Annotated in this window: 67 protein-coding genes (2 of these 67 only partly in view); 38 read left to right on the forward strand and 29 right to left on the reverse strand. The window is 68.1% G+C overall.

Translation table 11 applies throughout. From position 1 onward, the window contains the following. The 3 genes from KBY95_RS07355 to rph form a co-directional block, all read right to left on the reverse strand. A protein-coding gene (locus KBY95_RS07355) for a DUF3084 domain-containing protein (RefSeq protein ID WP_254964405.1) crosses the window boundary here: on the reverse strand, positions 1-525 show its 5' end (the start). 723 nt of this gene lie to the left of the window's left edge; only the first 525 of its 1,248 coding nucleotides appear in the window; the start codon lies at positions 523-525; its stop codon lies beyond the left edge, outside the window. A 75-nt stretch (positions 526-600) separates the two neighbouring features. Further along, positions 601-1,341 (reverse strand): global nitrogen regulator NtcA, encoded by a 741-nt coding sequence (gene ntcA / locus KBY95_RS07360; RefSeq protein WP_254964305.1) that lies wholly within the window; start codon positions 1,339-1,341, stop codon positions 601-603. Positions 1,342-1,408: 67 nt separating this feature from the next. Continuing rightward, the gene (rph, locus tag KBY95_RS07365; protein ID WP_254964306.1) at positions 1,409-2,152 is read right to left on the reverse strand and encodes a ribonuclease PH; all 744 of its coding nucleotides are present in this window, start codon (positions 2,150-2,152) and stop codon (positions 1,409-1,411) included. A gap of 163 nt (positions 2,153-2,315) precedes the next feature. On the opposite strand from rph, the gene KBY95_RS07370 reads away from it, so the two are divergent. The 9 genes from KBY95_RS07370 to KBY95_RS07410 all read left to right on the forward strand — a co-directional run bounded on the left by KBY95_RS07370 (position 2,316) and on the right by KBY95_RS07410 (position 6,939). Then, positions 2,316-2,891: a cob(I)yrinic acid a,c-diamide adenosyltransferase gene (locus tag KBY95_RS07370; protein ID WP_254964307.1), complete on the forward strand. Its 576-nt coding sequence runs from the start codon at positions 2,316-2,318 to the stop codon at positions 2,889-2,891. A 4-nt stretch (positions 2,892-2,895) separates the two neighbouring features. Next, on the forward strand, positions 2,896-3,489 hold the full coding sequence (gene dcd / locus KBY95_RS07375; RefSeq protein ID WP_254964308.1) for a dCTP deaminase: 594 nt from the start codon (positions 2,896-2,898) through the stop codon (positions 3,487-3,489). Positions 3,490-3,851: 362 nt separating this feature from the next. Continuing rightward, complete coding sequence (locus KBY95_RS07380) at positions 3,852-4,664, forward strand: hypothetical protein (protein WP_254964309.1); 813 nt, start codon at positions 3,852-3,854, stop codon at positions 4,662-4,664. A 66-nt stretch (positions 4,665-4,730) separates the two neighbouring features. Continuing rightward, a complete protein-coding gene (locus KBY95_RS07385) occupies positions 4,731-5,477 on the forward strand; it encodes an endonuclease/exonuclease/phosphatase family protein (RefSeq protein ID WP_254964310.1) in 747 nt (248 codons plus the stop codon). 21 nt (positions 5,478-5,498) lie between these two features. Then, positions 5,499-5,726, forward strand: coding sequence for a type II toxin-antitoxin system Phd/YefM family antitoxin (locus tag KBY95_RS07390; protein WP_254964311.1), 228 nt, complete (start codon positions 5,499-5,501; stop codon positions 5,724-5,726). After that, on the forward strand, positions 5,723-5,995 hold the full coding sequence (locus KBY95_RS07395) for a type II toxin-antitoxin system VapC family toxin (RefSeq protein WP_254964312.1): 273 nt from the start codon (positions 5,723-5,725) through the stop codon (positions 5,993-5,995). Before KBY95_RS07390 ends, KBY95_RS07395 begins: the two co-directional genes overlap by 4 nt. 125 nt (positions 5,996-6,120) lie before the next feature. Further along, on the forward strand, positions 6,121-6,288 hold the full coding sequence (locus KBY95_RS07400) for a hypothetical protein (RefSeq protein ID WP_254964313.1): 168 nt from the start codon (positions 6,121-6,123) through the stop codon (positions 6,286-6,288). A gap of 148 nt (positions 6,289-6,436) precedes the next feature. Next, positions 6,437-6,586 (forward strand): nucleotidyltransferase substrate binding protein, encoded by a 150-nt coding sequence (locus tag KBY95_RS07405; RefSeq protein WP_254964314.1) that lies wholly within the window; start codon positions 6,437-6,439, stop codon positions 6,584-6,586. Beyond that, positions 6,583-6,939, forward strand: coding sequence for a nucleotidyltransferase domain-containing protein (locus KBY95_RS07410; RefSeq protein WP_254964315.1), 357 nt, complete (start codon positions 6,583-6,585; stop codon positions 6,937-6,939). The genes KBY95_RS07405 and KBY95_RS07410 overlap by 4 nt, the downstream gene beginning before the upstream one ends. Before the next feature lie 28 nt (positions 6,940-6,967). Here the strand turns inward: KBY95_RS07410 and KBY95_RS07415 are convergent, their stop codons facing one another. Next, a complete protein-coding gene (locus KBY95_RS07415; RefSeq protein ID WP_254964316.1) occupies positions 6,968-7,600 on the reverse strand; it encodes an NADPH-dependent F420 reductase in 633 nt (210 codons plus the stop codon). Then, positions 7,597-8,067: an ester cyclase gene (locus KBY95_RS07420; RefSeq protein ID WP_254964317.1), complete on the reverse strand. Its 471-nt coding sequence runs from the start codon at positions 8,065-8,067 to the stop codon at positions 7,597-7,599. Before KBY95_RS07420 ends, KBY95_RS07415 begins: the two co-directional genes overlap by 4 nt. 107 nt (positions 8,068-8,174) lie before the next feature. Here KBY95_RS07420 and KBY95_RS07425 point away from each other — a divergent pair, with 107 nt between their 5' ends. Then, positions 8,175-9,089 carry a LysR family transcriptional regulator gene (locus KBY95_RS07425; protein WP_254964318.1) on the forward strand — a complete coding sequence of 305 codons (915 nt, stop codon included), beginning with the start codon at positions 8,175-8,177 and terminating at the stop codon, positions 9,087-9,089. Between the two features lie 148 nt (positions 9,090-9,237). Here the strand turns inward: KBY95_RS07425 and KBY95_RS07430 are convergent, their stop codons facing one another. Beyond that, positions 9,238-9,594 (reverse strand): hypothetical protein, encoded by a 357-nt coding sequence (locus KBY95_RS07430; RefSeq protein WP_254964319.1) that lies wholly within the window; start codon positions 9,592-9,594, stop codon positions 9,238-9,240. A gap of 40 nt (positions 9,595-9,634) precedes the next feature. Between KBY95_RS07430 and KBY95_RS07435 the strand changes: the two genes are divergently transcribed. From KBY95_RS07435 to KBY95_RS07460, 6 genes are all read left to right on the forward strand, one after another. After that, positions 9,635-9,907, forward strand: a complete 273-nt coding sequence (locus tag KBY95_RS07435; RefSeq protein WP_254964320.1) for a hypothetical protein — start codon at positions 9,635-9,637, stop codon at positions 9,905-9,907. 173 nt (positions 9,908-10,080) lie between these two features. Further along, on the forward strand, positions 10,081-10,320 hold the full coding sequence (locus KBY95_RS07440; protein ID WP_254964321.1) for an AbrB/MazE/SpoVT family DNA-binding domain-containing protein: 240 nt from the start codon (positions 10,081-10,083) through the stop codon (positions 10,318-10,320). Continuing rightward, positions 10,317-10,649, forward strand: a complete 333-nt coding sequence (locus tag KBY95_RS07445; protein WP_254964322.1) for a type II toxin-antitoxin system PemK/MazF family toxin — start codon at positions 10,317-10,319, stop codon at positions 10,647-10,649. The genes KBY95_RS07440 and KBY95_RS07445 overlap by 4 nt, the downstream gene beginning before the upstream one ends. A 200-nt stretch (positions 10,650-10,849) precedes the next feature. Further along, complete coding sequence (locus KBY95_RS07450) at positions 10,850-11,284, forward strand: cupin domain-containing protein (RefSeq protein WP_254964323.1); 435 nt, start codon at positions 10,850-10,852, stop codon at positions 11,282-11,284. A 199-nt stretch (positions 11,285-11,483) separates the two neighbouring features. Further along, positions 11,484-12,239, forward strand: a complete 756-nt coding sequence (locus KBY95_RS07455; protein ID WP_254964324.1) for a class I SAM-dependent methyltransferase — start codon at positions 11,484-11,486, stop codon at positions 12,237-12,239. Positions 12,240-12,266: 27 nt separating this feature from the next. Next, the gene (locus KBY95_RS07460; protein WP_254964325.1) at positions 12,267-12,998 is read left to right on the forward strand and encodes a triacylglycerol lipase; all 732 of its coding nucleotides are present in this window, start codon (positions 12,267-12,269) and stop codon (positions 12,996-12,998) included. Here KBY95_RS07460 and KBY95_RS07465 read toward each other — a convergent pair. From KBY95_RS07465 to KBY95_RS07475, 3 genes are read right to left on the reverse strand one after another with little or no spacing between them, the layout of a single operon-like run. Continuing rightward, a complete protein-coding gene (locus tag KBY95_RS07465) occupies positions 12,946-14,061 on the reverse strand; it encodes a transporter substrate-binding domain-containing protein (RefSeq protein ID WP_254964326.1) in 1,116 nt (371 codons plus the stop codon). The two genes, KBY95_RS07460 and KBY95_RS07465, sit on opposite strands and share 53 nt — an antisense overlap. After that, entirely contained in the window at positions 14,061-14,786 is a 726-nt protein-coding gene (gene thyX / locus KBY95_RS07470; protein WP_254964327.1) for an FAD-dependent thymidylate synthase, read from the reverse strand. The genes KBY95_RS07465 and thyX overlap by 1 nt, the downstream gene beginning before the upstream one ends. A 42-nt stretch (positions 14,787-14,828) precedes the next feature. Further along, a complete protein-coding gene (locus KBY95_RS07475) occupies positions 14,829-15,407 on the reverse strand; it encodes a thioredoxin domain-containing protein (RefSeq protein WP_254964406.1) in 579 nt (192 codons plus the stop codon). Between the two features lie 116 nt (positions 15,408-15,523). Here KBY95_RS07475 and KBY95_RS07480 point away from each other — a divergent pair, with 116 nt between their 5' ends. After that, entirely contained in the window at positions 15,524-15,934 is a 411-nt protein-coding gene (locus tag KBY95_RS07480) for an NIL domain-containing protein (RefSeq protein ID WP_254964328.1), read from the forward strand. After that, positions 15,931-16,398 carry a hypothetical protein gene (locus KBY95_RS07485; RefSeq protein ID WP_254964329.1) on the forward strand — a complete coding sequence of 156 codons (468 nt, stop codon included), beginning with the start codon at positions 15,931-15,933 and terminating at the stop codon, positions 16,396-16,398. The genes KBY95_RS07480 and KBY95_RS07485 overlap by 4 nt, the downstream gene beginning before the upstream one ends. On the opposite strand, the gene KBY95_RS07490 is transcribed toward KBY95_RS07485, so the two are convergent. Then, the gene (locus tag KBY95_RS07490) at positions 16,399-18,414 is read right to left on the reverse strand and encodes a lytic transglycosylase domain-containing protein (protein WP_254964330.1); all 2,016 of its coding nucleotides are present in this window, start codon (positions 18,412-18,414) and stop codon (positions 16,399-16,401) included. A 53-nt stretch (positions 18,415-18,467) separates the two neighbouring features. Here KBY95_RS07490 and KBY95_RS07495 point away from each other — a divergent pair, with 53 nt between their 5' ends. Together KBY95_RS07495 and glmM are read left to right on the forward strand one after the other, a co-directional pair. Next, on the forward strand, positions 18,468-18,692 hold the full coding sequence (locus tag KBY95_RS07495; RefSeq protein WP_254964331.1) for a hypothetical protein: 225 nt from the start codon (positions 18,468-18,470) through the stop codon (positions 18,690-18,692). 48 nt (positions 18,693-18,740) lie between these two features. After that, positions 18,741-20,141, forward strand: a complete 1,401-nt coding sequence (glmM, locus tag KBY95_RS07500) for a phosphoglucosamine mutase (RefSeq protein ID WP_254964332.1) — start codon at positions 18,741-18,743, stop codon at positions 20,139-20,141. A gap of 15 nt (positions 20,142-20,156) precedes the next feature. Here glmM and KBY95_RS07505 read toward each other — a convergent pair whose 3' ends face one another. Further along, on the reverse strand, positions 20,157-21,041 hold the full coding sequence (locus KBY95_RS07505; RefSeq protein ID WP_254964333.1) for a dienelactone hydrolase family protein: 885 nt from the start codon (positions 21,039-21,041) through the stop codon (positions 20,157-20,159). A 16-nt stretch (positions 21,042-21,057) separates the two neighbouring features. Further along, entirely contained in the window at positions 21,058-22,845 is a 1,788-nt protein-coding gene (locus KBY95_RS07510; protein ID WP_254964334.1) for a mechanosensitive ion channel family protein, read from the reverse strand. Between the two features lie 128 nt (positions 22,846-22,973). On the opposite strand from KBY95_RS07510, the gene KBY95_RS07515 reads away from it, so the two are divergent. The 8 genes from KBY95_RS07515 (at position 22,974) to KBY95_RS07550 (ending at position 27,620) form a co-directional block, all read left to right on the forward strand. Further along, positions 22,974-23,531, forward strand: a complete 558-nt coding sequence (locus tag KBY95_RS07515; RefSeq protein WP_254964335.1) for a hypothetical protein — start codon at positions 22,974-22,976, stop codon at positions 23,529-23,531. Positions 23,532-23,615: 84 nt separating this feature from the next. Beyond that, a complete protein-coding gene (locus tag KBY95_RS07520) occupies positions 23,616-24,002 on the forward strand; it encodes a cation:proton antiporter subunit C (RefSeq protein WP_254964336.1) in 387 nt (128 codons plus the stop codon). Then, positions 24,002-25,468 (forward strand): proton-conducting transporter membrane subunit, encoded by a 1,467-nt coding sequence (locus KBY95_RS07525; RefSeq protein ID WP_254964337.1) that lies wholly within the window; start codon positions 24,002-24,004, stop codon positions 25,466-25,468. The genes KBY95_RS07520 and KBY95_RS07525 overlap by 1 nt, the downstream gene beginning before the upstream one ends. After that, a complete protein-coding gene (locus tag KBY95_RS07530; RefSeq protein WP_254964338.1) occupies positions 25,465-25,902 on the forward strand; it encodes a Na+/H+ antiporter subunit E in 438 nt (145 codons plus the stop codon). The genes KBY95_RS07525 and KBY95_RS07530 overlap by 4 nt, the downstream gene beginning before the upstream one ends. Next, positions 25,899-26,147 (forward strand): hypothetical protein, encoded by a 249-nt coding sequence (locus KBY95_RS07535; protein WP_015109571.1) that lies wholly within the window; start codon positions 25,899-25,901, stop codon positions 26,145-26,147. Before KBY95_RS07530 ends, KBY95_RS07535 begins: the two co-directional genes overlap by 4 nt. Further along, a complete protein-coding gene (locus tag KBY95_RS07540; protein WP_106220851.1) occupies positions 26,144-26,443 on the forward strand; it encodes a monovalent cation/H(+) antiporter subunit G in 300 nt (99 codons plus the stop codon). Before KBY95_RS07535 ends, KBY95_RS07540 begins: the two co-directional genes overlap by 4 nt. Then, positions 26,440-26,964, forward strand: coding sequence for a hydrogenase subunit MbhD domain-containing protein (locus tag KBY95_RS07545; RefSeq protein WP_254964339.1), 525 nt, complete (start codon positions 26,440-26,442; stop codon positions 26,962-26,964). The genes KBY95_RS07540 and KBY95_RS07545 overlap by 4 nt, the downstream gene beginning before the upstream one ends. Beyond that, on the forward strand, positions 26,961-27,620 hold the full coding sequence (locus tag KBY95_RS07550) for a Na(+)/H(+) antiporter subunit B (protein ID WP_106220849.1): 660 nt from the start codon (positions 26,961-26,963) through the stop codon (positions 27,618-27,620). Before KBY95_RS07545 ends, KBY95_RS07550 begins: the two co-directional genes overlap by 4 nt. On the opposite strand, the gene KBY95_RS07555 is transcribed toward KBY95_RS07550, so the two are convergent. From KBY95_RS07555 to KBY95_RS07575, 5 genes are all read right to left on the reverse strand, one after another. After that, positions 27,617-30,637 (reverse strand): AAA family ATPase, encoded by a 3,021-nt coding sequence (locus KBY95_RS07555; protein ID WP_254964407.1) that lies wholly within the window; start codon positions 30,635-30,637, stop codon positions 27,617-27,619. The genes KBY95_RS07550 and KBY95_RS07555 overlap by 4 nt on opposite strands. Continuing rightward, complete coding sequence (locus tag KBY95_RS07560; protein ID WP_254964340.1) at positions 30,634-31,797, reverse strand: exonuclease SbcCD subunit D; 1,164 nt, start codon at positions 31,795-31,797, stop codon at positions 30,634-30,636. Before KBY95_RS07560 ends, KBY95_RS07555 begins: the two co-directional genes overlap by 4 nt. 39 nt (positions 31,798-31,836) lie before the next feature. Next, complete coding sequence (locus KBY95_RS07565) at positions 31,837-32,346, reverse strand: hypothetical protein (RefSeq protein WP_254964341.1); 510 nt, start codon at positions 32,344-32,346, stop codon at positions 31,837-31,839. A 132-nt stretch (positions 32,347-32,478) separates the two neighbouring features. Next, positions 32,479-32,634 carry a hypothetical protein gene (locus KBY95_RS07570; RefSeq protein WP_254964342.1) on the reverse strand — a complete coding sequence of 52 codons (156 nt, stop codon included), beginning with the start codon at positions 32,632-32,634 and terminating at the stop codon, positions 32,479-32,481. Positions 32,635-32,664: 30 nt separating this feature from the next. Further along, a complete protein-coding gene (locus tag KBY95_RS07575; protein ID WP_254964343.1) occupies positions 32,665-33,960 on the reverse strand; it encodes an FAD/NAD(P)-binding oxidoreductase in 1,296 nt (431 codons plus the stop codon). 126 nt (positions 33,961-34,086) lie between these two features. Here KBY95_RS07575 and KBY95_RS07580 point away from each other — a divergent pair, with 126 nt between their 5' ends. Continuing rightward, a complete protein-coding gene (locus KBY95_RS07580; protein ID WP_254964344.1) occupies positions 34,087-35,013 on the forward strand; it encodes an ion channel in 927 nt (308 codons plus the stop codon). A gap of 81 nt (positions 35,014-35,094) precedes the next feature. Beyond that, positions 35,095-35,601, forward strand: a complete 507-nt coding sequence (locus KBY95_RS07585) for a DUF3122 domain-containing protein (RefSeq protein ID WP_254964345.1) — start codon at positions 35,095-35,097, stop codon at positions 35,599-35,601. Here the strand turns inward: KBY95_RS07585 and KBY95_RS07590 are convergent. The 3 genes from KBY95_RS07590 to KBY95_RS07600 all read right to left on the reverse strand — a co-directional run bounded on the left by KBY95_RS07590 (position 35,592) and on the right by KBY95_RS07600 (position 38,571). Beyond that, the gene (locus tag KBY95_RS07590; protein WP_254964346.1) at positions 35,592-36,083 is read right to left on the reverse strand and encodes a rhodanese-like domain-containing protein; all 492 of its coding nucleotides are present in this window, start codon (positions 36,081-36,083) and stop codon (positions 35,592-35,594) included. The two genes, KBY95_RS07585 and KBY95_RS07590, sit on opposite strands and share 10 nt — an antisense overlap. 71 nt (positions 36,084-36,154) lie before the next feature. Beyond that, positions 36,155-37,168 carry a cytochrome d ubiquinol oxidase subunit II gene (gene cydB, locus KBY95_RS07595; RefSeq protein WP_254964347.1) on the reverse strand — a complete coding sequence of 338 codons (1,014 nt, stop codon included), beginning with the start codon at positions 37,166-37,168 and terminating at the stop codon, positions 36,155-36,157. After that, entirely contained in the window at positions 37,168-38,571 is a 1,404-nt protein-coding gene (locus KBY95_RS07600) for a cytochrome ubiquinol oxidase subunit I (protein WP_254964348.1), read from the reverse strand. Before KBY95_RS07600 ends, cydB begins: the two co-directional genes overlap by 1 nt. A 127-nt stretch (positions 38,572-38,698) precedes the next feature. On the opposite strand from KBY95_RS07600, the gene KBY95_RS07605 reads away from it, so the two are divergent. Continuing rightward, positions 38,699-39,346 (forward strand): methyltransferase domain-containing protein, encoded by a 648-nt coding sequence (locus tag KBY95_RS07605; protein ID WP_254964349.1) that lies wholly within the window; start codon positions 38,699-38,701, stop codon positions 39,344-39,346. Here KBY95_RS07605 and KBY95_RS07610 read toward each other — a convergent pair whose 3' ends face one another. From KBY95_RS07610 to KBY95_RS07635, 6 genes are all read right to left on the reverse strand, one after another. Further along, the gene (locus KBY95_RS07610; protein WP_254964350.1) at positions 39,347-39,880 is read right to left on the reverse strand and encodes a rhodanese-like domain-containing protein; all 534 of its coding nucleotides are present in this window, start codon (positions 39,878-39,880) and stop codon (positions 39,347-39,349) included. Between the two features lie 40 nt (positions 39,881-39,920). Beyond that, positions 39,921-41,042, reverse strand: a complete 1,122-nt coding sequence (locus tag KBY95_RS07615) for a rhodanese-like domain-containing protein (RefSeq protein ID WP_254964351.1) — start codon at positions 41,040-41,042, stop codon at positions 39,921-39,923. 51 nt (positions 41,043-41,093) lie between these two features. After that, positions 41,094-41,558, reverse strand: coding sequence for a DUF4079 domain-containing protein (locus tag KBY95_RS07620; protein WP_254964352.1), 465 nt, complete (start codon positions 41,556-41,558; stop codon positions 41,094-41,096). Between the two features lie 115 nt (positions 41,559-41,673). Beyond that, the gene (gene pdxH / locus KBY95_RS07625; RefSeq protein ID WP_396094895.1) at positions 41,674-42,321 is read right to left on the reverse strand and encodes a pyridoxamine 5'-phosphate oxidase; all 648 of its coding nucleotides are present in this window, start codon (positions 42,319-42,321) and stop codon (positions 41,674-41,676) included. Continuing rightward, complete coding sequence (locus KBY95_RS07630; protein WP_254964353.1) at positions 42,321-42,773, reverse strand: TA system VapC family ribonuclease toxin; 453 nt, start codon at positions 42,771-42,773, stop codon at positions 42,321-42,323. The genes pdxH and KBY95_RS07630 overlap by 1 nt, the downstream gene beginning before the upstream one ends. Then, the gene (locus KBY95_RS07635) at positions 42,770-43,015 is read right to left on the reverse strand and encodes a CopG family transcriptional regulator (RefSeq protein ID WP_254964354.1); all 246 of its coding nucleotides are present in this window, start codon (positions 43,013-43,015) and stop codon (positions 42,770-42,772) included. Before KBY95_RS07635 ends, KBY95_RS07630 begins: the two co-directional genes overlap by 4 nt. Before the next feature lie 124 nt (positions 43,016-43,139). Between KBY95_RS07635 and ppk2 the strand changes: the two genes are divergently transcribed. The 7 genes from ppk2 to KBY95_RS07670 all read left to right on the forward strand — a co-directional run bounded on the left by ppk2 (position 43,140) and on the right by KBY95_RS07670 (position 50,531). Beyond that, positions 43,140-43,961: a polyphosphate kinase 2 gene (gene ppk2, locus KBY95_RS07640; protein ID WP_254964355.1), complete on the forward strand. Its 822-nt coding sequence runs from the start codon at positions 43,140-43,142 to the stop codon at positions 43,959-43,961. Between the two features lie 71 nt (positions 43,962-44,032). Continuing rightward, on the forward strand, positions 44,033-44,782 hold the full coding sequence (locus KBY95_RS07645; protein WP_254964356.1) for a M23 family metallopeptidase: 750 nt from the start codon (positions 44,033-44,035) through the stop codon (positions 44,780-44,782). Positions 44,783-44,855: 73 nt separating this feature from the next. Next, positions 44,856-46,265 (forward strand): class I SAM-dependent DNA methyltransferase, encoded by a 1,410-nt coding sequence (locus tag KBY95_RS07650; protein ID WP_254964357.1) that lies wholly within the window; start codon positions 44,856-44,858, stop codon positions 46,263-46,265. Next, positions 46,262-48,598 carry a hypothetical protein gene (locus tag KBY95_RS07655; protein WP_254964358.1) on the forward strand — a complete coding sequence of 779 codons (2,337 nt, stop codon included), beginning with the start codon at positions 46,262-46,264 and terminating at the stop codon, positions 48,596-48,598. Before KBY95_RS07650 ends, KBY95_RS07655 begins: the two co-directional genes overlap by 4 nt. 121 nt (positions 48,599-48,719) lie before the next feature. Beyond that, positions 48,720-49,316: a UvrB domain 3-containing protein gene (locus KBY95_RS07660; protein ID WP_254964359.1), complete on the forward strand. Its 597-nt coding sequence runs from the start codon at positions 48,720-48,722 to the stop codon at positions 49,314-49,316. Positions 49,317-49,328: 12 nt separating this feature from the next. After that, positions 49,329-50,273, forward strand: coding sequence for a DUF3387 domain-containing protein (locus tag KBY95_RS07665; RefSeq protein WP_254964360.1), 945 nt, complete (start codon positions 49,329-49,331; stop codon positions 50,271-50,273). Positions 50,274-50,339: 66 nt separating this feature from the next. Next, positions 50,340-50,531: a hypothetical protein gene (locus tag KBY95_RS07670; protein WP_254964361.1), complete on the forward strand. Its 192-nt coding sequence runs from the start codon at positions 50,340-50,342 to the stop codon at positions 50,529-50,531. Positions 50,532-50,544: 13 nt separating this feature from the next. Here the strand turns inward: KBY95_RS07670 and KBY95_RS07675 are convergent, their stop codons facing one another. The 3 genes in view from KBY95_RS07675 to KBY95_RS07685 are tightly spaced (each overlapping or abutting the next) and all read right to left on the reverse strand, a layout consistent with a single transcriptional unit that may run on beyond the window. After that, a complete protein-coding gene (locus tag KBY95_RS07675; RefSeq protein ID WP_254964362.1) occupies positions 50,545-50,769 on the reverse strand; it encodes a hypothetical protein in 225 nt (74 codons plus the stop codon). After that, positions 50,766-51,284: a GNAT family N-acetyltransferase gene (locus KBY95_RS07680; protein ID WP_254964363.1), complete on the reverse strand. Its 519-nt coding sequence runs from the start codon at positions 51,282-51,284 to the stop codon at positions 50,766-50,768. The genes KBY95_RS07675 and KBY95_RS07680 overlap by 4 nt, the downstream gene beginning before the upstream one ends. Then, on the reverse strand, positions 51,281-51,395 hold the final stretch of the coding sequence (locus tag KBY95_RS07685) for a DUF1778 domain-containing protein (protein ID WP_254964364.1). It continues 170 nt past the right edge of the window; the window shows 115 of its 285 coding nt (coding positions 171-285); its start codon lies beyond the right edge, outside the window; the stop codon is at positions 51,281-51,283. Before KBY95_RS07685 ends, KBY95_RS07680 begins: the two co-directional genes overlap by 4 nt.

Raw genomic sequence — 51,395 nt, forward strand, 5'->3', positions numbered from 1 at the left:
GATCTCCGCGTCCCGGCCGCGCACCTCGCTGGTGAGGCGGGCCCGCTCGGCCTCCAGCCGGACGCGCTCGGCCTGCAGGGGCTGAAGCTCGCGGCGCAGGGTGTCGACACGGCGTTCGGCGGCCAGCAGCTGGCTCTGGGCCCGGCGCTGGCTGGTCAGGGCCTGGTCACGGCGGCGTTCGGCGGTGGTCAGATCGAGGCGGCTGCGCTCCAGTTCGCCCCGGGTGCGCTGCAGTTCAACCTTGTTGCGCTGCAAAGCGCTGCGGCTGTCGCGCAGGCGATCCTCGATCTGATCGAGCTGGAAGAGCCCCACCCGCAGGCGCTCGCTCACCAGCAGCATCAAGGCCAGGGAGACGGCGCTGATCAGGCTGCCGGTGAGCACCGTGATCACCACGGCCGTCTTGCGGGGCCGCAGGTTGAACAGGCTGAGGCGCGCCTTGCCCACACGGCTGCCGAGCCGGTCGCCCAGGGTGGAGAGCACTCCGCCGAGCACCAGAAGGGCCAGGATCAGCAGCCAACCCGACACCGTCTGCGCCTCGGTTTTGCGGTGCACCAAGTATCCCTGTCGGTGGCCTCACGGCACCCGGCTGGGGCCGCCCGTTCAGCTGAATCGCTTGGCCAGGGCGATGGGGTCGAAGACGGTGATCTTCTTGCGGTCGATCTGGACCAGGCCGTCGTTGCGCAGATCGCCCAGCAGGCGGGTGATGGTGACGCGGGTGGAGCCGATCGCCTCGGCGATGGCCTGGTGGGAGAGGCGCAGGTCGATGGTGATCCCCTCGCTGCCGGGAACGCCGAAATCGCGGCAAAGCACGAGCAGGAAGCTCACCAGCCGGGAGGACATGTCCCGGTGGGTGAGGGTTTCGATCATGGTTTCGGTCTGGAGGATGCGGGAGGAGAGGCCCTGCAGCAGCAGCAGGCCGACGCTGGCGTCCTGCTCGATGGCGCGCCGCACCGAGGTGGCCGGGGCCGTGACCATCTCCACCCGGGTGAAGGCGATGGCGTGATAAAAGCGGTCTGAGCGCTGGCCGGTGAGCAGGGAGAGCACGCCGAAGAGGCTGTTCTCGCGCAGCAGGGCCACGGTGATCTCCTCGCCCGACTCATAGACGCGTGAGAGCCGCACGGCGCCGCGCCGCAGCAGGTAGACGCGTTCGGCGGGATCGCCGGGGAAGAAGATCGTCTTGCCGCGCTCGATGGTTTCGATGTTGCTGCCGGCCAGGCCCCGGATCACTTCCAGCAGGGTGACGGTGCTGGCGCCAGGGGCGCCCATGGGGGTCACGGATCCGGGGGATCCGCTGGATGGGCTGCTGGGGTAGCGGCTGAAGCCACGCGTGGCGCCGACCATCAAGGCGTGGCGAATGGTTAGGAACCTATGGATCGGCCTGGCTGATCCATGTAGCCAACGACACTCTTTAGCCGGTCGTGCGTGTGGCCGGCGCCGCAGACAGGGCCTGGCGCTGGGCCTCTTGCAATGTCCGCAGGCCCGGTTCGGCCAGGTCCAGCAGGGCGTCGAGGCGGGAGCGGGGGAAGGGGGCGCCCTCGGCGGTGCCCTGGATCTCCAGCAACCGGCCCTGCTCGTCCATCACCACGTTGAGGTCGACCTCGGCGCGGGAATCCTCGGAATAGTCGAGATCCAGCAGGGCCTGGCCGTCGACCAGGCCCACCGACACCGCCGACACCTGCTGGCGCAAGGGTGAGGCCTCCAGCACGCCCTGCTGCTGCAGGCGCTCCAGGGCGGCGGCCAGGGCCACCCAGGCGCCGGTGATCGAGGCGGTGCGGGTGCCGGCATCGGCCTGGAGCACGTCGCAGTCGACCAGCAGGGTGCGCTCACCGAGGGCGGACAGATCGAGGGAGGCCCGCAGGCTGCGGCCGATCAGCCGCTGGATCTCCTGGGTGCGGCCGGAGAGCTTCATCAGCTCACGGCCCTGGCGGCTGGGGGTGGAGGCCGGCAGCAGGCGGTATTCGGCGCTGAGCCAGCCGCTGCCCGAGCCCCGCCGCCAGCGGGGCACCTCGGGATCGAGGCAGACGCTGCAGAGCACGCGGGTGCGGCCCGCCGAGAAGAACACCGAGCTCAGGGCGAAGCCCATCGGGTCCCATTCGAGGCCCACGGGGCGCAGCTCGTCGGCGCGGCGGCCGTCGTTGCGGGGAGTGGGCACGCGGGCTTTGGCAGGGAAGGGGCAGCGTAAACGCCGCCAGTGGTACGTCTGTTCCGAGCCACTACCGATGGTGTGCCGAGCTGGCAGAGGCCGCTACATTCGGGAGGTGAGGGGCTGGGGCTAGCCGTCCGGACCCTTCACACCAACGCTTCCTTGGGTGTCCATGACCGCCAGCCTCATCGACACCACCCACCCCCATCGGCCTGTGGCCCTGGTGCCGCCACTGCGGCTGGTGAGCCAGCCGGAGGGGCTGCTGCAGATCCACACGGCGCCGTTCCGGGGCAGTTTCGCGGCGGTGTTCAGCCAGGCCCTGCGCAGCGCCGGGCTGGGCAGCCGGGTGCTGGTGAGTCAGTTCCTCAAGGGGGGCGTGGAGCAGGGGCCGGCGGGCAGCCTGACGCTGTGCGGCCGGCTGGAGTGGCTGCGGCCGGGCACGCCCCACTGCCTCGATGGGCCGCCGGGCTCCCAGGGGGAGGAGGGCGCCACGGCCGAGGAGGCGCTCGAGGCGGTGGCTGAGGTGTGGGAGGTGAGCCGCCAGCGGCTGCTCAAGGGCGACCTGGATCTGCTGGTGCTCGATGAGCTGGGGCTGGCGGTGGCCCTGGGCTATTTGCGTGCTGAGGCTGTGATCGACGCGCTTGAACAGCGGCCGGCCCATCTGGATGTCATCCTGACGGGCCCCTCGATGCCGGCCAGCCTGATGGCGATGGCCGATCAGGTCACCCAGTTGCGCCGCGGCGGCTGACGCCATGCTCAAGAACGACCACTGGATCAACGAACAGGCCGCCGGCGGGATGCTGGAGCCGTTCCAGCCGACGCTGGTGCGCCACCTGGATCCGGAGGGCCGCACCGGGCCGGTGCTGAGCTTCGGGTGTTCGTCCTATGGGTACGACCTGCGGCTGTCGCCGAAGGAGTTCCTGATCTTCCGCCATGTGCCGGGCACGGTGATGAACCCGAAGCGATTCAACCCGGCCAACCTGGAGCCGGCGCCGATGCACAGCGACGGGGACGGCGACTACTTCATCCTGCCGGCCCATTCCTACGGGCTGGGGGTGGCGCTCGAGAAGATGCGGGTGCCGACGAACATCACCGTGATCTGCCTGGGCAAGAGCACCTACGCGCGGCTCGGCATCATCGTGAACACCACCCCCGCTGAAGCCGGCTGGGAGGGCCACCTCACCCTGGAGTTCAGCAATTCCTCCGGCGCCGACTGCCGCATCTACGCCAGCGAGGGCATCTGCCAGCTGCTGTTCTTCGAGGGCGACCCCTGCGCCACCACCTACAACGACCGCCAGGGCAAGTACCAGCACCAGCCCGAGCGGGTGACGCTGGCGAAGGTTTGAGGGGTGGGGCTTCTGTAGCGAAATGGACAGGTGGTTATCGGGTCCGTCTAAGTTGCTTGATTGGGTCAAGGCTCATGGGCTAACCGGTTGTGGCGAGGGTGTTTTGGCGGGATGGCCTGCTAAAAATCAACTTCTTATGTGGCTGTGGGCCTGGGATGAAGGTGGTTATCGGAGCCGCCCAATAAAGAGTTAGCCTTATCCCATTAATGGAAGAAGCATGATACGTAGAGGATATCTAGGCCCCACCGAGCAAGCGTGGCTTGCGGGGGTCTCACAGGCCCACACTGAGGTCTACGATCGAGCATCAATTCTTTTCGATCGAGCATCCCTGCCAAGGCCTAGAGCCGATTCCAGCGAGTAAAATGATATATGTTCTTGGCTTTCAGGGGGGAATTGACAAGTTTGTTATGCCTCCTAGTCCGTATTCCGCAAAGAGTGGTGATTCCCTTCTTTCCAAGAGAATAGTTACACCCAAAAATCCCTGCACTGAAGCAGCAGAGCTTATCGATGGGCTTAAGCAATCACGAATTTCAAAGGCTTCAAAATGGGATGCGGCGAAAGCACTAAACTTTGTTCATGATCTCATTGTTGGAATGAAGAACGGAACTGCTGTGATTAATGTTTCTGGCCTGCCGACCCAAGACAATGTTAGAGCAGCACTCCCACCTGACTTGGCTCTGCCGATATGCAGGATACTTTCATCCATCAGTACAACAGATGAGTTGCTTCCAGCACCTAAAGGATTACTTGGGAAAGAACCCCTGAAGCGATTTGATGATCTACTAACTTCACAGATCTTCTCTGGCTATGCTGCCGCCCATCTTGCCATCGAATCTGATGCAAAGTTATCTTCATTTGAAAATCTACGTCACTACGGTCAGAAACTGCTCCAACAAGGAAATGAAATTCTTAACAACCGCCGAGTAACCCTAAATGTCCTCCCTGTAGCGGCAAGGCTAATTGATCTTGGTTTTGGCAAGCTTCTAGGAGAGCTAGCAAAGATTGCGAGCGATTCAGCAGCAAGATTCATTGCTGATCGGAATAATATTGTGATTTATCAATTTGAGGACTGTATGCGATCCTACATGGATGACAAGATAGTGCACTTGCTTTGCGAGATGGTTTCTCAGCCGGAGATCATCAATGATCTATTGGCCGATAAGAATAAAGGCTAACATCAAGATTCAGAAGGCGGGTGCGGAGATAGCTGACTATGCTTAGATCCATGCCCGCTTCTGATCTTGAGCGTTAAACGTATGCATATCTTGACTTGGAACTGCAACGGTGCCTTTCGCAACAAGCTCGATGCTTTAGGCGCTTTGAAGTTTGATATTGCCGTCATACAAGAGTGTGAAGATCCCGGTCGCTCCACGAGTGCTTCGTATAAGGCATGGGCGAAGAACTACCTGTGGGTTGGAAGGAGCAAGCACAAGGGGCTTGGAGTGTTCGCTGCTCCCGAAGTAAGGCTTGCCCCTGTCGATCTTGAACTAGGCCAACTCGAATCGTTCCTTCCGTGCAGGATTCAGGATCGGTTCTTGCTCGTGGCTACCTGGACACGGCAAGCAAACTCCCCTACCTTTCAATACATTGGACAGCTCTGGAAGTTCATTCAAGCTCACCGATCCGTGCTTTCAAGTCAGCCAACGGTGATTATCGGTGATCTGAATAGCAATGTTCGCTGGGATAAATGGGATCGGTGGTGGAACCATACTGATGTAGTCAGAGAGCTCTCGGATATGGGTCTGGAGAGCGTCTATCACCGAAGTCGCGGAATTCCGCAGGGTTCAGAGCCGGAGCCAACATTCTTTTTGCAGCGGAATCCTGCCAAGGCGTATCACATCGATTATGCCTTCGCGCCTGCTGCGTGGCTAGGTGAAGGCTCAGCTTGGATCGGTGAATCTGACAAATGGTTGCAATGGAGCGATCACATGCCTCTCTTGGTTCGAGTGAATCTGCCTAATGAGGCCCAACCACAAAATGCCCATTAAGCTGGCCTGATGGACATTTCCGTGACCGAGTTCCGTGCCCAGTGCCTGGAGTTGATCCGGCAGGTGGAGAGCGGCGGTGAGGTGGTGGAAATCACCCGCCACGGCAAGTTGGTGGCACGCCTCATGCCCCCGACCGCGCGCTCCGCTCAGGGACCCCAGCCATGGACGACCCTGCGCGGTTCCGGAGTGCTGCACGCTGAGCCAGAGGAATCCGCGCTGGAGGCCCAGGCACTCGATGCCCTGCGGTGAAGGTTCTGCTGGACACCCATGTCTGGCTGTGGTGGCTGCTGGGCTCCGAGTGCCTCGGAGCGCGGGAAAGGCGTTCGCTTGATCGAATGGCTGCCGCCGGCAGCACCCACCTCTCGGCCATGAGCCTCTGGGAGGCGCAGATGCTCCATGCCAAAGGACGGCTGACGCTGGATCGGCCGTTTCAGGCCTGGCTGCAGGAGGCCGCTTCCCCTGCTGTTGTTCAGATCATGCCCCTTGACGTGACCATGGTGATCCTGCCGACAGGCTGATCGTGGCCACGGCTTTGGCCCACGTGAGGTGATCGCGACCTGGACGGGTACCAGGAAACAGCCCTCGGTTTGTCCGGCATCAGCTGCCCAGCTTTTCCTGCATCAGAAGCTCCGTTTTTCCTGCATTGGACGCTGCCGCAGGCCTGCTGCGTTTCCGCCAGCAGATCGATACGAGGCGCACCGGCGAACCTGCCTTTCTGGCGGTGGTCTGCGGCAGCGGCTACGGCTACCGGCGAGCCGATGGCATCGCCGTGGTGCCAAGGGGCATGAACGGGCCCCATTCCCTACCCTGAGCCCATGGCAGACGCTGACATCCGCTGGCGCCAGCGGTTTGACAACTTCGAGCGGGCCTTGCAAGTGCTGGCTGGAACGGCAGGGGCTGATTCAGGGATTTGAGTTCACCCATGAACTCGCCTGGGCATCGACGATGGTGAGGGCTGGATGGCGATGATCAAGGCCCGCAATCAGTCATCGCATACCTACAACCTCGAGCAGGCCAAGGCGATCGCCCACGACGTGATCGATCGCTTTGCGCCGCTGTTCGAGGTCCTGCGTGTGCGCTTCGCGGCACTCAGCGATCCCCGGCCATGATCAGCAGTGCCCCGCTGGTGTCAGCCCAGGCCATCGGCCTGCCGGAGTCGGCGATGGCGGCCATCCAGATGGTGCTCGCCACCTATCCCGAGGTGGAGGCCGCGATCCTCTACGGCTCCAGAGCCCTTGGCCGCCACCGCCCCGCCTCCGATATCGATCTCACCCTGACGGGTCGCGCCATCAGCAACGCCACCCTGGCCCTAATCGATGCCGATCTCGATGATCTGCTCCTGCCCTGGATGATCGATCTTTCCGCACTCGCCGCCATCCGCCATCCCGCCCTACTCGACCACATCCAACGTGCCGGTGTGCTGCTGTACCAACGCTCGGATCCGCCAGATTTTCCTGCTTGACGATCTGGGTGGCCATCGCCGAAGCCGATCAGCGCCGCAGCAGCCGCCAGGCCAGGTGGCGGCCCATCCCCTGGGAGTAGGCCAGTTGGCCCCAGAACAGCGCCAGGGTTTCCAGGTAGCGCGAGGCCGACAGGGCCCCGGCGTCGATGGGATCAAAGCCGATGTCGGCGGCGAGCTGGGCGGCCACTTGCTTGGCTGCAGCGTCGTCTCCGGCATAAAACATCGTGGCGGCGTCACTGCCGTAGTGGGGATCCGCCATGGTTTCCCAGCCCACCTGGTTGAAGATCTTCACTACCTTGGCTTTCGGAAACCAGGCCGCCACCTGCTCACCGCCCGATTGCGCTAGGGCCACGGCGGCATCCAGCTGATTGCCCATCAAGGGGTTCGTGCCATCCAGCAGGACCTTGCCATCGAGATCGCCGACGGCGGCGATCACATCGGGCATGGCCTCCCAGGGCACCGTCAGGGCCACCACGTTCGCCTGCGTCACGGCCTCCGCCAGCGAGTGGGCCTGGGCCTGGCTGCCGATCTCCGCCAGCAACACCTGGACATTGATGCTGCGGGCCTCTCGCACGCCAAAGATCACCGTGTGCCCCTGTCTGGCCCAGGCCTTGCCAAGGGTGCTGCCGACGCTGCCGGCGCCAAGGATGGCCACCTTCATCGCTCGATCCCACGGGCCATGATCTCCGGATGCACGTTGTGGGGGATGGCCCAGCCACGCTCCCAGAAGTAAATGTTGATCTCGACGGTGTTATCCGCCACATCCCATCGCACCACCTTGCCTTCCTTAATGGTGAGCAGCATGGTTTCGATTGAGGTGCCTTCCCGGCCCGTGGGTTGGAGCCCCATGAAGGCGTGTGTGTGTTTCCAGTTCAGACAAACGGTGAAGAAGCCGCGGCCCTTTCCCGTTGCATCGATCGCTTCGAATTCATCTACCAGATCGACCCGTGATTGCAGGGCGTTGACAAATTCGGCGGCCCAGGCTTTCAAGGCCCCCCGTCCGAGAATGTCTCTCCCCATGGTGGAGTTGACCAGGACATCCTCGGCCACAAGGGCGTCCCAGCGGTCGAACTCTCCGAGCTGGAAGGCCTCGTAAAGCTCCCGCACGAATGGATAGGGCGTCGTCATGGGGACTGGCCTGCCGTTGGGCGCAATGGCTGCACCCTATCGACTGTTCCAATGGCTGACCAGAGACTAAAATTGAGATAGATCATCCCATTGCTGGAACAATCGCCATGACCCCGCCGGCCGACCTCAACGCCATCACGATCTTTGTGAAGGTGGTGCAGGCCGGCCGTTTCATCGGCGCCTCCCGCGCCCTGGACATCCCCAAGGCGACGATCAGCCGCAAGCTGGCCCAGCTTGAAACCAGCCTCAAGGCGCGCCTGCTGCAACGCACCACCCGCAAAGTGAGCCTCACCGAAGTGGGCCGGCTCTACTTCGATCGCTGCGTGCGAATCCTGGAAGATTTTGAGGCCGCCACGGCTCTGGTGGCTGAACGCCAGGCCGTTCCCCACGGCACGTTGCGTCTCTCGGCTTCGGTTGTATTCGGGGTGACCATTCTGCACCGCTGGCTGGCGGCGTTCATGGGCCTGTATCCCACCATCCAGGTGGACGTGGCCCTCACCAATCACTACGTCGACATGGTGGCCAAGGGGATGGATGTGGCCATCCGCTCGGGAACTCCCGATTCCTCCCTGGTCAGCCACCCTCTGGGGGCGATTCCGTACTGGGTTTGTGCCAGTCCGGCCTACCTCGCTGATCACGCCGCGCCGGCCCATCCGCAAGACCTGCTGGAGCAGGACTGCCTCAGTGTGGCCTCAGAAGATCTGTCCGAACTCCTCCCCTGGAGCCTGCGACGTGGCAAGGAGATCGTGGACATCAAGGTGCCCAACCGTCTTCGAACCAACGACTTTCTGCTGATCCAGCAGTTGCTGCTCTCCGGCAGCGGCATCGCCTTTGCCCCCGGCCCCTTGGTGAAGCAGGACGTGCAGGCGGGACGGCTTGTGAGGCTGTTTCCCGAATGGACTCTGCCCGAGCGTGACCTGTACATGGTCTACCCGAGTGATCGCCATCCCTCCCCCAAGCTGCGTGCCTGGGTGGAGTTCGTCGAGCAGCAGATCGCCGGGGAGCCGCCTTGGTCGGAGTGAAAGCCCCGCCCCGATCCGGCCCCCGTGACCACCGCCTCCCCCCGTGGCCTCAGAGGCCCTGTTCCCGGAAGAAGCGCTGCATGGCGTCCTCGGCCTGGGTCACCTGGGCCGGGGTGCAGGCGGAGGTCTTGCTGAAATATTTGCCGGCCTACTTGCCATAGGGGGCGGGATCCCAGAAGACGAAGATCGACTGGTTCTCCAGCCGGTACACCTGGCCGCGGTTGGCGTCCAGCATCTCCCGCCTGGCCGGTTCCCCGCGCCCATCGACGTAGGCGTTGGGGGTGCTCTCGTTGGGCTTGAGCTCGATCCTCTGGCCGCCCTTGAGCTGGATGCTGACGTATCCCTGCCGCTGCGAGAAGGTGCACAGCCCGGAGGACGTGGCCTTGTCCTCACCGGCGGGGAAGACATCGCAGCGGGCCTGCACGGTGTCGGCCAGCGCCGGCGCCACCACCACCACGGACGCCAGGCCCAGCAGGGAGGCGGCAAGGATCGGAAGGCGGCGCATCGGCAGGGTTGGGACTGCTTCGAATGTACCCATTGCGGCGGTGGGCGTCCGTCCTTCGAATCGTGTCGGTATCGCGCTCTGGCTCGCCTACAGCGCCCTGGCCGGAGTCCTGCAGTTCCGCACCGGCATTCCGTATACGGAATGGTTCAGCACGGCCGGCAACGCCTTCTCGACGGCGGTCGTCCCCCTCACCGTAGGCGGCCTGGCGCTGCTGGCCTTCAGCCGCTGGTGCCGCTGGGACCATGTCTGGCGGGATCCCGTGCGGCTGCGCTGCAGCCGGCCCATGGCCTGTGGGACATCTCGACGTTTCTGACCGGGGGCTATGCCTATCCGTGGCTGTCGATGGCCTCCGTCGCCGCCCAGGGGGTGTTCGTGGTGCTGCTGGGCCTGCTCGTCTATGTGGGCCTCTACCGCAGCGACCGGGGCACGGTGGTGCTGCCTGGCTCTTGACGTGGCTACAAAGTGCCTACGCAGGCGGAGGGGCTTGTGAGGGCCAAGCTGGTCAGGATCGGCAATTCACGCGGTCTTTGCCTGGCCAAGCCGCTGCTTGAGGAAGCTGGCCTCACCGATGGGGTGGACAACCACGCCGCCCCTGGTGTGCTGACGATCACGCCTGTGGCGGCGCCGCGGGCTGGTTGGGCCGAGGCCGCAGCTGCCGTTGCGCCAGAGGGTCTGCTTGATGCGGCCACTCCCACCCGCTTCGACGATGGGGAGTGGGAGTGGTGACGGACGTCGCCGTCAGCAGCGGTGACCTCTTTCTGGTGGCGTTGAATCCCACCCGCGGCCAGGAGATCCGCAAGACCCGGCCCTGCGTCTTCGTGTCGCCCGATGAACTCAACGCCCACATGGGCACGTTCATCGTGGCGCCGTTGACGACCGGTGCTCACCCCTACCCCTTCCGCGTTCCTTGTTTGTTCCAGGGCAAAGGGGGCCACGTCGTGCCTGACCAGCTGCGCAGGGTTGATCGCGAACGGCTGGTGCAGCGGCTGGGAATCCTGCCGAACGACACGCTGTTCCAGCTCCTGACCATCCTGCAGGCGATGTTTGCGGTCTGATGTCCTGCCCCCTCACACAATCGCCAGCGCCACCAGCGGCGGCACATCGGTGGCGATCAGGGCCCGGCGCATCACCGCCCGCCTGATTGGCACAACGGGCAGATCGGCGGTGAAATCCACGGGGACTGGCGGGAGCTGTGGGGCAGGCTATGGGGATGGACCGATTCGGGGCGACACTTCCGAGCCAGCGGCGCGCCCTGGTGCCGCTGCTTTTCGCCGGCGGCCTGATGCTGGCGGTGCCGCCGGCCCTGGCCGATGGAGAACCGGCCAGTGTCAGGGTGCGGACGCTGGTGCAATCCACCCAGGCGTGGAACGGCACCCGCCTGCCCGCCTATCCCAGCGGCCAGCCGGAAGTCACCGTGCTGCACATCACCATCCCGCCGGGGGTGAAGCTACCCATGCATCAGCACCCGGTGATCAACGCCGGCATGCTGATCCGGGGCCAGCTCCTGGTCACCAGTGCGACCGGCGCCAAGTTGCAGCTCAAGGCGGGCGAAGGGCTGATCGAGATGGTCAACCAGCCCCATTACGGCACCAACAACGGCAGCGAATCCGCCGAGATCGTGGTGGTTTACGCAGGGGTGAAGGGCCAGCCGTTCACCGTGCTGGAGCCGGAAGCAGGCGACTCCCGTTGATGGTGAGCGGGGGGGATTGAGGCTTGGTGATGTCTGTGGGTGTGCACCTGCTCGAAAGATGTCAGTACAGGCTGTACAGCTTCCGGTATGGCTCTGATTGACCTCTCGCACCGCGGGGCGTCGCGGCTGAGCAGCCGGCAAGCTGGGCCGGCCGTGTTGGATGGCTCCAGATCTGCCCAGGGAGCCGAGCCTTTAAGACGTGGATCATCTCAACCTCCTGATCGACCTCCACAGGGATGGCCTGCGGCAGGGGCCGGGCGGAGACGCCGAGACGGAGCTGGCGCTCCAGTTGGCCGGGGTCGACCGCACGGTGCCACTGAAGGTGGCGGACATCGGCTGCGGTACCGGAGCCTCCAGCCTTCTGCTGGCCCGGCTGCTTGGCAACGCCCGGATCACGGCGGTGGATCTCCTGCCGGATTTTCTTGACGTGCTCAAGTCCAGGGCACGGAAGCTGAGGGTGGCTGAGGCGATCACCACGTGTGCCTGTTCCATGGACACCCTGTCCTTCGCCGAGGAGGAGCTGGATGTCATCTGGTCGGAGGGCGCCATCTACAACATCGGCTTCGCCAGGGGCATCGCCGAATGGCGCCGTTTCCTGAAACCGGGCGGCCTGCTGGTGGTGTCCGAGATCACCTGGACCACCGCATCCCGACCGACGCAGCTCCAGCAGCATTGGCAGACGGAGTATCCCGAAATCGATCTGGCTTCGGCCAAGATCGGCCTGCTGGAGCAGCACGGTTATGCGCCGATCGGCTATTTCGTTTTGCCGCAGCACTGCTGGCTGGATCACTACTACCGGCCCCTGCAGGCCCGTTTCAACGACTTCCTCGACCGCCACGGCCACAGTGAGGCCGCCCGCGCCATCGTCAGCGCGGAAGAGCACGAAATCCTTCTCTATGAAACCCATGGCGCCCACTTCGGCTATGGGGTCTACATCGCCAGAAAGGTGGGGTAGACCGGACCTGCGCCGTCGCCCGCGCCCATGACCCGCCAGCCGATCGTGATCCTCGGGGGCTTCCTGATCAGCCCGGAGGCCTATGGGCCGATGGTGTCGCGGCTGGAGCAGCTGAGCGGTCAGCCGGTGCGGCTGGTGCCGGTGGGCAAGCCTGAATGGCTGCTCACGGTCTTCGCCTTCGCCTGGGCGCGGATCCTCGATCGGGTGCAGGCCAGCGCGGCCGAATTGGCCCGCCAGTCCCCCACCGGCAAGGTGACGCTGATCGGCCACAGCTCCGGCGGCATCATGCTGCGGCTATTCCTGGATGACGCCCCGTTCCAGGGGCGCCGCTACGACGGCAAGGCCCTGGCCGACACCCTGGTGATGCTGGGCAGCCCCCACACCGCCCTCAAGGCCACGCTGTTGCGGCAGATGGTGGCGGAGCGCCTGCCGGGCGCCGCGTTCGCTGATCGGGTGCGGTACCTGTCGGTGGCCGGCGACCTGGATCTGCAGGCGGCCTCCCCCATGGCCCAGCGCCTGGCCCCCACCGCCTACCGCAACAGCACCGGCGATGCCCACGACCGGGGTGACGGCCTGGTGCCGGTGGCCTCGGCCCTGTTGGCGGGCTCCACCCCCCTGGTGCTGCCGGGGGTGGCCCATGGCGGCGCCTTCGGCCCCCGTTGGTACGGCAGCCCGGAGGTGGTGGAGCGCTGGTGGGCCGCCAGCTTCAGCGGGTCTGGAGGGGCACCGGGGTCGTGGCCTGCTGGCGCAGCTCGCTGACCACACCGCTGCGCTTGAGGGCGCTGATCGCCTGGTCGATCCGGTCGGTGGTGGCCTCCGGCAACGCCGGCGAGAACGCGAAGGCCTGGGATTCGGGCCGGATGCCCTCCAGGGCCAGGCTGGGCAGGAAGCCCCTGGTTTCCTCCTGCAGCAGCAGATGGCTCAGCTGCAGGTTGTCCGCCAGCAGGGCGTCGATCCGGCGGGCGGCCAGCTGCTCGCCCCCGGCTCCGATGCTGGCCAGCGGCACGATCGTGACCTTCGCGCCAGTGCTGGTGGCGTTGAGTTCCTTGAGCAGGGCTTCGCTGACGGTGCCAGCACGCACCCCCACCCGCAGGCCGCGCAGGTCGGCTGGGGATCGGATCGCGCCGGAGGCCTTGCCCTGGATCTCCCCGGCCACGTTCACGGTGAGGTAGCCCACCAGCAGCGACGCCGAGACGATCCGCACCAGGTAGGCCAGGATCACAATCCCGTTGCCGCGGATGGTGGCCACGATCGTGTTGCTGCCCGGCCCGGTGGCCAGCACCTGGAACACCTTGCTGATGTGACGCAGGGAGTGATGCCTGCTGCCCGCAGGCGGATGGTTGCGGTCCTCCAGCCTCAGGGTGAGCCCGGTGAGCAGGGCGATCGCCAGCAGGTAGCCGCCCAGCAGCTGCAGCAGCGTCGGCGTCAGCAGGGCGCCGAGGAAGGAACGGCCCAGATCCAGCCGGCTCTTGACCACCATCACCGCCAGGCCGTCCTCCTGGAAGGGAAGGCTGAAGCGGTAGCGCTGCAGGCGGTCGGGCGAGACGTTGAGGCAGCCCACCGCCACATCCACCTTGCCTTCGCGGCTGGCCTCCAGCATCTGCCGCACCGACGGCCACTCGGAAACCACGTAGGGCAACTGCTCGAGGCTGGCCACCCGGTTCCATAGATCCACGGCCAGTCCCCGCCACACCCCCGCTTGCCGGTAGCTGCAGGGCGGCGAACCCTCCACCATCCCCACCCGCAGCACCGGCTCGGTCGCTGCCGCCGCCGGGAGCCCCATGGACAGGCTGAGGGCGAGGCCCCAGCAGAGGCGTTTCATCAGGGCGCCAGCCGCGCCCGGTGCAGCCGGCTCTTCTCGTACCAGTCGGCGAATTCCGGCACCCATTGCTGCAGGTGGGGCCACATCAGGTCGCAGAGTTCGCGGATCTCCTGCTGGGCATCGAGCTTGGCCCGCAGGTCGAGGAAGTGCAGGAACGCCCGCAGGGTGAAGCTCACCACGAAGTGCTGGCGGTAGTCGAACGGCAGGATGCCGCGCGCATGCTCCTCGGCGAAGCCCGCATCGAGCAGGTCGCGGTAGCGCTCGGCCGCCGTCCGACACAGCTTCAGATCGATGGCCCGCTGGCCGTCGTCGTAGAGGTACTTCTTGCCCTGACGGTCGCTGTAGGGCCCCACCGGCCGCAGGTAGAACACCTCCTCCAGCGCCAGTTCGCCGTTGGCGGCCCGGCGGATGCGATCGCCCGTGTACCGCATCGACTGCACATCGAAACTCACACCCACCCGATGGGTGCGGGCCTGCTGCATCACCGAATGGGGGAACCAGCCCACATTGAGGACGATCTGGGCGTGCTCCAGGGGGCCGTAATGGCCGCGTTCACCGGCCAGCAGCCGCTTGACGCAGATCTCCCCGGCCTTGGTCTCATCGGGCCATTCGGCCCGGTCGGCGGCCACGAAGCCCTCGCTGTAGTCCTGGTGCATCCCGGCGTAGACGCACAGCTGCGGGTTCGGGGTGGCGGCGATCAGCTCGACCCGGAAGCGGGGATCCATGGGTGGGGATGGGTGGTGTGGGGTGGGGCGAGGCGGCGGGGATCAGCCGTGGCTGCGGGGGCCGGCCTGGGGGCTGGCGCTCTCGGCCGCGGCGGTGGTGGCGGTGTCGCTGTCGGGCAGGGCACTCACGGCCCCCACGCCCGCCAGCTGGGGCAGGGGGGTGCCATCAACCAGGGCCGTGCTGAGGGCGTCGAGTTCGGCGCCGCTGCGGGCCCCGATCGAGCGGCCCACGGAGGTGCCGGCGGCGTCGAAGAACTCCAGCTGGGGGATGCCGTTGACGTCGTAGCGCTCCAGTTGCGGTTGCCAGCGGGGGTTGTCGACGTTGAGCAGCACCACATCCATCCGGCCGCGCTGCTGGCGCTCGATCCGCTCCATCGCCGGTGCCATCGCGCGGCAGGCCTCACACCAGTCGGCGTAGAACTCCACCACCGTGGGCTTGCCATCGGCCAGGGCGACGGTGAGCTCGGGCGACTGGCGGGCCAGCCGTTCCAGGGGGGCTTCCGGATGCAGGCCGCCCCGCAGCCACACCATCAGCACCACCAGCACGGCCGCCACGGCCGCCAGAACCATGCGCTCGGTGCGGCCGAGGCTGGAGGGGGGGAAACTGCCCGACGGGGCCATGGACACCAGTGACACGGAATGGCGCCCACTCTGGCAGCGCTGTCCCGTCGGCAGGGCCAGAACAAGGGGCTGGCTCGGGACATCGTTGCTAGCGTCAGCGTTCCCGGGCAGGAGCGGTGAAACGGCGCCTCACTCTCCATTTCCCCTCGGAGGCGGTGCACCAGCCGATCACCTACCGCCTCGCCGTCGACTTCGACATCGCCGCCAAGATCCTGCGGGCCCAGATCGCCCCCAACCAGAGCGGCACCATGGTGGTGGAGCTCTCGGGGGACATCGACGAGCTCGATGCCGCCGAAGACTGGTTGGAGGGCCAGGGGCTGGGGCTCAATCGCGCTCCTGGGGAAATCCGTATCGATCCGGTGCTCTGCGTCGACTGCGGCATCTGCTCCAGCGTCTGCCCCAGCGGCGCCCTCCACTACACCCCGGCCACCCAGCGACTGCAGTTCGAAGCCTCCCGTTGCCTGGTGTGTGAGCAGTGCATCCCCAGCTGCCCGCTGGAGGCGATCACCCTGGTGCTGGAGCCATGAAAGACGTCTTTCGGCTGATGATGTTGCCGATCCAGGCCCCCATGCTGCTGGTGCTGATGGGGGTGAGCACCTATCTGGGCATGCACTGGAGCCAGGCCCTGGAGTCGGGCAGCTCCCAGGTGCAGGAGCTCACCACATTGATCTGGTCGGCGGAGTGTCTGCAGGCCCTGCTGATCGTGTTCATCTGCACCATGCCCGATCTGGTGATCCGGCAGGTGTCGATGCTGATGGCCGCCAGCCGGGTGGTGAGCCTGGTGGTCACCCTGCTGCTGGTCACCATCGGCGGCCTCTACCTGTTGCACCTCAACGTGCTGGCCAACGTGCTGATCCTGGGCTCGGCGGTGTTGCTGGCCCGGCTCGATCTGCTGCGGGTGCGGGTGGTGCCGCCGCCCCTGGTGCTGGCCGGGGTGCTCACCCTGCTGGTGCTGGGGGGGGCCAACTTCGGCCGCATGCTGGTGCGCTGATCAGCAGCCCGGTTCGCTGCCCTGCTGGTAGCTCCAGACGTTGCCCAGCACCTTCTTCACGTACAGGCGGGTTTCGGGGTAGGGAATCGCCTCCACCCACAGCTCCGGGTCGCTGCGCAGCTGGGGACCCAGCCAGCCGCCGACGGCGCCGGGCCCGGCGTTGTAGCTGGCCACCGCCAGCAGCGGGTCGCCGTTCCACTGGCGCAGCATCTGCGCCAGGTAGCGGGCGCCGAGGCCGGCATTCTCGGCCGGGTCCTCCAGCCCCTGCTCCGGCACTGGCCCGCCGGCCAGTTCGGCGGCGGTGGCCGGCATCAGCTGCATCAGGCCCGTCGCCCCCACCGGCGAGCGCACGGCCGGCGTGAAGCGCGACTCCTGCTTGGCCACGCCCAGCAGCAGCGCCATCGGCAATCCGGCCTGGGTCGCGGCCGCCCGGAAAGCCGCCTCGAAGCGCAGTGGGTGCAGGTTGCGCTCCAGCTCCCGCTCCAGGGCGCACTGGTTGCCGTCGAGCTTCAGGCTGGCTTGTTCCAGCAGGCCGAAGGCGGTCCAGTCGTCACCGACGCCCTGGCGCAGCCGCCCCTCCAGCAGCAGCTCCCGGCTGCCACTGGGGGCGCGGCGCCCGCGGCGGTGGCGCCAGGTTTCCCAGGCTTCGGTGCGCTGATCCAGGCGCCAGAGCCGATCCAGCGTCCCGTTGCCGCTGGCCAGGGGCCGCCAGTCGCTGCCGTCTCCTGGCCTGTTGGCGCCGGCGGGCACCTGGGAGGCGGCGTTCAACTGCAGATCCCCCTGGCCCAGGCGCACCGCGGCACGCCAGCCGTAGTAGCCGCCCGGATGGCGCCGCAGCAGCACTTCCCAGGTGCTCCGGGCGGCAGAGTCCTGGCCGAGCTTCTGTTGCACGAAGCCGATCCAGAAGCTCTGGCGGGCGGCCAGCGGCGGCGGCAACTGGTCGGTGGGGATGGCCTCCAGCAGGGCCATGGCCGCTTGCCAGCGGCCAGCCAGCAGCCGCTCCCGCACGAGATCCCACTGCAGCGTGCGGCTGGCGGGGTCGAGGGGCCAGCGGCGCAGCAGGTCGAGGGCGGCGGCGTCGGTGGCCTTGGCCTCCAGGATCCGCCGCGCCAGCACCGGGGCGGACTCGCGCCAGCGGGGCGGCAACCGGGCCAGAGCCGCGGCGGCGGCGGGGCTGCCCTGCTGGGCCAGCAGGCGCACGGCCGCCTCGGCCTCCGGAGCGGTGGGGACGCTGCGGACCAGATCCAGCAGCAGCCGCTCCGCCTCGCCTTGCTGCCGGGTGTCCCCTGCCAGCAGGGCCCGGCCCAGGCTGAGGCGGCCGCTGGTGCCCAGACCCGTGAGCGTTGGGCCCAGGCAACGCAGGGCCCCCTGGGCATCGCCGAGTTCGGCCAGCCCCTCGGCCAGCTGGGCCCGCTGGCGGGCCTCCAGCACCGAGGCGTCGTCCTTGCAGACCTGCCGCAGGCGGGCTTCGGCGCCGGGCCAGCGGGCGCCCCAGTGGGCCAGGTGCAGGGCGCCGCGACGGCGTTCGGCGGCCTCGGGGCCAGCCGCCAGGGCGGCCGCCAGGGCGGCGGGGTGGGCTGGGAAGCGTTGCAGCAGCTGCCGGCGCTTGGCGGGATCGTCGCCGCCGAGGGCGTAGAGGGCATCGGCGCTGGCTGGATCGCCCGGGAAGCGCCGCTGCAGCTGGCGCCACAGGACCAGGGAGGTGTCGGGGCGTCCGATGGCCGCAGCGGCCAGGGCGTCCTGCTTCAGCACCAGGGCGGCCAGGGGATCGGGCCCCCAGCCCTGGCCCCGCAGCCACTGGCGCTGCTCCTGAGGCTCCTTGCTGCGGGCCGCCAGCAGCAGGCTGGCCTCCCGGCGTCGCCAGGGATCGGCATCCCAGCGCTGGAGCCACTCCAGCCGGTCGGTGGCGGTGGCCGGCGTCAGCGCCGGCTGGCGCGCCAGCAGGGCCCGGCCCCCCACCAGGGCCAGGGCGGTGCCCAGGCACGACAGGGACAGCAGCAGTGGGAGTCGGGCCAATGGCCGGGGAACGGGGTCCGGGGCATTCTGGGCATCCGCTTGCGCCGCACCCGGTGCGATTGCCCTCCCTCCCCGCCCTGCCACCGCTGTTCAACCGCCTGCCCGGGGCGGCCCAGCGCCGCCGCGCCGTGGTGGTGACGGTGGTGGCGTTGCTCACCCTGCTGCTGCGGCCGGTGTGGCCCCTGCGGCTGCTGCCGGGTTGGTGCGTGGGTCTGCTGCTGCTCTGGGCCACGCTGGAGCTGCTGCGCTGGCGCTGGTGGCCGCCCCGCTGGCGCTGAGGCCGGCCGGGGACGGCGCGTAGCCTGCTCTTCAGTGATGGCAACGGCATGGCCGCAGCGGCTTCGCATCCGGCGGTTTCCCCCCTTGGGGCGCCCCTGGAGGAGGGTTTGGCCCGCTTCGGCACCGACGGCATCCGCGGCCGCGTCGGCACCAGCGTCACCCCTGCTCTGGCCCTGCAGGTGGGCTACTGGACCGGGGTGGTGCTGCAGGCCGAGGGGCCGGTGGTGATCGGCACCGACTCACGCCGCAGCGGGCCGATGCTGGTGGCGGCCCTCAGTGCCGGCCTGATGGCGGCCGGGCGGGAGGTGTGGCAGCTGGGGCTATGCCCCACGCCGGCGGTGCCAGGCACGATCCGGCGCCAGGGCGCCGCCGGCGGACTGATGGTGTCGGCCAGCCACAACCCACCCCACGACAACGGCCTCAAGGTGTTCGGCGCCACCGGTGCCAAGCTCGTGGCCGCCCGCCAGCAGGCGATCGAGGCGGGACTCCAGGGCCGCACCGCCCCGCCGCCGCTGGCGGGCAGCGGCCGTCTGGTGCTGCGCCCCGATCTGCTGGCGGCCTATGCCGATTCCCTGCGGGCCAGCGCCGCCGGCCAGCGCCTTGATGGCTGTCGTGTGGTGCTCGACCTCTGCTGGGGATCGGCCACAGCCTGCGGCGAGGAGCTGTTTCGCTCCCTGGGGGCCCAGGTGCTGGTGCTGCACGGCGAGCCGGATGGCGAGCGCATCAACCAGGGCTGCGGCAGCACCCACTTGGAGCCCCTCAGGCGGGCGGTGCTGGAGAGCGGCGCCGACATGGGCTTCGCCTTCGACGGCGATGCCGACCGGATGCTGGCGGTGGACGGCCGCGGCCGGGTGGTGGATGGCGACCACACCCTCTATCTGTGGGGTTCGGCCCTGCGCCGAGAGGGCCAGCTGCCCGACGATCGCCTGGTGGCCACGGTGATGTCGAACCTGGGCTTCGAGCGGGCCTGGCAGGCCAGCGGCGGGGTGCTGGAGCGCACCGATGTGGGCGACCAGCACGTGCACGCCGCCATGGAGGCCCTGGGGGCCGGCCTGGGGGGCGAGCAATCCGGCCACATCCTCTCGGCCCGCCACGGCATGAGCGGTGACGGCCTGCTCACCGCCCTGCAGGTGGCCACCCTGATCCAGGGCGGTGGCCTGAAGCTGGCCGAATGGATGGACGGCAGCTTCCAGCCCTACCCCCAGCGCCTGGTGAACGTGACCGTGCCCGACCGGCAGCGGCGCCAGCAGTGGCAGCAGTGCGAACCGCTGCGGCTGGCGGTGGCTGAGGCGGAGGCGGCCATGGAGGGCCATGGCCGGGTGCTGGTGCGGGCCAGCGGCACCGAACCCCTGCTGCGGGTGATGGTGGAGGCGGCCGAGCAGAGCCAGGTCGACCACTGGAGTGAGTCCCTGGCGGCCGCCGCCGAGGAGCACCTCAACCGGGCCTGACCTCCCCGCCTGCCCTCAGACCACGCCGTTGGCGCGGAACCAGGCCTGCAGCTGCGTCCAGCCGGCGGCGGCGGCGGCCTGGCGATACGTCGGGCGGTAGTCGGCATGGAAGCCGTGGGGCAGGCCCGGGAACACCTCGATGCGGCTGGGGCTGCCGGCCGCCTTCAGGGCCGCCTGCATCCGCTCCACCGACGCCATCGGAATGCCGTCGTCCTCGCCGGCATAGAGCCCCAGCACCGGCGCCTTGAGCCGGGGGATCACATCGATCGGATAGAGGGGCTGCAGGTCGGTGGCCTGGCCCACCAGGCGGCCGTACCAGGCCACCCCGGCCTTCAGTTTCGGGTTGTGGGCGGCATAGAGCCAGGTGATCCGCCCGCCCCAGCAGAAGCCGGTGATGCCGAGCCGGGAGACATCGCCGCCGCCGCTGGCGGCCGCCCAGGCGGCGGTGGCATCGAGATCGGCCATCACCTGGGCATCGGGCACCATGGCCACCAGCGGCAGGATCGAAGGGATGTCGGGCAGCACGGTGACATCGCCCTGGCGATCGAACAGGCTCGGGGCGATGGCCAGGTACCCCAGCTGGGCCAGGCGGCGGCAGACGTCCTGGATGTAGGCATGGACGCCGAAGATCTCCTGCACCACCAGCACCACCGGGAAGCCTGAGCCCTTGGCCGGGCGGGCCCGGTAGGCCTTCACGTCCCCATCAGCCGCCGGCACCGACACCCAGCCGGCGTCGAGCCCCTCGGCGGAGGTGGTGACGGTGGAGGCGGCGACGGGCCGCACCGCCAGGGCGAAGCCGGCACTTGCCGCGCCCAGCAGCAGCTCCCGGCGGCCGAAGCGAAGCCCGGGGCCGGGAGGGACAGCGAAGGGATCCATCGGCCGGGGAGCCCGTGCGGGCATGGGAAGGGGCATCAGCTTAGAAAGCGGATCCCGGCGGCTCGCCGGGCTGCTGGGGCCAGCCCTGCAGCCGTTCCACCAGCCGCCCCAGCAGGGCCCGCCGGGCCTCCCCCTGCTGGCCTGCCTGGGTGATCAGCAGGGCCTTCACCTGCAGGTCGTCCGCCGTCATCGCCTCGATGCCCAGCAGGCGGGGGGGCTCCAGCAGGCGGGCGGCCCAGTGCGGATCGCTGCCGAAGGCGGCCAGTTCCTCGGCGACCACGGCCATGGCGCCCCCCAGATCGGTGAGGCGGCGCGACAGCAGCAGGGTCACTTCCGCTCCCGAGCGCAGCTTGGTGTGGTTCACCACCTGCTCGCAGTGGCTGTTGGGCACCACCACCACCCGCTGGTCGGCGGCGCGCAGTTCGGTGCTCAGCACGCCCACGTCCACCACCTCCCCTGTGCGCCCGGTGATCTCCACCCAGTCGCCGATGGCATAACGGTCGTCGAGCAGCAGCACCAGCCCGGCGACGAAGTCCCGCAGCAACCCCTGGAACACGAGCGCCAGGGCGCCCAGCACGGCGCCGCTGGCCAGCACGGCATTGGTGGACAGATCCCGGAGGACAGGGATGCCGCGGACGGTCCAGAGGGCGAACAGCAGCAGGCAGGTCAGGTTCACCAGCCGCCGCAGCACCCGCAGCAGGCTGAGGTAGCGCTGCCGACGACGGGCGCGGTGATCGCTGCGCACCGCCGGGTGGCTGGCCCACTGGGTCAGCAGCAGCCCCACCAGGCCCCGCAGCACCGCGGCCAGGGCCAGCAGCAGCAGCGCCTTCATCAGCACCACCAGCGGCTGCATCAGCACATCGATGGCGGCCGGGATCTGGCCGGGCCAGGCCAGCAGCAGCACCGCCCCCATGGCGACCCCCAGCAGCAGCACCAGTGCCGCCAGCAGCCGGCTGAAGGCCTGGGTGGCCTGGAGCGCCAGGGGATCGAGGCGTCCGGAACCCTCCGCACAGCGACGCTGCAGGCGCGGCAGGAGCCGGTGGCTCCGCTGCCAGAGCACCACCACCACCGCCATGAGCAGGGCCAGGACGGTCAGGGAGACCAGGCTGATCCGCAGCCGATCGTTGATCTGCTCCTCCCCGAACACCCGTCGGGCGCTGCGCAGGCGACGTTCCAGCAGGCCGCGCCAGCGCTTGGCCAGCGCCTCGGCCGTCAGGCCGTTGAACTGGGCGTCCTGCTCGGTGACCGTGAGCAGGGGGAAGGGGCTGGCGCGGCCGGGCACGACGGCCGCCAGCCGCCGATCTCCACCCGGCTCCTGAAGGACCACCACCCTCAGGGCCTCCGGCCGCCCCTGCAGCCCCAGATGGTTGGGGTCGCAGGCGGCCGTCGTCCCCTCGAGGCTGAGGTGATCCAGCAGCGCCTCACCGAGCCGTTCCCCGGGCGTGCAGGGATTGCGGGGCTCGTACAGCTGGCTGAGGTTGCCCTCGATCACCCGGGCCCGCTCGGCGGCCTCCGGCCCGGAGCCGCTGCCGGCATCCACCGCCGGTGAGGCCACGGTGATCACGGGCACCCCCAGGATCCGCACCGTGCCGAGGCGGAAGCTGCCGGCATCGCCGGTGTCGACCGCAGCGTTGCCGGTGACGCTGCGGGCCGGTGCCTCGGCCGCGGCGGTGGCCGCCAGGGCCCCCGCGGGCCGGCTGGCGCCGATGCCCACGGCCGCGACCAGCACCAGGACCACCACCAGGGCCAGGGCACGCCGCCAGAGGAAGACGCGTCGCTGGGCTGGGGTCATCGGCGGCGCCGCGGCACTCTGGGCCGACTCTGGCAAGCGATCACTGGCATGACCGCCGCTGATCCGGAGCCTGGACGGCTATCCGACCGGACGGCTGGGGGGAGGGCCGTCACGCTCTCCCGGGCGGAGCGGCCACATTGGGAACACCCGATCCCTTGCGACCCATGGCGGTACAGGTCCGACGCGTCAGACAGTGGCTGGCCCGGCGTCTGCGCGCCATGGCGGCGGTCCTGTGGCAGGAGCCGCCGGCGCCGCCACCGGCCCTGGCCCCGGCCCTCTCCAAGGCGCCCGCGGCCGATCCCGGTGCGGCGCTGCTGCCCGGCATGCGGGAGCCCCTCTCGGTGGAGGCGGTGGTGCTCAGCCGCGACATGACCGTGCTCAAGCGGGAAGCGGCCGATTCCCTGGCGGCCCTGGGCGCGGCCCATGCCCTGGTGAGCTCGGCGCGCCTGGCCCAGGTGCAGGAGCTGCGGCCGCGGGTCATGGCAGGCCAGGCCTCCGGTGAGGCGCTGATGGCCCTTGCCGCCGAGTACCAGGGCTGGCAGGGCGACCAGGTGCGCATCTTCGATGCCCTGGCGCTCGTTCTGCGCATGCAGGTACCCCAGGGTCTGGTGTTCGACCAGCTGGATCCCGCCCTGCAGGAGCAGGCCCGTTCCCACCTGGAGGCCCTGTCGCTGGAGTACCAGCGCCGCCTGCTCGCGGAGCAGTTCCAGGCCTCCGCCTGAGGCCCGGCCTGGCCCGTCGGCCTCTGGCAGCAACGGCTACCATCCCGCTCCGTGTCCCGGCCGTCCTCCGGGAAGGAAGGTCCAATGGATCCGTTCCGCCTGCTTGAGCTCCTGATCCTGGTGGCCGTGCTAGTGGGTTTCGTCGGGCTGCTGCTGCGCCGCAACCTGTTCCTCAAGGTGCTGGCCATGGACGTGATGGGGTCCGCCGTGGTCGCCCTCTTCGTGCTCGTGGCGGCGCGCGCCGGCCTGCGGAGCCCGATCCTGGCGGCCCCCCTCGCCCCCGGGGCCGTCGCGGCTCCGCTGCCCATGGCCGACCCGATCCCCCAGGCCGTGATCCTCACGGCCATCGTGATCGGCCTCTCGATCCAGGCCCTGCTGCTGGTGGTGATCACCCGCCTGGCCCGCGTCGACCCCAGCCTTGATCTGGCCAGCTTCGATGCGGGTCGCCTCGACGCCGAGGGGCGGCGCTGATGGCGCCACCCTCCGGCGAGACCCTGCTGATCGGCTGGCTGCTGCTGCCTTACACCGCGGCGTTTCTGGCCGCCCTGCTGCCCCCCCTCGCCCGCGGGCTGGCCCTGCTCTGCTGCCTGGCCACCGGCGCGGTGGCCCTTGCGATCCAGGCCGGTGCCCTGCCGGCCAGCCTCAGCCTGCTCGGCCCCTACGGAGTGTCGCTGCAGCCCGATGGCCTGGCGGCGCCGTTCCTGCTCCTCAATGCCCTGGTGTGCGGCGCGGTGGTGCTGGACAGCTGGCGCCGGACCCTGCCCGGGCCGTTCCTGCTGCTGCTGATGGTGCTGCACGGCGGCCTGGCCTCCGCCTTCGTGGCGGTGGATCTGGTGAGCCTCTACGTGACGCTTGAGGTGGTGGGGATCAGCGCCTTCCTGCTGATCCTGGGCAGCCGCTCCGAGCGCTCCCTCTGGCTGGCGCTGCGCTACCTGCTGATCGGCAACACGGTCATGACCCTCTACCTGGTCGGTGCCGCCGTCGTCTACCTGGCCCAGGGCAGTTTCCGGCTCGAGGCCGTCGCCGGGGCCGGTGCGGCCGCCCTGGCCCTGCTGCTGGTCGGGCTGCTCACCAAGGCCGGGCTGTTCCTCTCGGGCCTGTGGCTGCCCCGCACCCACGCCGAGGCGCCGGCGGAGGTGTCCGCCCTGCTCTCCGGCGTGGTGGTCGCCGCCGGGATCGTTCCCCTGCTGCGGCTGAGCGGCGTCGTGCCGGCCCTGGCGGCCGTGCTGCCGGTGATCGGTCTGGCCAGCGCCGGCCTGGGCCTGGTGTTCGCCCTGGTGGAGGCGGATGCCAAGCGGCTGCTGGCCTGGAGCACCCTCTCCCAGATGGGACTGGTGGTGCTGGCGCCGGCCGCCGGAGGGCTCTATGCCCTCGGCCACGGGTTGGCGAAGGCCGCCCTGTTCCTGGTGGCCCGCCGCTTCCCCGGCCGCGACCTGGCCGGCTGGGCCCGCCGGCCCCTGGCCGCCGGGGTGTGGGTCCCGCTGTGGATCGGTTCCCTCTCGATCGTGGGGGTGCCGCCGCTGCTGGGCTTCTTCGCCAAGGCCGGCCTGGATCGGACCCTGCCGGGGCCCACGGGCCTGCTGCTCAGCCTGCTCACCGTCGGCACCGCGGCGGTCTATGCGCGTCTCTGGGGCGCCCCCCTGCAGGAGGCAGCCGCGCCGGCCCCAGCGGAGTCCGCCTGGTCGCCCGGGGTGCTGCTGCTGCTGGCGGCGCTGGTGCTGCTTGGTGCCGCCGAGGCCAGCCGCAGCTGGAGTCCGGAGCTGCTGCCCGCGGCCGCCAAGGCGAACCTGGTGCTGGCGGCCGGGGTGGGGCTGCACCGGCTGCTGCAGCCCCTGCGGCACCGTCCCTGGTTCCGCCTGCCGGATCTTGAGGCCTTCCCCGATCTGGTGGGCGGCATGGGCGTGGTGGGTGCCGGCCTGCTGGTGTGGATCCGATGAGACGCCTGCTGCCCCTGCTGCTCACCACCGCCTTCCGGCTGGCTGTCTGGTGCCTGCTGACCGCCGACCTGAGCCGCCTCAACCTGCTGATCGGCCTGGTGGTGGCCCTGCTGCTGCCCCGCGCCCACTCCCGGCCCCTGCCCCTGCGGGCCCTGCTGCGGGCCCTTGGGCGCAGCCTGCTGGCCGTGCCCCAGGCCTACCTGGAGGCCCTGCGGCTGATCGTCGGCCGTGAGCCGCAGGAGGAGGAGATCAGCGAGGCCACCACCGACAGCACCATTCCCCTGCTCGTCTTCCTGGACGTGTTCCGCATCACCCTCACCCCCTTCACGATCGTGCTCGGCCTGGAGGACGGCGGTCGCCGCTACCGCATCCACGCCCTGCGCCTCCGCCGCAGCCCGGCCGCCGACCCCGCCACCGGAGGGCCGACCCCATGACGGTGCTGCTCTGGGGCATGGTGCTGGCCCTGCTGATCCCGATCGCGGTGGCCTGCCGGCCCAGCGACGTCTGGCACCGCCTGGCGGCCTTCTCCAGCGTCGCCAGCAAGGTGGCCCTGATCATCCTGGTGGTGTCGGCGGTGCGGGGCGACCGGATGCTGGGCCTGGCCGGCGTGATCGTCCTGTGCGCCGGCAACGCCGGGCTGCTGCTGCTGGCCAACCTGCTGCGGGGGACGGAGCGATGACCCTCGCGTCCTTCGCCGATCACGCCAGCCTGTTGCTGCTCGGGGCCGGGCTGCTGCTCTGGTTCTGGGGCACCTGGCCCCTGCTGGAGAGCCGCAGCTACCTGAGCAAGCTGCACGCCCTCTCGGTGGCCGACACCCTCGGCTCGGTCCTGATGCTGCTGGGCCTGCTGCTGCGCATCCCCGGCCAGTGGCCCCTGCTGGTGCTGGCCCTGCTGGCGCTGATCCTGTGGAACACGATCTTCGGCTATGTGCTGGCCAACTGCTCGCTGGCCTCCCGCCGGGAGCCGGAGCCATGAGCGGCAGCGTGTCCCTGGTGGGGGAGCTGGATCTGCTCCTGCCGATCACCGCCCTGCTGCCCCTCACCGCCGTGCTGCTGGTGAGCCAGTCGAACCCTTACCAGACCCTGGTACTGCGGGGCATCCTCGGGTCGGTGTCCACCCTGATCTATGCCCTGCTGGGCGCCCCGGACGTGGCGATCACCGAAGCCCTGGTGGGCACCCTGCTCTCCACCACCCTCTATGCGGTGGCGTTGCGCTCCTCGATGGCGCTGCGGTTGACCTACCCGGCCGACGATCCCCCCAACGAGGCCACCCAGGCGCTGCTGCGCGACTGGCTGGACCCCCTGTCGCTGCGGCTGCGGCTGCTGCCGCCGGAGCCGGCGGAGCCCGGCGAGGCCGACGCGAGTCACGGCCAGCTGGGCCCGGGCCTGCGGCTGCAGCTGGCCAACCCCGGGTTGGCGGAGCGGCTGCGGGCCCTGGAGGGCTTTCGCCGCTGGCAGAGCAGCGGTGGTGAGCTGCTGCCGGGGGAGCGGCCATGACCTGGCTCTACCTGCTGGCCGCCACCGCCCTGTGCCTGGCCCCGCTGGCCGCGGCCCTGCCGCCGCCGCCCCCCATCGGGCCGATGATCGCCTCGCTGGCCGCCACCACCGACGTTCCCAACCTGGTGTCGGGGGTGATCCTGCACACCCGCCTCTACGACACCATCGCCGAAGTGGTGGTGTTCACCCTGGCCTCGATCGGGGTGCGCTTCCTGCTGGCGGGGGAGCCCACCAAGACGAGCATCCGGGCCATCGAGGATGCCCCCTCGGTGGTGCTCTGCCAGCTGGGGGCCACCATGGCCACCCTGATTGGGGTGGAGCTGGCCCTGCGCGGCCACCTGTCCCCGGGGGGCGGGTTCGCGGCGGGGGTGGCCGGCGGCACCGCCATCGGCCTGGTGCTGATCAGCGGCTCGGCCCGCCTCTCCGACCGCCTCTACCGCCGCTGGCGGGCCGACCTCTGGGAGAAGGCCGCCGTGATCGCCTTCGTGGTCCTCTCCGCCTTCGCCCTCGGGGGCGTCCCCCTGCCCGCCGGCACTTTCGGCACCCTGGCCTCGGGGGGCTGGATCCCCCTGCTCAACGGGCTGGTGGCCGTCAAGGTGACCCTGGGCTCCTGGGCGATGGTGCAGCTGTTCGTGCGCCATCGGGGGCTGCTCTAGGCGCTGACCCCCACCCGCAGGCTGGAGCCGCGATCGCCGGCGATCACCTCGATGCCGCCGCGGATGCGCTCCCGCAGGGCGCCGACATGGCTGATCAGGCCGATCATGCGGCCCCCTTCCCGCAGCCGGTCGAGTTCGTCCATGGCCAGCTGGAGGTTGTCGGGGTCGAGGCTGCCGAAGCCCTCGTCGATGAACAGGGCCTCCAGGGGCACGCCGCCGGCGTGGGCCTGGACCGTGTCGGCCACGCCCAGGGCCAGGGCCAGCGAGGCCTGGAAGGTTTCGCCGCCCGAGAGGCTGCTCACCTCCCGTTTCTCGCCGGTGTAGGCATCCAGCACTTCCAAGCCCAGACCGGCGTTGCGGCCGCCGCGCCCCCCCTCATCGGTGAGCTGCAGCTGGTAGCGGCCGGAGGTCATCAGGGCGAGCCGCTGGTTGGCATAGCCGCAGATGTCGGCGAGGTAGGCCGAGAGCACCCAGCGCTGCAGGGAGATGTAGGGCGCCGCCTTGCCCTGGCAGCGGTTGGCCACGGCGCTGAGCCGCTCGGCCCGCTCCTGCTTCAACGCCAGCCCAGCGGCGCCCTCGCGGTGCTCGGCCACCAGCCGGGTGATCTCCTTCCGGGCGCCCCGGGCTTCGCTGTGGCGTTCCACCGCCCGCGTGCGGGCCAGGTCCAGGCGGGCCACGGCCTCGCCGGCGGTGGTGGTGTCGGGCCGCAGCTCCGGCAGATCGGCCAGATCGGGGGCGGCCAGGATCCCCCGCAGCTCGATGACGTCCTTGTCGTACCTCTCGATCCGCCGCTTCACTTCCTGGCGCCTGGGTTCGTCCTGAAGCTCGGCGGCCGCAGCTTCGGCGCTGGTGAAGGGTGAGGCGGCCAGCTCCTGGCCCAGCCGCCGGGCCGTCTGCTCCAGCTCGCTGCTGGCGCGGGTGTGGGCGCCGGCCCCGGCCACCAGGGCCTGGAGGGCGGCCTCCAGGGGCCCGAAGGCCCGCAGCACCGCGCCGGGCTCCAGCCCCTCCCCCAGCTCCCGCGTCACCTGAGCCGCCAGGGTCTGCTCGCGCTGGCTGGCCTCGGCGGCGGCCTGGCTCTCCAGGGCGACCGTGGTGGCGGCCGCCTCGATGGCCTTGGCCAGCTGCTGGCGTTGCTGTTCGCGGGAAGCGGTCCGCTGCTCCAGCGCCGGCAGGCCGGCGGCCAGGGCCTGGGCCGCCTGGTGGGCCGCCGCAGCCGTACTGGCGGCCTGGCGGGCGGCGTGCGGATCAGGGCCGTCGCCGGCCTTCTCCAGCACGGCAGCGAGGGCGGCCTGGGCGTTGGCCACGTCCACCGCGGCCGTCTGTGCCGCTGCAGTGGCTGCGGCCAGGGTCCGTTCCGCGGCGGCGATCGCGCCGTCATCGACGGCGTCGGCCGAGGGCCGGGCCGGCGCCGGATGGTCGGTGGCGCCGCAGACCGGGCAGGGAGCTTCGGCGGCCAGACCCCCGGCCAGCCGGGCGGCCATGCCCTCGATCTGGCGCCGCCGCAGCTCGTTGAGGCCGGCGGCCGCTGTGTTGACCTGACGATCGGCGCCGTTCCTGGCGGCCTCGGCCGCGTGCTGCCGCTGCCGGGCCGGGGCGAGGGCTTCGGCGGCCACGGCGCGGCCATCGGCCTCCCGGGCGGCCCGCTGCAGGCCCTCGAGCTGGTCGCGGGCGCTGCGGGCCTGGGCGAGCAGCGCCAGCTCCCGCTCCTGCTCCGCCCCCAGCTGCTCCAGCTGGGCCATGGCGGTGGCCCGCCCGGCTTCGGCCTCGCGGGCCCGCTGGTTGGCGGCGGTTGCCGCCCCCCGGGCCTGGGCGGCTTCTTCGGCCTTGCGGGCCAGCTCCCGCACCTCGGCGCCCCGGGCGGCCAGGTCGGCGCCGGCCGCGGCGAGGGCCTCGGCGGAGGGCAGGGCCACCAGATCCAGCCCCAGCACCGACGGCGGCAGTGCCCGCGCCGCGGCCCTGGCCTGGATCGCCGCCCGCAACTGCTCCTGCAGCCCCCGTTCCACCAGGGCGAGAGCACGGCGGGCCCCCTGTTCGGCCACCAGGCTGGGGCGCAACGTTTCGGCCCGCTCCGCCAGCGCGAGCTTCTGGCGGTACTCGGCCACCGTCTCCTTTTTGGCTTCCAGTTCGCCGAGCCGGGTGGTGGCAGCGGAGCGCCGGTCCCAGCGCTCCGCCTGCGCCGTGAGAGCCGCCTGCGCCGCCTGGGCCGCCGTCAGGCTGGTGGTGGCCTCCTGCAGGGCGGCCTCGGTGCCCTGCACCACCACGGCGATCTGACCCATCAGCGCTTCAAGGCCAGCCTGGTCGACGGGTGGCGGCGGCGGTTCGGCCCCCTCCGGCAACTCCGGAGCCTGGGGGGCCCAGGCGTCGGCCGCCCGGCGGCGCAGCACCTCCTGCTCCCTGGCCTGATCCAGCGCCAGGTTCCGCGCCGTGCGGGCCTGCTCCTCCAGCCACCAGCCGGCCCGCTCGTAGATCACCGTGTCGAAGAGCGTTTTGAGCAGGGCTTCGCGCTCCTCCGCCTTGGCCCGCAGCACCTCGGCGAAGCGCCCCTGGGGCAGCAGGATCACCTGGCGGAACTGGGCGGCGTTCAGCCCCACCAGGTGCTCCACCTCCCGGGTCACCTCGGTGGTCTTCGCCGCCACGGCCTGCTCCGGGGCACCGGCGTCGAGCCGGAACAGGCAGGCCTGCGGCGGCTTCTCGGTCGTGCCCTGGCCCCGGGCCTTGGGGGCGGTGTGGGCAGGGGTGCGCTCCACCCGGTAGCGGGCGGCGCCGCAGGAGAACTCCAGGCTCACCCGGGGCACGGCGCCGGGGGGGGCATGGTCGGAGCGCAGGCCTTTGACGCTGCGGTCGCCCGACACCTCGCCGTAGAGGGCAAAGCAGAGGGCATCGAGCAGGAAGGTCTTGCCGGCGCCGGTGGTGCCGTGGATCAGGAACAACCCCTCGGCGGCCAGGGCGTCGAAGTCGATCGCCACCGGATCGGCGTAGGGCCCGAAGGCCTCGATCGCCAGCCGGTGCGGCTTCAGCGTTCCCCTCCCCGTTCCGCCGCCGCCAGGGCTGCCCGCAGCAGCTCGGCCTCCGGCTCGCCGGGCGAGCGGCCCTGCTGGTCGGCGAAGAAGGCGGTAGCCAGCTCCAGCGGCGAACGGACCTGGCGCACCTGGCGGTGGCGCTCGGCGCCTCCGGCGCGGGCCAGCTCCGGGGGTTCGTGACGCAGCTCGGCGATGTGGGGAAAGCGGGCCCGCAGCCGGGCCATGGCCTGCAGGGGCAGGGTGTCGTCGGTGAGGATCGCCCGCACCCGCGCCTCGCTGGCGGCGTCGTGGGCAGGGTCTGAGCAGAGCTCGTCGATGGGGCCCCGCAGGGTGCACAGGCGCCGGCCAACCCCCAGGGGCACCACCTGCACTGATGGCGTCCCGTCGGCGGCCAGCTCCACGATCCGCACCGACTTGACGTGCTGCTGTTCGGAGAAGGAATAGGCCAAAGGGGTGCCCGAATAGGCCACCCGGGGACCATCGAGTTGCTGGGAGCCGTGCAGGTGGCCCAGGGCCACGTAGTCGAAGCCCTCGAAAGCCGCCACGCTCACCCGGTCCACGTTGCCGATGGTGAGCTGCCGCTCCGACTCCGAGGTTTCGCCGCCGGCCACGAAGGTGTGGGCCACCAGCACCGAACGCTGGGGCGGCCGTTCGCGGCGGTCGGCGTGGATCCGCGCGATGGCCAGCCGGGTCACCTCCTCGTGGCGCAGGCGCACCGGTTCGCCGGCCAGGGCCGGCCCGACCACCGCCGGCTCCAGGTAGGGCAGGGGGTAGATGGCCACCGGCTCACCCCCGTCCCGGGGTGTCACCAGCACCGGCTCCTGGGCCCGGCCCACGTCGCCCCGCACCGTGACCCCGAAGGCCGAGAGCAGCGGGTCGTACACCGACACCCGCACGTGGGAATCGTGGTTGCCGGCGATGGCCACCACGGCGGTGCCATCGCGGCTCAGCTGGGCCAGGGCCCGGTTGAACAGCTCCACCGCCTCGGCCGGTGGGATGGCCCGGTCGTAGAGGTCGCCGGCGATCAGCACCGCATCGACGGCATGCTCCCGGGCCAGTTCAGCAATGCGCGCGATCGCCGCTTCCTGCTCCTCCAACAATGAGGCCCCGTGGAAACTGCGGCCCAGATGCCAGTCGGAGGTGTGCAGCAGGCGCATGGCAACAAGGTACCGAGGCCTGCGGCTCCCAGGCGGTCGTCAGTTCATGCAGGCGTCCGTCAGGGAGTGGAGGGTCTGGACCTGGCCCGGCGAGAGGGCGAAGCTCAGATCTCCGGCGGAACTCGGCACCGTGATCTTCAGGGGCAGGCCATCGGCAGGGGTCGGATCGAGGCAGCCGGCGTCGAACTGGGAGGAGGTGGCCGGAATTGCGCCACCGACAGAGGCCGTGAGCTCAGCGCTGCGGTTGGCGAGACTCCAGTTCTGATCCTTGCCATCACTGAGCCGCAGAGGTCGGGAGTGGTCCAGGCTCAGCTTGGGCGACTCCGCATTCAGCCGGATGCGCAGACCCTTGGCCGCGTTGATGTCTGACGATTCGTAGAGCATGCCGCCGAGGCGGTGCCCCGCGCCGTCATCCAGATTCCAGTTGCCATCGGTATCAGCGGCTGAGGCGGTGGGTGGCGACAGGAGCGAGGCCAGCACGAACAGTCCGACCGCCACGATCCCGGCACGGCCGATGCCGACAAGGCGGCGCCAGGGCGTCATCACCATGGAGGCGAATAAAGCAAGAATTCTTTTCATTGGCTTGTGGCTCTCTGCGGGGACATTGTCAACCTAATCAGATCGCCTGATGAGGCGCAGACGGATACCCAACGTGTGACAAAGATGTCGTCGTCGTTATCCTCAGCCAGCGCACAAATTCTCGCCCATTGCCAGTGGGAGCCTGAGCGCCTGCTTCTTGCCAAGGCTCTCTTTGCTCCTGGCCAGATACGCCATCTGCAGCAGAGTTGGTCCCTTCTGCAGCATCCATGCAGCGCCGATTCCATCGGGCAGCATCATTGGAGGGCAACTCCGGGCTTGACGCCAAGCTCAAGTCTCACGGCGCGCCAGCCCCAGGGCACGCACCAAGGGCCCGAACGGCTTGAGGAAGCGGCTTTCGTGAAGGCGCCCCTTGAGCACCCGGTGCCAGTACACCCAGGGGAACACCCGCGTTTCCACCAGGAACATGCTCCAGCGCTCCTTGGTGGGATCCACCAGGAAGGAACTCACCGGCTGGAGGCTGTAGTCGAATTCCGCCATCACCACATCGTGGAAGCTGGTGATCAGGGGGCAGGCGGTGTAGCCGTCGTACCGGGCCCTCAGCGGGTCGCCATCGAGCCGGGCCAGCAGGTTGGCCACCAGCACCGGAGCCTGGCCGCGCACGGCGGCCAGGCTCTTGGCCGTGGGCAGCGAACTCACGTCGCCGAGGGCGAACACGTCGCCAAAGCGTTTGTGCTGGCAGGTGAATCGATCGACCTCCACCCAGCCCCCCGGCCCGGCGATCGCCAGGGGGCTGGTGGCGATCACCTCCGGCGCCGCCATCGGGGGCACCACGTGCAGCAGGTCGTAGGGGATCTCCTCGCGGCGGGGTTCCTGGCCCTCGGCCAGCACCTCAAAGACGGCCACCCGCTCCTCGGCGCGCACCTCGATCAGGTTGTGGAGCAGGCGGGTCTCGATGCCTCGGCGCGCCACGACGCGCTCGACGCTGGCGTTGTAGGCCGCCACCGGATACAGCTGCGGCTGGGCGCTGCAGAAGATCACATGCGTGTTCACGCCCACCCCACTGGTGGCCTGGAAGATGTCGTCGGCCAGGTACATCACCTTCTGGGGGGCACCGCCGCATTTGATCGGTGTGGCGGGATGGGTGAACAGGGCCGTTCCACCACGGAAGTCGCGGATCGCCTTCCAGGTGGCGGCGATGTGGGGGTGGGAGTAGTTGCTGACGACGCCGTGCTGGCCGAGGGCCTGCGGCAGGCCCTTGATGCGGCTCCAGTCGAGCTTCAGCCCCGTCGCCACCACCAGCACCTCGTAGCTGAGGGCGACCCCGGCGGCGGTGATCACCCGGCGGGCTTCCGGCTCGAAGCAGGCAGCGCTGTCCCGGATCCAGACGGCACCGGCCGGGATCACGGCGGCCTCGGGCCGCTGGGTCTGGGCGTAGGGGAGCAGGCCGGCGCCGGCCAGGATCCAGCCGGACTGATAGGCGTGAAGGGCCGCGGGCTCCAGGATCGCCACGTCCAGGCCGGGGCGGGCGCGCAGCAACTGGGCGGCGACGGTGATCCCGGCGGAGCCGCCACCCACGATCAGAACCCGGTGGTGGCGATGGTCTTCCGATGCAGCAGCAGCCATCTCCCCATCACGCCAGGGGCTTCACTCTGGGTGGACGCGATGACGATCCGTAGTGATGCACACATAAATTCATGCGCACAGACGCATAGACGGATAGAATCAGAGACCAGCGTCAGAGTCAGGCCGATGGCTCCAGCTCAGCGGCCTGCGCCTCTGCCCCCTGTGGCCGCGCCGGAGCGGCTCTTGAAGCACGGAGGCATCTTCACCGCCGTGAATCCGGGGGACTGGATCCGCCATTGGCGCCATCCCAATCACCTGATGCTGGCGGTGCCCTGGCCGGGCTTTTTCGGGTTGATCGCCGCCGGGTATCTGCTGCTCAACATCCTCTTTGCCCTGCTCTACCAGCTCGACCCCCATGGCATCGCCGGGGTGGTGGGTGAAGCGACCCGTTTCTCGGAGGCCTTCTTCTTCAGCGTGCAGACCCTGGGCTCGATCGGCTACGGCGTCTTTCACCCCACCAGCCTGTTCACCCACCTGGTCGTCACGGTCGAATCCCTGCTGGGACTGATCGTGATCGCCCTGATGACGGGGATGGCGTTCAGCCGCTTCTCCCGTTCCACCGCGCGGATCCTGTTCTCCGAGGTGGTCACCGTGCACGATTACGACGGACGGCCCACCTTGATGTTCCGCCTGGCCAACGAGCGCCGCAAAACGATCCTGGAGGCCAGGGTTCAGGCCTATCTCGCCATCGATGAGCGCACGACGGAGGGGCACAGGATGCGACGCCTGCATCCGCTGGCCCTGAGTCGCGATCGCTCACCGCTGTTTCTGCTCGCCTGGACGGTGATGCATCCCATTGACGACGCCAGCCCCCTGCATGGACGCACGCTTAGCCAGCTGGCCGAGCGTCAGGCGGAAATCCTGATTGCCTTCAGTGGCATCGACGAAACCCTGGAGCGCCCGATCTATGCCCACCACAATTTCTCGGCCTCCCAGATGCTGTTCGGCCAGGGCTTTCTGGACATGATGCGGGAGGACGACGGTCAGGGTCCGAGCTTCGATTTCGCCAATTTCAACCTCACGCACCCCTGTCCTTCGGAGGGGCCGGTCTGAACGGGGCGCTGCCGCGCAGAGATGGTCAGCTTTCATGTGTTAATCGCGCTAGTGTTTTATCGTCAATCTGGGCTGTCCGTCATGTCCCGTTCCTGCCGCCGTCCCTGCCTGCTGAGGAAGTCGGTTCTGGCCCTCCTCCCCTGGCTGTTGGTCTTCCTGGCGGGAGCCGCCCCTGCCCTGGCGGCCGAAGGCTGGTCCCTCAATGATGGGGCGGGTCATCGGCTCAATGCCAGGGTCTTTGAGCAGCCGTTTCCCGAGTACCCCTCCGGCCTGCGCCTCCGCCTCAATGCCCTGGAGAGCAGCACGCGGCTGGATCACCAGGAGGAGCTGGTGTTGAGCGATTCCTCAGGCCAGGAATGGAGCCTGCCCAACCGCAGCGAGGAGCTGGTGGAGAAGGGCCGTGGGCCCATCCCCCCCGGCTCGGCCCAGTTCGACCTGGAGGCCCTGATGCCCCGGCCCAGTGAGGCCCTGCCGCTGCATGTCGCCGTGCCTTCGGCCGAAGGGGTCCTGGGTTTCGACCTCACACCCGATGAGGCGATGGCGCTCCACGCCATGGCGTCCGTGGCCCGTGGCGGTGATCAGGCCTGAGCGGTCCCGGACCCGTCTGAGCCTGAGACGGCCTCGCCGGCGGCCTGCCAGCCGGCGAGGCTTGGCGGAAAGCCCCGCACCTGGCTGTAGCCCTGCAGCTGCAGGGCCATCACCCCCATGGCCGATCGAAAGCCTGTGGAGCAATAGAGGACGATCTCCTTGTCTGTCGGGATGTCGCTGAGGTGTTCATCGAGGTCCCTCAAGGGGATGTTGACGGCCCCGATGATGTGGCCGGCTCGGTACTCCGAAGGCTGGCGCACATCGATCAGCAGGGCGTTGCCACTGGCCATCACTTTTTTGAGGGCTGGAACCGTCCTGATCGTGTGGAAGTCTGCGGGCAGGGAATGGAGATACTGATCAATCGTTCCCTGCAAGGGAGAGCTCCCCTGTGGTTCGGCCGCGGCTGAACCCGACCCACCGCCCACGAGCAGCAGCAGGACGAGGACAAGGACGCTGAGCGCCTGGGGCAGGGAGGTTCGCATGGGTCCGGGTTTCGGGAGGACGTTCAAGGCGCAAGGCTTACCGTCTGAGGGACTGGGATCCATGTGCAGGTTCAGACCTGGTCGGGTTCGGCATCGACCTTGCCACTGAAGGCGATGTAGTTGTAGATGTTGTAAAAGAGCATGATCGGAATCAGAACGCCGATGAAGGTGAGCATGAACACCATCGACGTCACGGAAGAAGAGGCTTCGAAGATAGTGATCGAGGGCGGAATGATCGCCGGAAACACCATCACCCCCAGACCCGCGAAGCTGAGAACGAACAGCAGGACCGTATAGACGAACGGCCACACCTCCTGGCCCAGGGAGAGGCTGCGGAACAGCTGCACGATCAGGGCGATGCCCAGCAGGGGCAGGAGCACGAAGAAGGGCAGAAAGGCCGGATCAAACAGGCGCGCCCGCAGCGTTTCCGACACGAAGGGGGAGGTGGCCGTGATCAGCAGAGCCCCCCCCAGGGTGGTGGCTGCCGCCAGCCGGGCGGTGCGCACGTGCAGTTGCTGCAGCTCACCACTCGTTTTGAGGATCAGGTAGGTGGAGCCGATCAGCACATAGCCCTGGATCAGGGTGAGGGCCACCACCAGGCTGCTGCCGTTGACCCAGATCCAGGGGGAGCCGATGAAGTGCCCATCGGCGTCGGTGGGCAGGCCAGAGAGCACCGTGCCCAGGCAGATCCCCTGGGACGCCGCGGCCAGCAGGCTGCCGAAGCCGAAGGTGAGGTTCCAGGGACGCTTGTCGATGGCGTTCTCGCGGAACTCGAAGGCCACCGCCCGCAGGATCAGGCCAAGGATCATCAGGTAGATCGGCCCGTACAGGGCCTTGAGGATCGTGCCGTAGGCCAGGGGAAAGGCACCGAACAGCGCCCCGCCCATCAGCACCAGCCAGGTTTCGTTGGCGTCCCAGATGGAGCCGAGCGAGGCCATCAGCAGCGTGCGCTGCTTCTCGCTGGGGGAGGTGAGCGACAGGATCCCCACCCCCAGATCAAAGCCATCGAGGATCACGTAGAGGAGCAGGAACAGGGCCAGGATCACGAACCAGACCACCGGCATGAAGACATCGAGGAAGTCCATCAGTCGGCCGGCAGGGGGAGCGGCCCGCGGACGGGACCGGTGGGTGGGTCCAGGGTGAGATCGGGACCCTTGCGGATGAGGCGGGCGCCGAAGACGAGCGCGAACACCAGCAGGACGCCGTAGAGCACTGCGAAGCTGCTCAGGCTGATCAGCACTTCCTGGGCCGGCAGCTGGGAGGCGGCCTCGGAGGTGCGCAGCTGGCCGTACACCGTCCAGGGCTGCCGGCCGACGCAGCGCACGATCCAGCCCGACTCGATGGCCAGGTAGCCGGCCGGTGCGGCCAGGATCCAGCACCAGCTCAGCCAGGCCTGGCGGCGGAAGAATTCGGGCGTCAGGCCGGTGCGCCACCACAGCAGCACGGTCAGGCCCATCAGGGCGGCGACGGCGACGCCGATCCCCGCCATCAGGCGGAAGGCGTAGAAGATCAGCCCGACCATGCGGGGACGCTGGTCGGCGGGCCAGCTGTTCAGGCCGCGCACGTCCTGGCTGAGCCGGGGCCGGCCTTCGAGGATCCAGCTGAGCCCGCCGGGCAGGCCCACCGCCCAGCGGTTGCGGCCGCCGTTCTCATCGGGCGCGACGATCACGGTCCAGGGGGGAGCCTCGCCGGCGGCTTGGTTCTCCCAGATCGCCTCCATGGCGGCCAGCTTGGTGGGCTGGTGCTCGGCGACCTGCAGGCCGCTTTCGTGGCCCGCCACGATCTGAAGGGGAGCCACCACCAGCAGGACCACCAGGGCCAGGCGGAAGGAGAAGGAGAAGAACTCCTCCGCCTTGCCGGAGAGCAGCGACCAGGCGCTGATCGCCGCCACCACCAGCATCGAGGTTTCCACCGTGGCCAGGCTCATGTGCAGCACGCTGCGCAGCATGAACGGGTTGTTGATGGCGGTGAAGTAGTTCTCCACGTGGAAATGGCCGTCGCTGAAGCTGCCGCCAGCCGGGGTCTGCAGCCAGGAATTGGCACTGAGGATCCAGAACACCGAGAGATTGGCGCCGAAGGCCACCATCACGGTGGAGAGGAAATGGATCACCGGCGGCACCCGGTTCCAGCCGAACAGCATGATGCCGAGGAAGCCGGCCTCGAGCATGAAGGCCATGGCGCCTTCGAAGCCGAGCACGGCCCCGAAGAAATCACCCACGAACTCCGACAGCGGGGCCCAGTTGGTGCCGAACTGGAACTCCATCGGCAGCCCCGAGGCCACGCCGATGCCGAAGTTCAGCACGTAGAGCTTGGCCCAGAAGCGGGCCTGCCGGTAGTAGAGGGGGTTCTGGGTGCGCAGCCAGAGGGCTTCGAGGATCACCAGAAAGATCGCCAGGCCGGTGGAGAGCACCGGCCAGAGCATGTGGAAGATCGCCGTCAACGCGAACTGCATTCGCGAAAGAACGACGGTGTCGGCAAGCCAGTCCATCAAGTCACCGCCACGATGTGTAAGGGCTCAGATCCTGGAGTGAAAGAATGCAATGAAATGCCGGGATCACGATGCCGTTGCGAGCGGATGAACACATGGAGCGCGCCTTCCTGCCCATGCTGGAGTCATGACCCCCTCCATACCGACAGCCACCGCTGAGCCAGGCCACTGGGACCAGCGCTACCGGCAGGGCGCCGACGGCTGGGAGCTGGGCCGGCCGGCTCCGCCGCTGGAGCGGTTCCTGCGCAGCCATCCCCTGGCCCCCCGGCCCCCGGGCCCCGTGCTGGTGCCGGGCTGCGGCCGCGGCCATGAGGCCGCCCTGCTCGAAGAGCTCGGCTTCAGTGCCATCGGCCTGGATTTCAGCGGCGAGGCCATCGGAGAAGCCCGTGCCCGCCATGGCTCTGAGCGGGCCGATCTGCGCTGGCTGCAGGCCGATCTGTTTGACCAGCAGGCCCTGGACGCGGCGGGTCTTGTGCCCGGAAGCCTGACGGGGATCGTGGAGCACACCTGCTTCTGCGCCATTGATCCGGCCCGCCGCGACGACTACATCGCCACCGTCTGTCGGCTGCTGGCGCCGGGCGGCTGGCTGCTGGGACTGTTCTGGTGCCACCGCAAGCCGGGGGGGCCGCCCTGGGGCAGCGCCCCCGAGGTGGTGGCCGCCCAGCTGGGCCAGGCGGGGCTGGTGGCCGAGCTCTGGGAGCCGGCCGCCGGTTCGGTGGACCAGCGCCAGGACGAATGGCTGGGCCTGTGGCGCCTCAGCTCCCCCCAGCCCTGATCAGAGCGACACCCGGTTCCAGGGCAGGACGGCCAGCAGACGGGCCATGCCGCAGAAGCCGGAGACGCCGGCGAAGGTGAGCCCGGCCCCCACGAAGCCACTCAGCCAGATCCAGCCCGGGGCCACGGTCTGGGACAGGATCACGCCCAGCAGAACCAGGCTGCCGGCGACGATCTGCACCTGGCGCATCAGCGGCAGCGGCGCCCCCTTGAGCTTGCGCACCGGGAAGCCGGCCTGCTGCCAGGCGGGCACGCCACCGAGCAGATCGGTGACGGGGTGGGGGTGGCCCTGCTGGAGCAGCTGGGACAGGCCCTTGCTGCTGCGGTTGCCGCTCTGGCAGACCAGCACCAGTGGACGGCGGGGCAGATCGGCTTGGGTGAGTCGGGAGAGGGGGACGTTGAGGCTGCCGGCGATGTGGCCGGTGGCGAACTCCATCGGTTCGCGCACATCGATCACGCTGACCTCACCGGCCGCCAGCCGGTCGGCGAGGTCGTGGGCGCTGAGGCGGCTGGGGGTGGCCGTGGTGGTGGTCATGGACGTCAAAGGGTTGGAGGTGGAAAGGGTGGGGAGCGCTTCAGGCCTGGACGACGCCGTCGAGGGGGAAGCCCTCGGCGGCCCAGCGGCTCAGGCCGCCATGGAGGTTGGCGACCTGCTGGCGGCCGGCCTTGAGCAGCTGCTGGGTGGCCAGGGCCGAGCGGCTGCCGGAATGGCAGACCACCACCAGCGGGCGATCGGTGGGGATCTCAGCGGAGCGGCTCTCCAACTCCGGCAGGGGGATCAGCAGGCTGCCGGCCACGCGCCCATCAGGACCGTCGAACTCCTCGGCGGAGCGCACATCCAGCACGGTGACGTCGCCGCGGTGGGCGGCCACCCAGGCCGGGCTGAGTTCGGGCAGTCCGGCATAGCTGCGGGCCATGGGCGCCCAGGCGGGTGCGGCGCTGGCCTCGCGGGGCTTGCCGGAGCGCATGTTGCCGGGCAGGGCCTGGGCGATCCGGTGGGGATGGGGCAGGCGCATGTTCTCCATGTGGCCCACGAAGTCCCGCTCGGTGGCGTTGCCGCCCAGGCGGGCGTTGAAGGCCTTTTCCTCGGTGACGGAGGTGACGTGGCGGCCGGTGTAGTCGTGGCCGGGGTACAGCAGGCAGTGATCCGGCAGGGTCAGGATCTGTTCGGTGATCGAGGCCCAGAGGGTGTGGGCGTTGCCCTGCTGGAAGTCGCAGCGGCCGCAGCCACGCACCAGCAGCGCATCGCCGGTGAAGGCCATCGTGTGGTCGTCGAGGACGAAGGTGAGGCAGCCGTCGGTGTGGCCGGGGGTGGCGCGCACCTCTACGTGGCGGCCGCCGAAGAGGACCCGATTGCCGTGGCTGAGGGGCCGGGTGACGTTCTCGGCGCCGACGCAGGCGGCCAGGCCGATGGCGCAGCCGGTGGCCTCGTGCATCAGCCAGCTGCCCGTCACGTGGTCGGCATGGGCATGGGTGTCGATCGCGGCCACCAGCTCGACCCCCAGCTCGCGGATCAGGGAGAGATCGCGGTCGTGCTCCTCAAAGACCGAATCGATCAGCAGGGCCTTGCGGCTGGCCACATCCACCAGCAGGTAGGTGAAGGTGCCGGTCTCGGCGTCGAACAGCTGACGGAACAGCAGCGGGGCGCCCCCGGCAGCGGCGGCGAGGGAGAGGCAGGGCGCGGGCGCGACAGCCATGGGGGCTCAGACATCAACTGTTATGAGTATAGCCGCATAACAGTGGATCGATCACGTGGATGCTGGAACCGCCGCCGAGCTCAGTAGTTTCTGGACGATGGCCACGCCGCTGATCGCCTGCCAGCCGAACAGCAGCAGCACGCCGCCGTTGAGCGCGATGTGCAGGCCCCGGGCCCAGTCCTTGCCCTTCTGCAGGGAGGGCCCCAGGGAGGCCGTGGCGATCACGAGCGTGGCAACGGCCAGGCCGACGAACAGGTGCGGACCGAGGATCAGCTTGCCGTTCTTCAGGAACGTGGCCCCCATCCCGCCGGCGGCACCGAGCAAGGTGAGGCCCAGGATCACCAGCCCAAGCTGGCCATGGCGCTGGGCGTAGCGCAGCGGCAGCATCGCCTTGCGTTCCTCCGGCCCCACCTTGCGGATCTGGCTGGATTTGAGGCCGAGATAGCCCGAATAGAGCATCAAGCCCAGCAGCCCCCACATCAGGACGGGGTGGACGAAGTTGAGGGCGAAGGGCATGACACCGGGGCGAGGGAATGGATCCGCGCCGGCGGCATCCACCCCACTCTCAGCAGGGGTTCCTGGGCTGATTCCGCAGCCAACCTGGAGATTGCCGGCCGCCGTGATCAGCGCCTCAGGGCGCCAGCCGCTCGATGGTCCAGGCAGGCTCGGCGGGCCGGTAGCGGAAGCGATCGTGCAGGCGGTTGGTGCGGCCCTGCCAGAACTCGAACTCGAACGGCACCACCCGCAGCCCGCCCCAGGCCGGCGGCAGCGGCACCTCGCCATCGGCGAAGCGGCGCTGCATGGCGGCCCACTGCATCTCCAGGATCGAGCGGGAGCCGATCACAGCGCTCTGCTGCGACACCCAGGCCCCCAGCCGGCTGCCGACGGGGCGCGAGAGGAAGTAGGCCAGCGATTCGGCGCCGCTGATCCGCTCGGCCCGGCCCAGGATGGCCACCTGCCGCTCCAGCCCGTACCAGGGAAACAGCAGGCTCACCTCCGGATGGGCGCCGATCTCGGTGGCCTTGCGGCTCTCGTAGTGGGTGAAGAAGACGAAGCCCCGTTCGTCGAAGGCCTTGAGCAGCACGGTGCGGGCGCTGGGGCGCACGCCATCGGTGGTGCCCAGCACCATGGCGTTGGGCTCCTCCAGAGCGGCGGCCACCGCCTGATCAAACCAGCGGCGGAACTGTGCCACCGGATCGTCGGCCAGATCCCCCCGCCGCAGGGCGGCGTTGCGGTAGTCGCGGCGCAGCTGGGCGGGGTCGGTGGGGGTGGGGGGCATCAGGTGGGGATCAGGCGCAGGGCGGCGCTGCCGCCGGCCACGGCCCCGCAGCCCAGGCGGCGGTCGAAGCTCACCAGCGTGCCGCCGTGGTGCACCGCCAGGGCCAGGAGATAGGTATCGGTGAGTTGCCCCGCCTCCAGCAGCTGCGCGGCGTCGACAAGGGGAGTTGCGCCCCCCGGTGCGGCGAGCAGGCTGATGGCATCGGGCCAGAAGTGGTGGCGTGGATGGCGGATCAGCTCCCGCATCAGGGGCGTCACCACCGCCGGTGGCCCCGGGCTGTTGGGGTAGCGGGGCTGGCCGAGGATCCGCAGCACCGCGTTCTGGGTGAGCGGGCAGGTGGCCCAGCCCAGGTCCTGGGAGGTGGCGAACCAGTCGTGGGCCTGGTCATGGTGCACATGGCGCCCGTCCAGCAGGGCGATCAGAACGTTCACATCCAGCAGGGCTGCGCTCACGGCAGTTCGTCGCGCAGGCTGTTGACCAGCTCGAGGTCCACCGGCGCGCCCTGCGGCTGCCAGGGCAGCAGGGGCAAGCCGTTGCGGTGGCTGGGACCGGTGCTGGCGGTGCCTCGGGGCGGGGCCACCAACCCCTGGCGGGCCAGCGCGCTGATCACGGCCCCCAGGCTGGTGCGCTTCTGCCGGGCCAGCACCCGGGCCGCTGCCAGCACGTCGTCATCGAGCTGCAGGGTGGTGCGCATCGGATGGCAACGCATCAAGCATCAACTGTAGTCCGACCTTGGTGGGCCCAACGACGGCAGCGGTTGGCGCAACCCTGTCTGCGGCGGCCATGGTGGACGCAGTCGAGCGACGGGCGCCATTCCCATGAGCAAGCCGCAACGCCCAGCGCCCGTCGAGTCCATCGAGGCGATGCAGAACGATCTTCCCTGTGACGAAGCGATCGGCAAGAAGGCCTACAAGCGAGACCTCCAATCGCTCCAGATCGAACTGCTCAAGGCGCAGCGTTCCATCAAGGCTGTCGGACAGCGCGTGGTCATCCTGTTCGAAGGGCGCGATGCGGCGGGCAAGGGTGGATCGATCAGGCGCTTCCGCCAACACCTGAACCCTCGTGGCAGTGTCCATGTGGCGCTGCCGAAGCCCAACGAGGCCGAAGCGTCCCAGTGGTACTTCCAGCGCTATGTCCTGCACCTGCCATCGGCCGGCGAAATCACAATGTTCGATCGGTCGTGGTACAACCGGGCCGGCGTCGAGAAGGTCATGGGCTTCTGCACACCGCAGGAGCATGCCCTGTTTCTCCGCCAGGTTCCCGCCTTCGAACAGTCACTCGTCAGCAGTGGGATCCTGCTCTTCAAGATGTGGTTCACCGTGTCGCAGGACCGGCAGAAGCGGCGTTTCGAGGCCCGCCGTGACGATCCCCTCAAGCAATGGAAGATCTCGCCCATCGACGAGGCCAGCGTGGCGCAGTACGACGCCTACACCCATGCGCGCAACGAGATGCTGTTGGCCACCGACACCCTCGTGGCGCCATGGACGATCGTCAATTCCAACGAGAAGAGGCGAGCCCGACTCGGCGCCATCCGCAGCGTCCTCCACGCCCTGGACTACGACCACAAGGACCACGACGTCGTCGCTGAGCCCGATTCACGGGTCGTGCGCACGGCCCATTCCCTGTTCATCGACAACTGAACGGGCGTCGCGCCTGCGGTCTTGCTCCACCCCGAAGACGCGATACAAAGTGTTTGCCCCGCGCCCGTTCGATGGCCCCTGCGTCCCTCCGGCGGGCTCCGGCGCTGTTGCTGCTTCTCCTGCTGCTGCCCGGCGGCACCGCGGCTGCGGCGGGGACCGGGGCAGGGTCCCCTGGGGAGCCGCCGATCCCCGATTCAGCCACCGGGGCGGGTGAGGAAGCGCCGCACGAGCCATCTCCCGAGCGGGTCGCCCCCGCCTCCAAGCCGGCGGCCACCAGGCCCGAGCGTCCGGCGCTGCTGCCCAGGGAGGTGCCGGTGGGTGACCTCGCCCTCCAGGCCCGGGAGTCCGGGGCCGGTGAGGCCGCGGCGGGGCCGCTGGCGCCGCTGCACTATCCCCTCGCGGTGGCGGCCTCGGAGCAGGACCCCTGGGGCTGGCGGTTTTCGCAGGCCCGCGGGGCCTGGCGCATGCACACCGGGCTAGATCTGATCGCGCCGGAAGGAACCGCCGTGCTGGCGGTGCAGACCGGCTGGGTGCAGCGGGTGGCGGAGATCAGCGGCTACGGCCTCACGGTCCTGATCGATCACGGCGGTGGGTGGTCGAGCCTCTATGCCCATCTGCGCCAGGCCTCCGTGGCTGAGGGCGAGAGCGTGGGGGCCGGACAGCCCATTGGCGCGGTGGGCCAGAGCGGCAACGCCAGCACGCCGCACCTGCACCTGGAGGTGCGCCAACGCCAGCCCCAGGGGCTGGTGGCGGTGGATCCCACACCCCTGCTGCCAGCGCCTCCCGCCGGTGGCGCCATCGCTGGTGACATGCGGCCCTGAGCGTTGGGCGGACCCCCCACAACCGCCCTACCGCAGGCAGACTCCCTCCAGCGCCGCCCAACCTGATCCCTCGATGCCCGATCAGGAGCACCTCGACGACTTCCTGGAAGCCCTGGAATCGGCCGGCAGCCCCGCCAGAAACCCGGCCCTGCGGGAGGCGCTTGGCTGGGAGGAGGCCCTCTACGAAGAGGTGAAGGCGGAACTGGTGGCCAAGGGGATCGTCGTGCGCGGCCGAGGCCGCAGCGACAGCGTGTCCCTGGTGGGAGCCAAGCCGGTGGCGCCACAGGCCGCGCCCGCCAAAGCCCCCCGCAAAGGAAAAGCCGCCAGCAACGGCACCGCCAACCTGGGCTTCGAGGCCAAGCTCTGGCTCACGGCCGACAAGCTGCGCAACAACATGGACGCGGCCGAATACAAGCACGTGGTGCTCGGCCTGATTTTTCTGAAATACATCTCCGACAGCTTCGAAGAGCACCGCGCCAAGCTGCTGGCCGGCGTTGGCGACTACGAGGGCGCCAACCCGGAAGACCCCGACGAATACAAGGCCGAGAACGTGTTCTGGGTGCCGGCCGAGGCTCGCTGGAGCCACCTGCAGGGCCAGGCCAAAGAGCCCACGATCGGCAAACTGGTGGACGGCGCCATGGTGGCGATCGAGCGCGACAACCCTCGCCTCAAGGGGGTGCTGCCGAAGGACTACGCCCGTCCGGGGCTCGACAAGCAGCGCCTGGGGGAGCTGATCGATGTGATCGCCACGATCGAACTCACTGCTTCCAGTGAGAGCGGCGCCAGCGAGGGGGAGCAGACCCATCGCTCGGTGGATCTGCTGGGCCGGGTATACGAATATTTCCTCACCCGCTTTGCGTCAGCCGAGGGCAAGAACGGCGGCCAGTTCTACACACCGAGCTGTGTGGTGCGCTGCCTGGTGGAGATGCTGGAGCCCTACAAGGGCCGCATCTACGACCCCTGCTGCGGCTCCGGCGGCATGTTCGTGCAGAGCGAGAAGTTTGTGGAAAGCCACGGCGGCAAGCTGGGCGACATCTCGATCTACGGCCAGGAGAGCAACGCCACCACCCGCCGCCTGGCGGTGATGAACCTGGCCCTGCGTGGCATCGAAGCCGACTTCGGCCCCGAGCACGCCGACAGCTTCCTCCGCGACCTGCATCCAGACCTGCGGGCCGACTACGTGCTCGCCAACCCGCCGTTCAAAGACTCCGACTGGTTCCGCAAGGACGACGACGTGCGCTGGCAGTTCGGCGTGCCACCCAAGGGCAACGCCAATTTCGCCTGGGTGCAGCACTTCCTCCACCACCTGGCGCCGCAGGGCATGGCCGGCTTCGTGCGCGCCAACGGCAGCATGAGCTCCAACCAGAGCGGCGAAGGCGAGATCCGCCGCGCCCTGATCGAGGCGGATCTGGTGGTCTGCATTGTGGCCCTGTTTGGCCAGCACTTCTACAGCACGCAACCTCTCGAAGCCTTCGCAGCATGATTCGCCGCATCAACACACTAAAGAATGTGGGCCGGTTTGCCGACCTTAGGTCTCTGAGCGGTAATCAGCATGAGTTCACTAGAGTAAATGTTATTTACGCGCCGAATGCCTGCGGCAAAACCACGCTCTGCGATGTCTTCCGGTCACTCGGAACCGGTAACAAGGATTTCATCCTTGGGCGTAAGCGTTTCGGTTCAACAGCAGCGATTGAAATTGAGATCCTCCTCCACGGTTCGCCAACTCCAAGGGCAGTCTTTGCTCAGGATAGATGGAGATTTCAACCAGCTGGAAGCAGTGTGCAGAAGATACTCGTCTATGACGACCGTTTCGTGGCCGACAACGTTCTTGTCGGACGTTCCATCGCGGTGGAGCAGCGGCGGAATCTCTACGGCCTCGCTCTTGGTGCCCGCGGTCAGCTTTTGAAAGCGGCGGTTGATACTGCTGAACAGGAGCTTAGTGCTGCAACAAACATGTTGAATACAGCTCGAGCTGCACTGACCCAACTGCTTCCTGCAGGGTTCACAATTGATACCTTCCGTCCATTGGTAAGGGACGACGCGATTGACCAACTCATCCAAGCAGCGACTGCTGAATTGGAAGCAGCTCGGCGAACCAAGCAAAACGCTGACTCAATTCGCCAGCGGAATGCCATGAGCATCAGTACGCCCCCTGTGATTCCAGAGGGAGTCGAGGCAGTACTAGAAACGACGCTCGATGCAGCGGCATTGCAAGCTGAGGCAAAGATTCGCCAACACCTTGAGGCCCACAGCAGTGGTTTGAGCCTCGATTGGGTTGGGCAAGGATACCGAGCCCAGATCGGCACTGGTTGCCCACATTGCGGGCAGGAGATGGGTGATTTAGACATTCTTGCCGCCTACCGTGCGTTCTTCTCAGGCGGATTACAGGATCAGCAGGCTGCTCAAGCCAGAATCGCAGACGAGGTTGAGGAAAGATTCGGCACTGGGGCTCAGCAGCGGATTAGCCAGTTGCTACGCACTCACATTGTTGAACGTGACTGGTGGAGAGATGCTGGCGGATTCTCTTTTGATTTACCAGTCTTTCTCGAAGGCGATGTGGTTTCGTCTGCGATGGAAGCTGTCCGCTCCGCTCTTTCCCGCGCGATTCAACGCAAGCAGGCCAAGCCGGCTCAGAGAGTGGAGATGAGTGAAGCAGAGGCCGGCACTCTCGCGGCTTGGGTTGAGGTGGGTGCTCAAGTCACAAGCTATATGGACTCAATTATTCTGATCAACAACTCAATTGCCGAGCGTCAACGGACAGCAGGAAATGTTGACATGGGACCGATTGAGGAACGAATTACTTCGCTCAAGGCGCAGAAGAAACGCCATGACACAGACGTAGTCTCTGCGTTTGCTGTATTCGACGCCGCCAAGATAAGTAAACTCGATAAAGAAAGGGCCAAAGCTGCGGCGAACAACGCTCTCCGCGAGCAGTCGGAGCAGATTTTGGCAGAATATGGTGATCGAATCAATGAACTGCTGGACCTCTTCAGGGTTGGTTTCCGCTTGGTCAGCGGAGGAGTTAATTTCCGTGGCGGTCCACCAGCCGGTGAACTCGCTGTTGAGATTCTCGGGACCCGCGTCAGCACAACGCCGGATGACGCAAGAAATCCTTCACTGCCCTCGCTTGCGAATACGTTAAGCGGGGGTGATCGAAGTGCCTTGGGTCTCGCATTCTTCGTCGCAATAGCTGAACGCGACTCCGATATCAGCAATACCATTCTTGCCTTCGACGATCCATTTCACAGCCAAGACCGGTCTCGCCGCCGCAGAACCATTGAGTGTGTTCATCGCTTAGCCGCCTTAAGCAGTCAGTGTTTCATCCTCTCGCACGAATTGGATTTTGCGCGAGAAGCGGCCCGGATTGCTCAAGTGCAGGTCAATACGTTCACCCTGGACCCAATGGCTGACCATTCACGCTTGGAAGCCAAGAACCTGCCGCCACTGCCAGGGCGTGCCTACGAGCAAGACTACGCAAAGCTCACTGCATTTCTCGGCAACCCGACGGATTTCACGGACCAACTCAAGGATGTCGCCCGCTGCATACGTCAGTCATTGGAGGGTTATATGCGTACCAAGTTTCCCAAATCTTGTGAGGACGACGAGTGGATTGGTGGAATGATAGGAAAGATTCGTGATGCTCAGCCGGACGATGTGCTTTCGCACGCGTATCGCCTCGTACCCGAGTTAACAGAGGTGAACGAATGGGGCAAGCGCTACTATCATGGCGAGACGGACGGATCTGGCGCTGGAGCAGTCGATGCTAATGAACTAGTGGGATACGTCCAGCAGACGATCAGAATCATTTCTCGATGACATGCTTGCGGCCATCCGATCTAGCTGAATTGACTCCGTATATTTATGGGGCCAACATGCTTACAAAGGAACGCTTCTTGGCTGCCTAGGCTTGCCGTATAACTCTACAAGTCCATAGAAGGTGGGGCGCCCACCAAGTTACGAAGCACTTCCTTCCAGAGCAGCCGCCCTCGAAGCCCTGGTAGGCGATCCCAAGCGCCTCGCCCTGGTGGCTGCCGACCTGGTGGCGCACCTCGAAAAGCGTCTGGAGGCAATGGACGGCAAGGCGATGGTGGTCTGCATGAGCCGCCGCATCTGCGTCGATCTCTACAACGCCCTCATCCAGCTGCGGCCCGAATGGGCCACCGACACCCTCAAGGTGGTGATGACGGGCAGCGCCGACGACGGGCCCGACTGGCAGCCCCACATCCGCAGCAAGGAGGCCCGCCGCCAGCTGGCCAACCGCTTCAAAGATGCCAACGACCTCTTCAGGATCGTGATCGTGCGCGACATGTGGCTCACCGGTTTCGATGCGCCCTGCCTGCACACCATGTATGCCGACAAGCCGATGCAGGGCCACGGCCTGATGCAGGCCATCGCCCGCGTCAACCGGGTGTTCCGCGACAAGCCAGGCGGCTTGGTGGTGGATTACCTCGGCCTCGCTGACCAGCTCAAGCGGGCACTGGCCACCTACACCGAAAGCGGCGGCCGGGGCGACCCCACCGTCGACACCGCCTAGGCCATCGCCGTGATGCTCGAAAAGCACGGCATCGCCTCTGATCTCCTGCATGGTTTCGACTGGTCGGCCTGGACCAGCGGCACCCCCACCCAGCGCCTGCAGCTCCTTCCCGCTGGCCAGGAGCACATCCTTTTGCAGGAGAACGGCAAGCAACGCTGGCTGCAGGTGGTGGCCGAACTCTCCCGCGCCTTCGCTCTCTGCGCCGCCAGCGACGAGGCCACCGCGATCCGCGACGACGTGAGTTTCTTCCAGGCGTTGCTGGCCGCCCTCGCCAAGCAAACCAGCAGCACCAGCAAAACGCCCGAGCAGCTCGATGCAGCCATCCGCCAGCTGGTGAGCAAGGCCATCACCACCGAAGGCCAGGTGATCGATGTATTCACCGCCGCCGGTCTGCCCAAGCCTGACATCTCGATCCTCAGCGATCAGTTCCTCGCCGAGGTGCGTGGCCTCAAGCACAGGAATGTGGCCCCCGAGCTGTTGGAGAAACTGCTCAAGGACGAACTGAAGGTGCGCTCCAAGCGCAACCTCGTACAGAGCCAGGTGTTCTCCGAGAAGCTCAAGAAAGCCCTCAACGCCTACCACAACCGCGCCATCACCACCGCCGAGGTGATCGAAGAGCTGATCGCCCTCGCCAAGGAACTCGATGCCGCCACCAAACGCGGCGAATCCCTCTGCCTCAGCGACGACGAGGTGGCCTTCAATGACGCCCTCGCCGCCAACGACAGCGCCGCGGCGGCCATGGGCGACGCCAAGCTCAAAGTGATCGCCGCCGAACTGATCACCCAGGTGAAGAGGAGCGTGTCGATCGACTGGACCCTGCGCGAAGGTGCCCGCGCCAAGATCCGCGTGATGGTGAAACGCATCCTCAACAAATACGGCTACCCCCCTGATCTGCAGGAGGAGGCTGTGAAAACCGTGCTGGCCCAGGCGGAGTTGCTCTGCGCCCAGTGGGTGTAAAACGATCATTCCCAGCCGCAAGCCCGATCGCCTCTACACAGTATTCAGCCCCACTGGAGCTGCATCATGAGCATTCCCATCCCGGCATCACTGGATCCTGAAGAGCAGCAGCTCCTCGCTGACTTCGAAGCTGGCGAACTGCGCAGCGTGGCCACGCCGGCTCTGCTGGGCCAACTCCAGCAAGCTGCGAAGGCCACGGGCCTGAACGACCATCGGATCAATATCCGCCCTTCCATCGACGGCCTCCAGACCATCTGATCAGCATCGTGCTTCACAAAGACGTGAGCGGAACCGTTTCAGGCTCAACACCTTCACGCTCACTGCAGTGAATCACTCCCTCGCGTCCGCCGAGCCGAATGACAATCCCGATGATCTCCCCTTCGTAGGCATGACACAGTGCATCATCAGGAAATCTGCTCAGTTCCTCAATCAGGCTTTTCAAGGTTCTCATTTGCGTCATCCGTACATTGATCTTCTCCGAGCGTAGGGAGCTCACCCCAGCGTCCGCAGGATGTCCTTCATCAGCAGCACCAGATGCAAGGGGTCGGTGGGGGACGGCTCAAACTCTGGAACGAGATGCAGATAGAACGCCTTGGCCGAGGCGCTCTCGGCATGGACGAGCAACCCTCGGCAACCCACTTCGGATCCGATCTGTGCCGTTCGGCTGATCACATCCGCCAGTAGAGCGGCACCGAGGCCCCGTCCTTCATGGCGAAGATCGACGCCGAGCCGGGTCAGCAGGGCAACGGGCTGGGGATAGCGACCAGCGCCTTTGCGCAGCCGTGGCGGAGCCTGAGCAGGAGAGATGCTGGCCATGCACCAGGCGTAGTAGGCCGCCACATCACTGCCGCCGACTTTGGTGACCACGAACACCCTGCTGGTGCCACCACGGGCATGGGCTTGGCGAGCATGCTTGCTCAACCAGTTCGTCTGCTCCTCAGATCGGCATTCGAAACCGTCGAGACGGTCGCTGGACGCCAGCAGCCGGGGTGACAGGTAGCCAGCGCTCACTCCTGGAACGGTGAGGGCCGATCCATCAGCGCGCGCAGACCCTTCAGCGACCGTGCTGGCCTTTGGTTGATGCGCTCCCAGGCGTCGAGCGCATCGGGGTCGAGGCGGAAT

Source organism: Cyanobium sp. Aljojuca 7A6 (assembly GCF_024346455.1).
Lineage (GTDB): Bacteria > Cyanobacteriota > Cyanobacteriia > PCC-6307 > Cyanobiaceae > Cyanobium.

What these genes read in the sequence shown, in the direction of transcription:
- ntcA (WP_254964305.1), bottom strand. Translation starts at nt 1,341, where the DNA reads ATGGTCGGCGCCACGCGTGGCTTCAGCCGCTACCCCAGCAGCCCATCC.
- KBY95_RS07370 (WP_254964307.1), top strand. Translation starts at nt 2,316, where the DNA reads ATGACCGCCAGCCTCATCGACACCACCCACCCCCATCGGCCTGTGGCC.
- dcd (WP_254964308.1), top strand. Translation starts at nt 2,896, where the DNA reads ATGCTCAAGAACGACCACTGGATCAACGAACAGGCCGCCGGCGGGATG.
- KBY95_RS07380 (WP_254964309.1), top strand. Translation starts at nt 3,852, where the DNA reads ATGATATATGTTCTTGGCTTTCAGGGGGGAATTGACAAGTTTGTTATG.
- KBY95_RS07405 (WP_254964314.1), top strand. Translation starts at nt 6,437, where the DNA reads ATGGCGATGATCAAGGCCCGCAATCAGTCATCGCATACCTACAACCTC.
- KBY95_RS07410 (WP_254964315.1), top strand. Translation starts at nt 6,583, where the DNA reads ATGATCAGCAGTGCCCCGCTGGTGTCAGCCCAGGCCATCGGCCTGCCG.
- KBY95_RS07415 (WP_254964316.1), bottom strand. Translation starts at nt 7,600, where the DNA reads ATGAAGGTGGCCATCCTTGGCGCCGGCAGCGTCGGCAGCACCCTTGGC.
- KBY95_RS07420 (WP_254964317.1), bottom strand. Translation starts at nt 8,067, where the DNA reads ATGACGACGCCCTATCCATTCGTGCGGGAGCTTTACGAGGCCTTCCAG.
- KBY95_RS07425 (WP_254964318.1), top strand. Translation starts at nt 8,175, where the DNA reads ATGACCCCGCCGGCCGACCTCAACGCCATCACGATCTTTGTGAAGGTG.
- KBY95_RS07430 (WP_254964319.1), bottom strand. Translation starts at nt 9,594, where the DNA reads ATGCGCCGCCTTCCGATCCTTGCCGCCTCCCTGCTGGGCCTGGCGTCC.
- KBY95_RS07460 (WP_254964325.1), top strand. Translation starts at nt 12,267, where the DNA reads ATGACCCGCCAGCCGATCGTGATCCTCGGGGGCTTCCTGATCAGCCCG.
- KBY95_RS07465 (WP_254964326.1), bottom strand. Translation starts at nt 14,061, where the DNA reads ATGAAACGCCTCTGCTGGGGCCTCGCCCTCAGCCTGTCCATGGGGCTC.
- thyX (WP_254964327.1), bottom strand. Translation starts at nt 14,786, where the DNA reads ATGGATCCCCGCTTCCGGGTCGAGCTGATCGCCGCCACCCCGAACCCG.
- KBY95_RS07475 (WP_254964406.1), bottom strand. Translation starts at nt 15,407, where the DNA reads ATGGCCCCGTCGGGCAGTTTCCCCCCCTCCAGCCTCGGCCGCACCGAG.
- KBY95_RS07485 (WP_254964329.1), top strand. Translation starts at nt 15,931, where the DNA reads ATGAAAGACGTCTTTCGGCTGATGATGTTGCCGATCCAGGCCCCCATG.
- glmM (WP_254964332.1), top strand. Translation starts at nt 18,741, where the DNA reads ATGGCCGCAGCGGCTTCGCATCCGGCGGTTTCCCCCCTTGGGGCGCCC.
- KBY95_RS07505 (WP_254964333.1), bottom strand. Translation starts at nt 21,041, where the DNA reads ATGCCCGCACGGGCTCCCCGGCCGATGGATCCCTTCGCTGTCCCTCCC.
- KBY95_RS07515 (WP_254964335.1), top strand. Translation starts at nt 22,974, where the DNA reads ATGGCGGTACAGGTCCGACGCGTCAGACAGTGGCTGGCCCGGCGTCTG.
- KBY95_RS07520 (WP_254964336.1), top strand. Translation starts at nt 23,616, where the DNA reads ATGGATCCGTTCCGCCTGCTTGAGCTCCTGATCCTGGTGGCCGTGCTA.
- KBY95_RS07525 (WP_254964337.1), top strand. Translation starts at nt 24,002, where the DNA reads ATGGCGCCACCCTCCGGCGAGACCCTGCTGATCGGCTGGCTGCTGCTG.
- KBY95_RS07530 (WP_254964338.1), top strand. Translation starts at nt 25,465, where the DNA reads ATGAGACGCCTGCTGCCCCTGCTGCTCACCACCGCCTTCCGGCTGGCT.
- KBY95_RS07535 (WP_015109571.1), top strand. Translation starts at nt 25,899, where the DNA reads ATGACGGTGCTGCTCTGGGGCATGGTGCTGGCCCTGCTGATCCCGATC.
- KBY95_RS07540 (WP_106220851.1), top strand. Translation starts at nt 26,144, where the DNA reads ATGACCCTCGCGTCCTTCGCCGATCACGCCAGCCTGTTGCTGCTCGGG.
- KBY95_RS07545 (WP_254964339.1), top strand. Translation starts at nt 26,440, where the DNA reads ATGAGCGGCAGCGTGTCCCTGGTGGGGGAGCTGGATCTGCTCCTGCCG.
- KBY95_RS07550 (WP_106220849.1), top strand. Translation starts at nt 26,961, where the DNA reads ATGACCTGGCTCTACCTGCTGGCCGCCACCGCCCTGTGCCTGGCCCCG.
- KBY95_RS07560 (WP_254964340.1), bottom strand. Translation starts at nt 31,797, where the DNA reads ATGCGCCTGCTGCACACCTCCGACTGGCATCTGGGCCGCAGTTTCCAC.
- KBY95_RS07565 (WP_254964341.1), bottom strand. Translation starts at nt 32,346, where the DNA reads ATGGTGATGACGCCCTGGCGCCGCCTTGTCGGCATCGGCCGTGCCGGG.
- KBY95_RS07570 (WP_254964342.1), bottom strand. Translation starts at nt 32,634, where the DNA reads ATGATGCTGCCCGATGGAATCGGCGCTGCATGGATGCTGCAGAAGGGA.
- KBY95_RS07575 (WP_254964343.1), bottom strand. Translation starts at nt 33,960, where the DNA reads ATGGCTGCTGCTGCATCGGAAGACCATCGCCACCACCGGGTTCTGATC.
- KBY95_RS07580 (WP_254964344.1), top strand. Translation starts at nt 34,087, where the DNA reads ATGGCTCCAGCTCAGCGGCCTGCGCCTCTGCCCCCTGTGGCCGCGCCG.
- KBY95_RS07585 (WP_254964345.1), top strand. Translation starts at nt 35,095, where the DNA reads ATGTCCCGTTCCTGCCGCCGTCCCTGCCTGCTGAGGAAGTCGGTTCTG.
- KBY95_RS07590 (WP_254964346.1), bottom strand. Translation starts at nt 36,083, where the DNA reads ATGCGAACCTCCCTGCCCCAGGCGCTCAGCGTCCTTGTCCTCGTCCTG.
- cydB (WP_254964347.1), bottom strand. Translation starts at nt 37,168, where the DNA reads ATGGACTTCCTCGATGTCTTCATGCCGGTGGTCTGGTTCGTGATCCTG.
- KBY95_RS07600 (WP_254964348.1), bottom strand. Translation starts at nt 38,571, where the DNA reads ATGGACTGGCTTGCCGACACCGTCGTTCTTTCGCGAATGCAGTTCGCG.
- KBY95_RS07605 (WP_254964349.1), top strand. Translation starts at nt 38,699, where the DNA reads ATGACCCCCTCCATACCGACAGCCACCGCTGAGCCAGGCCACTGGGAC.
- KBY95_RS07610 (WP_254964350.1), bottom strand. Translation starts at nt 39,880, where the DNA reads ATGACCACCACCACGGCCACCCCCAGCCGCCTCAGCGCCCACGACCTC.
- KBY95_RS07615 (WP_254964351.1), bottom strand. Translation starts at nt 41,042, where the DNA reads ATGGCTGTCGCGCCCGCGCCCTGCCTCTCCCTCGCCGCCGCTGCCGGG.
- KBY95_RS07620 (WP_254964352.1), bottom strand. Translation starts at nt 41,558, where the DNA reads ATGCCCTTCGCCCTCAACTTCGTCCACCCCGTCCTGATGTGGGGGCTG.
- pdxH (WP_396094895.1), bottom strand. Translation starts at nt 42,321, where the DNA reads ATGCCCCCCACCCCCACCGACCCCGCCCAGCTGCGCCGCGACTACCGC.
- KBY95_RS07635 (WP_254964354.1), bottom strand. Translation starts at nt 43,015, where the DNA reads ATGCGCACCACCCTGCAGCTCGATGACGACGTGCTGGCAGCGGCCCGG.
- ppk2 (WP_254964355.1), top strand. Translation starts at nt 43,140, where the DNA reads ATGAGCAAGCCGCAACGCCCAGCGCCCGTCGAGTCCATCGAGGCGATG.
- KBY95_RS07645 (WP_254964356.1), top strand. Translation starts at nt 44,033, where the DNA reads ATGGCCCCTGCGTCCCTCCGGCGGGCTCCGGCGCTGTTGCTGCTTCTC.
- KBY95_RS07650 (WP_254964357.1), top strand. Translation starts at nt 44,856, where the DNA reads ATGCCCGATCAGGAGCACCTCGACGACTTCCTGGAAGCCCTGGAATCG.
- KBY95_RS07655 (WP_254964358.1), top strand. Translation starts at nt 46,262, where the DNA reads ATGATTCGCCGCATCAACACACTAAAGAATGTGGGCCGGTTTGCCGAC.
- KBY95_RS07665 (WP_254964360.1), top strand. Translation starts at nt 49,329, where the DNA reads ATGCTCGAAAAGCACGGCATCGCCTCTGATCTCCTGCATGGTTTCGAC.
- KBY95_RS07670 (WP_254964361.1), top strand. Translation starts at nt 50,340, where the DNA reads ATGAGCATTCCCATCCCGGCATCACTGGATCCTGAAGAGCAGCAGCTC.